The sequence below is a fragment of the Novosphingobium resinovorum genome, assembly GCF_027922145.1.
In the GTDB taxonomy this organism is placed as follows: Bacteria; Pseudomonadota; Alphaproteobacteria; order Sphingomonadales; family Sphingomonadaceae; genus Novosphingobium; species Novosphingobium resinovorum.
Window position 1 is genome coordinate 282,703 of record NZ_BSFC01000024.1, and the last position, 53,473, is coordinate 336,175.

Below are 53,473 nucleotides of genomic sequence, written 5' to 3' on the forward strand. Positions count from 1 at the left end.
GATCGCGCCCAGTGTACCCAGATTGATGACGTGGCGCGCGGGCAACAGGATCGGCGATCCGCTCATGTTGCCGTTGAGCTTGGCGAAGGCGATGACCGACCCGGAGAACGTGATCGCACCGATGGCCACGCCCAGCGCCATTTCCAGCCGGCTGACGGGCATGATGTTGCCATCGGCGCCAAGGATTCCGAACGCCTCGGGATTGAGGAACGCGGCCACTGCCACCAGCACGGCGGCGAGCCCGACGAGCGAGTGAAACGCGGCCACCAGTTGCGGCATCGCGGTCATCTGGATTCGGCGCGCCATGACGAAGCCGACACCGCCGCCGATCGCTATGGCGACGAGGATTTCGGGCAAGCTGGCGATCTCGTGCGTGACCAGCGTTGTCACGACGGCGATGCCCATGCCGAGCATCCCGTAGCGGTTGCCCCTGCGGCTCGTAGCCGGCGAAGACAGCCCCCGCAACGCGAGGATGAAACAGACCCCGGCGATCAGGTATGCGACCGCGACCCATGGACTGACGGAGTGCGCCTCCATCACTTGCGGTCCTTCTTCTTGTACATGGCCAGCATGCGTTCGGTCACCGCAAAGCCGCCGAAGATGTTGACGCTGGCCAGCACGACCGCACCCAGCCCCAGCCATTTCCCGACCGGCGATCCCGAAGCCGCGCTCGCCACCAGCGCGCCGACCACGATCACCGAAGAGATCGCGTTGGTCACCGCCATCAGCGGCGTATGCAGCGCTGGCGTCACCGACCACACGACATAGTAGCCCACGAAACAGGCGAGTACGAAGATCGAGAGGATCGAGACGAAATCCATGCTAGCCGCCCTGTTCCTGCAACCTCGGATGCACCACCTGCCCGCCGCGTGTCAGGCGAATGGCCTCGCCGATCTCCTCGTCCAGCACAGGACCACCCTGTTCCTTGTCCCAGAAGGCCGAGACGAAGTTGAACAGGTTGCGCGCATAGAGTGCCGAAGCATCGGCCGGGAGATGCGCGGGCGTGTTTGAATAGCCGATGATCCTGACTCCGTGGCGCTCGACCACCTGGTCCGGCACAGTCCCCTCGACATTGCCGCCCTGCGGCGCGGCAAGGTCGAAGATCACGCTGCCCGGCTTCATCGAGGCGATCTGCGCGTCGGTCACGAGGCGCGGTGCCGCGCGGCCCGGAATCAGTGCAGTAGTTATGACGATGTCCTGTTTGGCGATGTGCGCGGAGACCAGTTCCGCCTGCGCGCGCTGGTATTCCTCGCTCATTTCGCCTGCGTAGCCGCCCGAGCCCTCACCCTCGATCCCGGCTACGCTCTCGACGAAGATCGGCTTGGCGCCAAGTGACTGGATCTGTTCTTTGGTAGCCGATCGCACGTCCGTGGCGGAAACCTGTGCGCCCAGCCTGCGCGCGGTGGCGATGGCCTGTAGGCCCGCGACACCGACACCCATGACGAAGCACTTGGCCGCACTAACCGTGCCTGCCGCGGTCATCATCATCGGGAAGGCGCGGCCATAGGCACCCGCCGCCACCAGCACCGCCTTGTAGCCGGCAAGGTTGGACTGGCTGGAAAGCACGTCCATCGACTGCGCGCGGGTGATGCGCGGCATGAACTCCATAGCCAACGCCTCCAATCCGGCGGCGGCATAGCCATCCACGTGGGCACGCTGACCGAACGGATCGATAATCGCGACGACCCACGCCCCGGAAGCCACGCCGCCCAGCAGCGCGGGATCAGGCCCCTGCACCGCGAAGACGATCTGCGCATTCGCCAGAACTGCGTCCAGGGGACCGACTTCGGCCCCGGCAGCGCGATAATCCTCGTCGGAGATGCTGGCGGACAGTCCGGCCCCGCTCTCCACTGCCAGCACGGCACCGAGAGCGGAGAGCTTGCGAACCGTCTCGGGCGTGGCGGCAACGCGCGTTTCACCCGGCGCCCGTTCGGCGAGGACCGCGATGCGGCGCTGGAGCGTCAAGCAGCCGCCCCGCTCAGGAGGCGATCAGACCGACGACCAAGGCCGCAATGACGATAATGACCCCGGTGCTCCAGGTCGCGGCCTTGATGAAGCCGTTGTAGGTCTCGGTCGCGGCCTTGATGTCGTTACCCGAAGCCATTGTCTCTTTTCCCCAAAACTGTTTGCTTTCCAGTGGACACTAACCGGGCCGGGCTTGCCGCTCAAGGGCGAAGAAGGTCCATGACGGCGTCACTAACCGATCATGAACATCCGGTTCCGCGCGTTCCAACCGCAGCCTTAATCCGCTCTTTACCCGTTTGCCGTAAGTTCAAGTTCCAGAAAGCGAAGAGGCGACACGAAGCGACACCACCATGGCGGACCTTGACCAGCGCCTCCTCATGCTCATCGACGATGAGCCGGCCCAGAGCCGCCTGATCTCCGCACTCGCCTCGCGCGAGGGGTGGCGTACCCTGATCGTGCGCGATGCCGAGACGGCGATCGCCACGCTCGGCACCCGGCAGGGCATGCAGCTTTCGGCAATTATCCTCGACCAGTGGGTGCCCGGCGACGACGCCTGCGCGCTGATTTCCGAGCTTAAGGCCCGCCGTCCGGCCCTCCCGATCCTGATGCTGACCGCCAGCACCTCGCCGCTGCTCGCGGTGGAGGCGATGCGCGCGGGGGCGACCGATTACCTCGTCAAGCCGGTCGCCCCCGACCGGTTGATGCACGCCCTGCGCTCTGCGACGACGCGCGAGGCACCGCGCGATGAACTCGCGCCGCTGACGGAAAAGATGCCGTCGAACCCCGATTTCGAATCGATGATCGGCGCCGCGCCCAACTTCCGCAAGGCGCTGGCCGTCGCCGCCAAGGCGGCACGCGGCCATTCCCCGGTGCTGATCGAGGGCGAGAGCGGATCGGGCAAGGAAATGCTCATCCGCGCCATGCATGCCGCCAGCCCGCGTTCGCGCATGCCGCTGCGGATCATCAACATCGGCGGCGTACCAGCCAACTCCATCGAGTCGGTCCTGTTCGGCCATGAAAAGGGCGCCTTCCCCGGCGCGTTCGACCGCCAGATCGGTGCGCTCCAGCATTGCGACGGCGCCACCCTCGCCCTCGACGAGATCGACCGGCTGCCCGAATCGGTACAGGAACGCCTGCTCGAAGCGGTGAAGAAGGGCGACTGTCGCCCGATCGGTGCCCGCCACTCGTTCCGCGTCGATGTCCGCCTGATTGCCGCGAGCAACCTCCCGTTGGCGGACCTTTCCGACCAGGGCCACTTCATGCCCGAACTGCTGACGGCCCTGTCGCCCACCAAAGTGCTGCTGCCACCCCTGCGTGAGCGTACGGGCGATATTCCCGCGCTCACCCGCTTCTTCCTCGCCCGGATAGGCGAGCAGCCGGGGCTTCGCGAACTGGGCATCGCCGACGGCGCGCTCTCGTTGCTCGCCGCCTACGACTGGCCGGGCAACGTGCGTCAGTTGCAGGCGGTACTGTTCCGCGCAGCCGTGTTTTGCGACGGTGATGCGCTGACGTCGGAAGATTTTCCGCAACTTCTCAACATATTGGGCACAGGTTTGTCCACAGCCCCGCAGATGCCGGAGAGCGCCGGCGTTATGCTCTATACCGCCGACGGGAACCTGCGACCGCTGGACGAGATCGAGGCCGACGTCATCCGCCTTGCCATCGGTCTCTACCGTGGCCGCATGACCGAAGTAGCCCGTCGCCTCGGCATCGGGCGCTCCACCCTCTACCGCAAGCTGTCTGAGCTGGGCATCGACAACGCCGCCTGACCCGCCCAGACTTCTCGCACAGGAAAGTGGGAGAGATGAACGTGGATACGATGGAACGCCTCGCCGCGATCGAGGCGATCAGGCAAGTGGAGGCCCGGTATTTTCGCGGCGTGGACGATCGCAATTCTGCGCTCGTCCGCTCGATCCTGGTAGAAGACTGCATGCTCGACTATCGCGGGTGCTGCACCGACCCGGTCAGCGGCATCGACCACTTGCCCGCGATGAACAAGGTAATGGAAAGCCGCTCCAGCTGGCCCGATGCGCCGGCATCAGCCGGACCGGCCATGGTGACCGTCCATCAGGGCCACGACTCCGACATCACGATTGAAAGCGAGACCGCCGCTAGCGGCATATGGGCCTTTACCGATCGCCTGTTCCTGCCGCCGGGAGGCCCTTTTGCACAGTTGACCGGCTGGGGACGCTACCACGAAACTTACGTGCGGGACGACGAGGGCTGGAAGCTGCGCACCACCCGCATCGAACGGCTGCGGGTGGAAGTCGCCTGACGAGATCGACGGATACGAGAACCGGGGCCGCGCCGGACGCGCGGCCCCGATTGATAGTCCGGGGGAGTTGTCGGAAGAACTCAGAGGCCCTCGATCATGACCGACGGGATGCGATAGCCGCGCTTCGCCATTGCCTTGGCATAGGTGCCGCGTTCATGGCGCAGTTCGCTGCCATACTCCTCCCAGGCGTCGCGCTGGTCCTCGATGTCGCTAGCTTTACGCAAATCGGTGGCGAGTTCCTTCTGGGTCTCGTTCACGTTGGCGCGGTAGTTGAACCAGTGCTTGCCCTCGATACCGCCGATGGGAGACTGGATGATCCGGTTCTCCTCGACGCGGGCGACGCGCTCCTCGTACATTGCAGGCACAACAGCCATGGCAGAAACAGGAATGATGGCGAGCGCCACGGCAGCAGCGCGAATGATGGTGGTCTGCTTCATGGGTGAATCCCCTTTGTCGCTTTCCATGCGCGGGGCGGAATTGCCTCACGCTCGACGGGACAAACGGGCCGAAGCGCGATTGGCCTCCGCAGAAGGGACGAAGCGGGCGTTCGGCGCGACGTTTTGCAGTGCAGCAGGCCGTTGTGATAACCCGGTCACACAACTTGCGAAGGTCGTTAATCTGGCGGAAATCTCCGGTTCATCCGGCGTGCAGAAATTGCAGGCTCAGATTGGCAACTGCGAGAAGTCCGTCAGCGCCGCGTCTCGCAGGCCCCGCCAAACGCGCACCGCCTGCACCGTGTCGGACACGTCGTGGACACGCAGGAAATGCGCGCCGGCATCCATCGCCTTCACCGCCAGCGCCACCGAGCCGCCAAGCCGCTGATGCGCCGGAGCCTCGTTGGATAGCGCTCCGATCATGCGCTTGCGGCTCACCCCCACCAGCAACGGCTGGCCGAGCGCGTGGAACAGCGGCAGCGCATTGAACAACGCCAGGTTCTGCGCCAGCGAGAGCCCGAATCCGAAGCCGGGGTCGAGGATAATCCGCTCGCGCGCGATACCCGCGGCAAGGCAGGCATCGCGCCGCGCCTCAAGCCAGTCGAAAACGTCGAGCACCACGTCGTCGAAATCCGCGCCCGAATGCAGGTCGTCGGCCTTGCCCGGTGCATGCATCAGCACAACCGGCGCGCCGGATGATGCCGCCAGTTCCAGGCTGCGCGGATCGTAGCGCAGCGCCGAGACGTCGTTGATGATGTGGGCGCCCGCCGCCAGCGTCGCTTCCATCACTGCCGGGCGCCGGGTATCGACGCTGATCGCGGCGCCCATCGCGGCGAGCCGCTCGACCATCGGCACGACGCGCTTGAGTTCGTCGCCCTCCCATACGGCCGCCGCTCCGGGACGGGTGGATTCTCCGCCAAGATCGACAATCGCCGCGCCCGCCTCCAGCATGGCCGAGGCATGGGCGGCGGCGACTTCGAGATTGTCGAGAAACCTGCCGCCGTCGGAAAAGCTGTCGGGCGTCATGTTGAGGATCCCCATGACTTGCGGCTGCTCGAGCCGGATCATCCGGGCGCCGCACTGGATGGGCGCATGGACCTTGCGCAGATTGGCCCACTGCGTCTCTGCCATGGCGCCGAGGTCGGCGGGGAGCGCGGCCAACGCAGCGAGCATCTGCGAGGCGGACACCCGCTCGCGCGAGATAACTTTGCCGTCTTCCCGCACGATCAGCGCGAAGCGGCTCGCCCAGACCATCGCCCCGCCGAGACGCACGGCCTCGCCCTCCTCGCTCTGCGGGCTGTCGGCGAGGGCGATCGGGCGGATATAGAGCTTGCGGGTCATGACCGCGCCTTAGCGCGGGTCACGACGATAAGGAACCAACTCAGTTCCCGAGTTCGAGGCGCCGTTCCAAACGCTCGACACGCTCTTTCAAAGCGTCCAGCCGTGCCTATCCTCGATCTGCTCTTCATACGCATGAGCGTTATCTCGGCCGATGCGCGCAATCATCGATTCCAGCGAACCGAGACGTGTCATGATCTCCCGGTCGCGCGCACGCGCGACCGATTGTTCGGCCTGAATTTTCTTCAGCGGCTCGAGTAGCAGATTTTCGACGTTCTCGGTCATATCTGGTAGATAGCATCAACCCAGGCGCTGCACCACCTCACGGCTCTGTCGCGAGCAGGTACAGCTGGCGGATCGCGTCGATCGGCTTGATCTGGCCTTCGTGCTCCAGATGCCAATACGTCCAGCCGTTGCACGAGGGCGCGCCCTGCAAATCTTTGCCAACGCCGTGGATCGAGCCGTTGAGGTCGCCCGCCACCAGCGAGCCGTCCGCACGCACCGATGCAACGTGGCGACGCTTCTTGTCGAACAGCTCAGTGCCCGGCTGTATCCAGCCGGTTTCGATCAGCGTGCCGAACGCCACCTTTGGCGCGGTGCGCTTGGATTGCATGGTCTTGAGCGCGCTCTCGTCCAGCGGCAGCGCCATCTCGATGCGCTCCAGCGCGGCTTCGCGGTAGTCGCTCTCGCGCTCGCAGCCGATCCACTCGCGGCCGAGGCGCTTGGCGACGGCGCCGGTGGTGCCGGTGCCGAAGAACGGGTCGAGCACGACGTCGCCCTTGTTGGTCGTCGCCAGCATCACCCGGTAGAGCAGCGCCTCGGGCTTCTGCGTCGGGTGGACCTTGCGGCCGCCCTTCTTCAGACGCTCGGCGCCGTTGCAGATCGGCAGCACCCAGTCGGAGCGCATCTGCAGTTCATCATTGAGCGTCTTCATCGCGCGATAGTTGAAGGTGTACTTCGACTTCTCGCCCATGCTCGCCCAGATCAGGGTCTCGTGCGCATTGGTGAAGCGGGTGCCCTTGAAGTTGGGCATCGGGTTCGCCTTGCGCCACACGATGTCGTTGAGAATCCAGAACCCCATGTCCTGCATGATCGCGCCTAGACGGAAGATGTTGTGGTACGAACCGATCACCCACAGTGAGCCTTCGGGCTTGAGCACGCGGCGCGCTTCAGTCAGCCAGTCGCGGGTGAACTGGTCGTAGGTCGCGAAGCTGGAAAACTTGTCCCAGTCGTTCGTCACCGCGTCGACGTGGCTGCCGTCCGGGCGTGCGAGGTCGCCGCCGAGCTGCAGGTTGTACGGCGGATCGGCGAAGACCATGTCCACCGAAGCGTCGGGAATGGTGCGCATCGCCTTGATGCAGTCCCCGGTCAGGATGCGGCCGAGCGGAAGCAGCTCCTTCGGGGTGGGCGCAGGCGCCCGTGCCCGAATGCGTTCCTTGACCAAGATCTGACCCATGACTGCTCCGATGAGATAAACTGTGGATATGACCCCCTAAGTGATTCATCCGGGACTCGCCGTCAAGCCGCGACTCGTGGTGAATCCTTGTGATTCACGTGTTCAGTCAAGCGGAACAAAACGAATCCAGCACTACATCTTGAGTCGCCGCGAATCGCCATGACTCAAGATGTAGTGGGTGTGACTGACGCGACTCGTGGATAACTTTTTGTCACACCCCGGAATTGATAGTGCAGTTTTATGCAACACCCATCCGATACGTTGCATTTGCAGCAATCGGCCGTGAAGCCCAAATGACCCTCGACGCTGCAGCGCAGCAAGCACATATCCATATAAGGTCGTCAGATGTTTTCGCTTATCTCACTCTACTTCTCGTATCGCCGCGACGTGCTCCTTGCGGAGCGCTACGTCGCCGGTCTGGCCGAGAAACCCGCGCAGGACGCCGCCGTTCCGGAAGCCAGGATCGAGGCACCGAAGTCCGAAGACCTCGCGCTCGCAGCCTAAAGCAGCGTGAGTTGAGCCACTGGCGCGAAGCTGCGCCGGTGATGCGGGGTGGGCCCATGCTCTCGCAGTGCAGCAAGATGCTGCGGCGTGCCGTAACCGGCATTGCGCTCCCACCCGTAATGCGGATGCACCAGCGCAAGATCGCGCATCAGGCGGTCCCGGTGCTCCTTGGCGATGATCGATGCCGCCGAGATACAAGGCTCGATCGCATCCCCGCCGACGATCGCGCGGGCATTCCAGCGCCATTCCTCGCGGCGACCATGCGGCGTCATGTTGCCGTCCACCAGCACCTCGTGCGGCTCCGAGCCCAGCGTAGCACATAGCGCCGCCACCGCGCGCGTCATCGCCAGCATCGTCGCGCCGAAGATGTTGAGGCGATCGATATCCTCCACATCGACCACACCGACCGCCCAGCGGCACCGGCGCTTGATGGTTGCCTCCAGTTCGGAGCGACGCATCGCGGAAAGCTTCTTGGAATCGTCCAGTCCGGAGGGGCGCGGCTTGCAGAGCATGACCGCGCCTGCAACAACCGGCCCTGCAAGCGGGCCGCGACCGGCCTCGTCGACACCGATCACGTAACGTTTCGTTGCCGAAGGCACGCTCGGGGAACTCGTGAAAGGTGCAAGCATTGGGCTCGGCATGTTCGCAAGACGTCTCCTTTTCGCCCTATCGCCGCTGGCGCTGACACTCGCAAGCTGCGGCAATGCCGCCACCGGGGAAAAGGCGCCGGAGGCCGAGGCAGCGGCGCCGTTCAGGATCGAAACCATCGCTCAGTTCGACGAACCCTGGGCGATGGCTTTCGACGAAGGCAGCGGAACGCTCGTCGTCACCGAGAAGAAAGGCACGATCCGCATCCGCACGCCGGACGGCCGGATCGGCGAGGTCAGCGGCATGCCCAAGGTCGACTACGGCGGCCAAGGCGGCCTCGGCGACTTCATCTTCGCTCCGGGCCAGGCGGGAACCGCGCTCGACCGACGCGTGGTCTATCTCAGCTGGGCAGAGTCCGGATCGGGCGACACGCGCGGCGCGGCGGTTGGCAAGGCGAACCTCGTCTGCAGCACACCTACGCAGTGCGCGCTGGAAAACCTCGCGGTGATCTGGCGCCAGACGCCCAAGGTGCCCGGAACCGGGCATTATTCGCACCGATTGCGCTTCTCGCCCGACGGCAAGTACCTTTTCGTCGCCTCGGGTGAGCGGCAGAAATTCACGCCTGCGCAGGATCTCGGCACCAATCTCGGCAAGGTCGTACGACTGCTGCCGGACGGCACCCCTGCCCCCGGCAATCCCTGGGCGGACAAGCCTGCGCCGACCAACCAGATCTGGTCCTACGGTCATCGCAACATCCTGGGCCTCGCTTTCGACGCGAAAGGTCAGCTATGGGATCTCGAACATGGCCCGGCAGGCGGTGACGAACTGAACCTCGTCAAGCCGGGCGCCAATTACGGCTGGCCGCTGGTTTCGGACGGCGACCATTATGACGGCCGCCCGATCCCGCGCCATTCCACCCGTCCCGATCTCGCGAAGCCGGCCATCAGTTGGAACCCCGTCATCGCGCCGGGCGACTTCATCTTCTACAGCGGCGATCTTTTCCCCGCGTGGAAGGATCAGGCGATCATCGCTGGCCTTGCAGCGGGCGTGGTCCGCGTATCAATCAACGGCGACAACGCCACCGAGGAGGCCCGCTACCCCATGGACAACCGCATTCGCGAAGTGCGGCAGGGACCGGACGACGCGATCTGGCTCCTGGAGGACGGCGAAGGGCCGGAAAGCGGCCACCTGCTTCGCCTCACTCCCGCGTCCGGAAATGCAAATTGAATCGACAAATCGGCGCGCCACTCCTATCGCGCGCGCGCCATGACAGAGATCCAGTCCGAAGCCGCCACGATCATTCCCCTCGACAACGTCGATCCCGTACTCGTCGAGGACCTGCTTGATGCGGCCTTCGAGCCAGCGCGCCACAAGCGCACCGCCTACAAGATCCGCGAAGGTACGGACTGGCTGCCTGCTCTCAGTTTCGCCGCACTCGATGCCAATGAGATGCTGGTCGGGACGATCCAGTGTTGGCCGGTCGCGCTCAATACGCCGGAGGGTCGCCCTTTCCCTATGATCATGGTCGGTCCGGTCGCCGTAATGCCCGGTCATCAGGGCATGGGCTATGGGCAGGCGTTGATGTCGACCAGCATGGCCAGCATCGACGACCGCGCGCCGCTGCCACAGGTCATGATCGGCGATCCCGAGTATTACGGCCGCTTCTGGGGCTTTTCCAACGAGGGCACCGAGGGCTGGGATCTGCCCGGCCCGTTCGAGCGCCGCCGTCTGCTGGTACGTTGCGCCAACATCGCGGTACTTCCGGAGCGCGGTATGCTGGGGCCGTGGCTGCGCTGAAGCACCGCTTGCCGCACCGCTAACCACACTGGACCTTGGCGCGCGAGACCCTATCTGGCATCGCGAGACGATGCCTTACGAACCGCCCCCCGAACTTGCTGCGCTGAGCCTCGACCAAGTGGCCGGGCTTGTCGCCGCGCGCAAACTTCCACCGGTCGATCAGTGGTCGATTGCCGAGACTGGCGCCGAAACCGGCGACAGCGAGATGCGCATCGCCGCCGATGGGCGCTGGTTCCATCAGGATGGCGAGATCCGCCGCCCGGCCATGGTGCGCGCCTTCGCTTCGCTGCTGACTTCCGATGAAGAAGGGCGGCACTGGCTGGTCACGCCCGCCCAGAAACTCTCGATCGCGGTCGAGGATGCAGCATTCATCGCCGTCGACGTCAAGCGTGATGCCGACACTCTCGTCTTCCGGCTCAATACCGACGATCTGGTCATGGCCGGGCCCGAGCATCCGGTCACCGTCGAAGGCAATGCCGAGACGCCGGCTATCTACGTCGCCGTCCGTCACGGCACCCGCGCCCGCCTCAACCGCAGCACTTACGCGCAACTGATCGAGATCGCCCTGGAAAGCGACGATCTTTCCGTGACCAGCCAGGGCGCCCGCTTCTCGCTGGTTCCCGCATGAGCTCACTCTTCGACCAGGTTTCGCGCCGCCTGAAGGCGGGTCACGCCGCCACGCCGCCGCGTCTGTGGAGCGATCCGCGCATCCACGACATTGCCAGCTTCAAGCCTGCAGCCGTGCTCGTCGCCATCACCGAGCGCGAGCGCCCCGGCATGCTATTGCTGCACCGTCCGTCCACCATGCGCGCACACCCCGGCCAGATCGCCTTTCCCGGCGGCCGCCTCGACCCAGGCGAGGACGCGGTCGAAGCAGCCCTGCGCGAAGCGAACGAGGAACTCGGCATCCGCATGGGCGACGTGCGCGTCATCGGCACCAGCGACGTCTACCGCACCGGCAGCGGGTACGAGATCACGCCCGTCGTCGGCATCGTTCCGCCAGACCTCGAAATCCGGCCCAATCCCGCCGAAGTGGCACAGTGGTTCGAAGTGCCAGTCGACTTCGTGCTCGACCCCGCCAACCAGGCTACCCGCAACATCGAGTTTGAAGGCCGACGCCACAGCTTCATCGAGATCGTCTGGAACGACTGCCGCCAGGACCACGTCATCTGGGGCGTCACCGGCGCGATCCTCCACAACCTTGCCGGTCGCCTGAACTGGCTCGAAAGACAATCGAATGCCTGAGATTCTAAATGCGCCCTGGATGCACCGCGAAGACCTCGCCGGGCTCGTCGCCGTGCTGGGAGAAGGCAATGCCCGCTATGTCGGCGGAGTCGTGCGCGATACATTGCTGGGTCTGTCGGTCAAGGACGTCGACATGGCGACGGTGCTCTTGCCCGAAGCGGTGATCGAGCGGCTGAATGCCGCCGGCATCCGCAACGTCCCCACCGGTATCGAGCACGGCACCGTCACTGCCGTTCTTCCCCTCGGCCCGGTGGAAATCACCACCCTGCGCCACGACGTCTCCACCGACGGACGCCGCGCGACGGTCGCCTTCGCGCAGGACTGGCGCGAGGATGCGGCACGTCGCGACTTCACGATCAATGCGCTCTACGCCGATCCGCGCAGCGGCGAGGTCCACGACTGGTTCGACGGCCTCACCGACCTATCGATCCGCCGCGTCCGCTTCATCGGCGACGCGCGCGAGCGCATCCGCGAGGATCACTTACGCATCTTGCGCTATTTCCGCTTTCAGGCTCGCTTCGGCTCCACGCCCGCCGATGCCGAGGCGGAAGCCGCCTGTTCGGAACTGGCCGCGACGCTCAAGGGCCTCTCGCGCGAGCGGGTCGGCATGGAGACGATGAACCTGCTCGGCCTCCCCGACCCGGCGCCGACCGTGCAGCGGATGTACGAACTCGGCGTGCTTCAGGTCATCCTGCCCGAAGCCGATCCTGAAGCCCTTGCCGCGCTTGTCGCGGTCGAGCGGGCGCAAGGCATCGCACCCGAGGCGATCCGTCGGCTGGCGGCGCTGCTGCCCGCGCAACCGGCATTGGCCGAACATGTCGCCGCGCGCTTTCGCCTCTCCGCAGCCCAGAAGAAGCGCCTTTCGCTTGCCGCCGCGCGCGAAGCATCACCTTCTGAACCGCGTGCTCTCGCCTACCGCCTGGGCCGCGAGGCAGCGCTCGATCGATTGCTGATCGCCGGGGCGGACGTATCCCCGCTCACGGGTTGGGACGTGCCGACGATGCCGCTCAAGGGCGGCCAGATCGTCGCGCGCGGGGTAGGCGCGGGGCCTGACGTGGCGCGCATCCTGCGCCGGGTCGAGGATCGCTGGATCGCCGAGGGCTTCCCCGAGGGTGAGCGCGTCGATGCGCTGCTCGACCAAGTCCTGGCGGAACCGCGAGCGTGAACCTTCCTGATCTCGTCAGCTTCCTGATCGGGCAGCCGCTGCTTTCGTTGACGATCGCGGCGATCCTGCTGGCAGTGGCAGCCGGGATGGTCGCTGCGGGTAATCCCCGCCTCGGGCACGTGATGCGCAACTGCGCTTATCTCGGCCTGATCGCCGCCCTGCTGCTGACCGTGGCCGAACTGGCCGGACACAACGGGCGGTCGGAGGCGGCGCTCTGGCTGGACGCCACCCGCCCGGCCGAGATCGTGGGCAAAGAAACCGTCATCGCCATGCGCGCTGACGGGCATTTCTGGGTCGAGGCGCAACTGAACGGCGAGCCGGTCGAATTCCTGATCGACACCGGCGCGACTTACACCGGCATCTCGCAGCGCGTGGCCGATCGGGTCGGTATCCAGCCCGATCCCGAGGATCGTGGCATGATACTCGAAACCGCCAACGGCTCGATCGTCGCGCGGCGGGGTACGGCCGACGTCCTGCGTTTCGGCGGCATCGAAGCGAACGCCCTGACGGTTGCCATCGGCCCCGACACCGAAGTCGACACCAACGTCATCGGCATGAATCTGCTGTCGCAGCTGGCCGCGTGGCGGGTTGAGGGTCGGCGGCTCATCCTGACGCCAAAACCGAAGTGACAGTCAGCGTCGCGAAAGCCGCCGTGTGATAGAGCTGCCGTAATGGACATTGCCGAAATCCTGAAATTCCTTGCCGGACAGCCGTTGCTGGCGCTCGCCTTTGCAGGCATCGTCGCAAGCGTAGTCGGGGGAATGCTGCGACGCGCGCTTCCGTTGCTGGGCGGCTTGCTGCGCGGGGTGGGCAATCTCGGCCTGCTGGCCGCGATGCTGCTGACGATCGCTCAGGTGACACGCCTGACCACGGGTGCAGACTTCGCGCTGCCCCAACTCGGCATCGAGCGCCAGAACGTCGCGGGCGGGGAGACGCGCGTGCCGATGCAGCCGGACGGTCACTTCTGGATCAGCGCTACCGTCAACGGCGTGAAGCGCGATTTCCTGGTCGATACCGGCGCCACGCTGACCGCGATATCCCCCGCGACGGCGCAGGAGGCGGGGCTGAAGGCCAATCCGCTCAACCGCTCGGTGCTGATGCGCACGGCCAATGGCACGGTGGAAGCGCAACTGGCGGTGATCGACGAGTTGCGGATGGGCAATGTCGTTGCGCGCGAGATCGATGCAGTGGTCGCGCCGGGGCTCGGCGACGCCAATGTCATCGGCATGAACCTGCTGTCGCGGCTCGCCAGTTGGCGGGTGGAGGGCAGGACGCTGATCCTGGTGCCGCATCATCCGCAAGCGGAGAAAACCGAGGCCTGAGCTCCTCCTCGCTGCGACTAACTCCGACAGCGAGTTTATCCTCGTCATCCCCGCGGAGGCGGGGACCCATCTGATGTCGGCGCAATCGGCACTGTAAGGAGATGGGTTCCCGCTTTCGCGGGAATGACGACCTGTTTTCAAATCATGCCCAGCTCTACGACTACCCTTGGAACTTGTTGTCCCGCGGGAACCCGTTCGGCGGCAAGCGCCCGGCCGCACCGCGCGCGACCTTCCAGAGCGCCATGTCCTTCTCGGTGCGCGTACGGCCGCTTTCGCCGCCCATCGTCCAAGAGAGCCCATCCTCCAGCTTGAGCGTCGTTACATCGGCCATGCCGCCATCGCGGTAGCGCTGGAGAGTGACCCCCTGCCCCTTTGCCATGACCGGCAATTCCTCAAGGCTGAAGATCACCAACTTGCGGTTGTCGCCGACAACTGCGACGTGATCGTGCTCGGCCGGAATCTCGCGCACGGTCGTCAGCGTGACGCCGGGCTTGGTAGACATGACCGCGCGACCCTTGCGGGTTTCGGCGAGCAGTTCGTCCATCTCCGCCGCGAAGCCGCGTCCGATGTTGGAAGCCAGCAGCAGTTGCGCCTTGGGCTTGTAGACGATCGCCTCGATGATATGCGCCTCGGCATCGATATCGACCATCGTGCGGATCGGCTCGCCGAAGCCGCGCGCTCCGGGCAGCTTGTCGGCGCCGAGCGTGTAGAAACGGCCGTTGTCCAGCGCGATCAGGATCTTGTCGGTGGTCTGCGCATGGAACGCGAAGGCCGGGCCATCACCCTCCTTGAACTTGAAGTCGCCATCCAGAGCCACATGGCCCCTTGCCGCCCTGATCCAGCCACGCGCGGAAAGGATCACCGTGACCGGCTCCTTCTCGATCATCGCGTCCATGGAGAACTCGACGGTCTTGGTCGCCTGCGCGATCGTGGTGCGGCGACGGCCAAGCGCGGTGTCCTCGGCATAGTCCTTGCGCAAGTTGGTGAGGTCGCGCTTGATGCGGGTGCGCTGGCGGGCCGGGCTTTCGAGCAGCTTGTTGAGGTCGTCCTGCTCCTTCAGCAGTTCCTCGTGCTCCTTGCGCAGTTCCATCTCTTCCAGCTTGCGCAAGCTGCGCAGACGCATGTTGAGGATGGCTTCGGCCTGGCGGTCGGTCAGTTCGAACTCGGCGATCATCACCGGCTTGGGCTCGTCCTCGGTGCGGATGATCTCAATGATCCGGTCGAGATTGAGGTAGGCGATGATGTAGCCCGCGACCAGTTCGAGGCGCGAGGCGATCTTCTCCAGCCGGTGCCGGGTGCGGCGCAGCAGGATGTCGATCTGGCTATAGACCCACTCCGACAGCAGCAGCTTGAGCCCCAGAACGCCCGGTGTGCGGTGAGAATCGAGCACGTTGAGGTTGAGACTGAACCGGCTTTCAAGGTCGGTCAGCTTGTAAAGGCTTTCCTTCAGCAATTCCGGATCGACGTTGCGGCTCTTGGGCACCAGGACGAGGCGGATTTCCTCGTCACTCTCGTCGCGGATGTCCTCGAGGATAGGCAGCTTGCGGTCGCCGATCAGTGCGGCGATCTGCTCGATCAGCTTGCCCTTCGGCAGCATGTAGGGAATTTCGGTGACCACCAGTTGCCACTGGCCCGAACCCAGCTTTTCGATGCCGGTCTCTTCCCACGCTCCGTCCGCACCGCGTCCGGTCGAGAAACGCGCCCGCACGCGAAAACCGCCCTTGCCGGTCTCGTAAGCATGGCTGATCGCCTCGGGGCTGTCGACTACGAGGCCGCCGGTCGCGAAGTCGGGGCCTTTGAAGACCTCCATCAACTGTGCGTGCTCGGCATGGGGATTGTCGATCAGCAGCAGCGTGGCGTCGATGATCTCGGCGACGTTGTGGCTGGGAATCGAGGTCGCCATGCCCACCGCGATGCCGGTGGCGCCGTTCGCCAGCAGGTTCGGGAAGATGCCGGGGAAGATGTCCGGCTCGCTCTCCTCGCCGTTGTAGGTGGGGATGAAATCGACGGTGCCCTCGTCCAGCCCGGCCATGAGCTGGATCGCGGTCTTGGTCAGGCGCGCTTCGGTGTAGCGGTAGGCGGCCGCGTTATCGCCGTCGATGTTGCCGAAGTTGCCCTGCCCCTGCACCAGCGGATAGCGCAGCGAGAAGTCCTGCGCGAGGCGCACCATCGCGTCATAGACCGAGGCGTCGCCGTGCGGGTGGTACTTGCCGATGACGTCGCCGACGACGCGGGCGGACTTCTTGTAGGCGCTGGCCGGGTCCAGCTTGAGCTGGCGCATCGCCCAGAGCAGGCGGCGGTGGACGGGCTTGAGGCCGTCGCGCAAGTCCGGCAGCGAGCGCGCGGTGATGGTCGACAGCGCATAGACGAGATAGCGCTCGGACAGCGCCGCATCGAAGGGCGCATCGACGATGGCGTCGAAGGGATCGGATTCGTCGTCTGTCGTGGTCACCATGGTGGCGGGACCCTAGCAGCGCCCTGCCCGGGGCCAAAGCCGATTTCAGCCGTTTTCCAGAACTTGCGACTGCGATAGCTTCGAACGCGAATCGCGGGAGTTTCAAGAGGATGAAGATGCATCATTCGTTGCTGCTGCCGATCCTGCTCGCCACCGCGCTTTCCGGCTGCGGCAGCGAGCCTGCTTCCGAACAGCAGGCGACCACCGTGGACATCCGCGAGGAGCCGCCGAAGGCCGGACAGAGAGCGGAGGGCAAGAAGTCCGAAGCGATCTCCGTCAGCGCACCCAACGCCCCTCGCATCGCCTATATCTATGAGTACGGCTACCGCCTGCCCGCCGATCGCATCGCCGAGGTGCAGCGCAAGCAGGCTGACATGTGCGAGCGAATGGGACCGACGCAGTGCCAGATCCTCGACATGAAACAGGGCAGCGCGGAGGGGAACTACGCTTCAGGCTCGCTGTCGCTGGCAGTCGCCGCACCACGTGCACGCGCCTTCGGAGCGGAACTCGGCCGGGTCGCGGGGAGCGCCGGTGGCTCGCAGGCGTCCGGCGGCATCTCGGGCGAGGACCTGTCGAAGCAGATGGTCGATACCGAAGCGCGGCTTCGCGCCCGCACCGTGCTGCGCGACCGGCTGATGGAAGTGCTCGCCACGCGCAAGGGCACCGTCGCCGAACTGGTCGAGGCCGAGCGCGGCGTCGCGCAAGTGAACGAGGAAATCGACCAGGCGCGCAGTTGGCTGGCGGAAATGCAGAACCGCGTGAACTTCAGCCGCGTGAACCTGACTTACGAAGCGGGATCGCCCGCTAGTGGCGGCTTCCTCGCGCCGATCCGGGGAGCGCTGGGCAGCGTCGGCTCGGTACTAGGCACGATCGTCGCCATGCTGATCATGCTGGGCGCAGTTACGATTCCGCTGGGTCTCGTCGGCCTCGCCATTCGCTGGGCGGTGCTGCGCTGGCGGGGGCGCTCTTCGGCCGAGTGATGAGGGTCAGCCGATCTGCATGTCCCTGACGACGCCGGGGATGCGTACCGCGATGCCGTTCAACGCATCCGTCAGCTGGATCTGGCAGGAGAGCCGGCTGGTGCGCGTCACCCCTGCGGCGAGGTCGAGCATGTCCTCCTCGTCGTCCGAAGCCGGGATCAGCTTGTCGAACCAGTCGGGCGAAATGATGACGTGGCAGGTCGAGCAGGCCATCTGCCCCTCGCACGTTCCTTCGAGCGGCATCCCGGCGTTCTGAGCCACTTCCAGCAGGCGCGATCCCGGCTCGGCCTGCGCCGAGACCCGCGATCCGTCGATATTCACAAACAGGACATCAACCAAGTTATACTCCCTGCGCCGCCGCAGCGGCTTCTATTCTGGCGCAGGCATCCTCAATTTCCCTTAGTTCACTATATCGCCCGAATCCCAGACGGATAGAGCTTTTGGCATCTCTATCCGAAAGACCCAGTGCCTGCAGTACGTGGCTCGGTCTACCCGATCCGCTGGCGCAGGCCGATCCTGCCGAAAAGGCGAGGTCGCGCAGGTCCGACATCAGCCGCGCGACGTCCAGTCCGTCGAGGCGCACGTTGAGATTGCCGTGCCAGCGCTGCGTCGTCGATCCGTTAAGTGTCCAGCGCGAAAGGATTTCCCTCGCCCGCTCCCACAAACCGGCAACGTGAACGGCATCCTCCTCCATGCGTTCTTTCGCCAGCTTAGCGGCGGCGCCGAAGCCTGCGCAGAGCATCGGGCTCAACGTTCCCGAGCGCAATCCCTGCTCCTGCGCGCCGCCCCGGATCAGCGGTTTGAGGTCGAGCCCATCACGCAGCCACAGCGCGCCGATGCCCTTCGGACCGTGGAATTTATGGGCACTCAACGCTACCATAGCGGCACCCAGCGGCACCCTGACCTTGCCAACGCCCTGCACCGCGTCGCACAGGAACAGCGCACCGGCAGCCTGCGCCCGCTCGGCGAGACGGTCGACCGGCTGGACGGTTCCGATCTCGTTGTTGACCTGCATCACCGCGACGAGATCGGCATTTCCGATTCCCGCCTCGCCATCGACGAGGCCCTCGCCATCGACCGGCAGCACGGTCAGGTCGGCATCGACGCTGCGCGCGGTATCGAGCACCGCCGCATGCTCGATCGCCGAAACCGCGAGGCGGCTTGCACCGCTGCCGAGGATTGCAAGGTTGATCGCCTCGGTCGCCCCCGAGGTGAAGATCACCCTGCCGCCCGGCGGCATCAGCGCGGCGACTTGCGCGCGGGCCACCTCGACGGCGGCGGCAGCAGCCCGGCCCGGGCGATGAGGGCTATGCGGGTTGGCGAAACCTCCCGCGCCGCGCTCCCACTCCGGTCCGGCCAGCCAGGGCAGCATCGCCTCGCGCGCTTCGGGGGCGAGCGGCGTGGTCGCCTGATAATCGAGGTAGATCATGCGTTCACCTCGGCCCAGGCCTGTGCGAAGGCGTCCAGTTCGTCGGGCGTCGTGCTCCAGCCCAGCGAGATGCGGACCGTGCGCTTTGCCGTATCGGGATCGATACCGAAGCCCTGCAGCACCCGGCTCTGCTTGAGCGTGCCCGACGAACAGGCGCTTCCGGCCGAGATCGCGAAACCCTTGGCGTCCATGCGGATCAGCATGGCCGTCGCCGACATCTTCGGCGCGGCAACGGCGAAGATGTGCGAGCATTGCACGCCGGGCTGGATCACTTCACCATGCTCGGACAGTCGGTTCCTGAAATCGAAGCGCTGCTCCGCGCTGGTGGCCCAGCTTTCGACGCCGCACGCCTCCAGCGCCGCCGCGAAACCCAGCGCGCCCGGCAGGTTCTCGGTCCCCGCACGGTAGCCACGCTCCTGACCGCCACTGGGCTCGATCATCGCGAAGTCGCGCACCAGCAGCGCGCCGATGCCGATCGGGCCGCCCAGCTTGTGCGCCGAAAGCACCACCATGTCGGCATCGGGCAAAGCGGACTTCCCCGCCGACTGCGAACAATCGGCAAGGAACAGGCCACCACTCTCACGCACCTGCTGCACCAATGGATTGTCCGCATAGGACAGCAGCGCCGTCCCCGTCTCGGAATTGACCGATTGAACCGCGACCACCGCCCGTCCGGCCCCGGCAAGCGCAGCGGCAAGCGCCTCGCGATCCACCTCGCCCTCGCGGACGGGAATGACCTGCGCATCCGGCGCCGCGCGGAATACCGCATCATGCTCCACCGCCGAGACCAGACGCCGCTCCGCCTTGGCCCGGCCGAGACCCAGCGCCAGCGCCTCGCTGGCACCCGAAGTGAAGATCACCTCGCCCTGCCAGTCCAGCGCCGCCTTAACCCGCGCGCGGGCATCCTCCAGCGCCGCGCGGGCACCGCGACCGGCCGCGTGGGGGCTCGACGGATTGGCCCAGATCGCCGCTCCCTCCAGCCAGGCGTCGCGTGCACAGGGCATCATCGGCGTGGTCGCCGCGTGGTCGAGATAGATGTTCGGGAGGGCCATTGCCTGAGACATTGCTTGCGAAGTTGTTTTTGGGACGAATATTTCTATATAGCCAACCTTCCTCTTTTCCACTCCCGCGACGGATCGCTGCACAGCGACTCGCGGGAGTTTCAACAAGTCAGGCCGCAAACACCTATGCCCGCAGTCATCTTCCCCGGTCCCGAAGGTCGTCTCGAAGGTCGTTTCCAGCCCGCAACGCGCCCGCGCGCGCCGGTGGCGATGATCCTCCACCCGCACCCGCAGGCGGGCGGCACGATGAACGACCGCATCACCCAGCACATGTACAAGACCTTCGTGGCGCGCGGTTTCGCGACGCTGCGCTTCAACTTCCGCGGCGTCGGCCGCAGCCAGGGCAGCTTCGACAACGGCATCGGCGAACTGTCCGATGCGGCGGCGGCGCTCGACTGGGTGCAGTCGATCCATCCCGAGGCTTCGACCACCTGGATCGCGGGCTATTCGTTCGGCGCGCTGATCGGCATGCAGTTGCTGATGCGCCGTCCGGAGATTCGCGGCTTCATCTCGGTGGCGCCGCCGGCCAACATGTACGACTTCTCGTTCCTCGCGCCCTGCCCGGCTTCGGGCATCATCATCCAGGGCACCGGCGATACGGTCGTCACGCCGAACGCGGTGCAGAAGCTGGTCGACAAGCTGCGCACGCAGAAGCACATCACCATCCACCACGACGAAATTCCGCGCGCGAACCACTTCTTCGAGCACGAGACGCCCGAACTGATGCGCTCGGTCGACAACTACCTCGACATGCGCCTCGCGCCGGATTGCCCGATCAAGTAATCCGTCAGGCTAGGCAAATTACATCACAGGCGTCGGAGCATCACTCCGGCGCCTGTTCCTTTTTCGCCTCGCTCGACAGCGACCGGCCATCGCGGCCCGGCAGCGTCCAGATGGCGATGTTGACGATCATCACCCCTGCCAGCACCAGCATCAGCGCCGCCTGCTTGCGGTAGCCGCCGCGCCGCAGCAGCGCGATCGCTCCCAGCACGAGCGCGACGACGGTGAGCACGAGAAGCGAGAGAGCGATGTCCATCCCCCTGCCTAGCGCAAGATCGCGCGAAGGCGAACCGTCTCGTACTTCAGCTTCTCCATCCCCGCTCAGCCTGAGCTTGTCGAAGGCCCATAGGCTGGGCGCATGGCCCGATGCTTCGACAAGCTCAGCATGAGCGGTGTGCTCTGGAAGCAGGACACCCCACCCCATCCAGCGGTTTGACACCCGCGAACCGCCTCGCCATCGTCCGGGCATGAGCCACACCCCCCATTCAATTTCCCGCCGTAGCGCGATCCACCTGCTCGCGGCCGGAACCGCCGCCGTCGCCCTGCCGGCCCGCGTTTTCGCGACCTCTCCCGCCCGGCCCGGTGCCGCCGCGCTGCTTGACGAGATCGCCTGGAGCCTCCTCGACCACGTTCCCGAAAGCGCCACCGGGCTCGGAGTCGATACCGGCGCTCACAACGCCTTGCGTTCGCGCATGGAGGACCGCTCGCAGGCCGGGCGCGATGCCTATGCCGCCACCTTGCGCAAGGGCCTCGCCCAGATCGAGGCGTTCGATGCCAAGGGGCTCGACCACTCCACGCGCACCAGCATCGCCGTAGTGAAAAGCGCCTTCGCCACCGCGCTGGAGGGCTTCGCGCTGCCTTATGGCGACGTCGCGGTGGGCGGTTGGCGCAATACGCCTTACGTCGTCATCCAGAACGTTGGCGCCTACCTCGACGCCCCGCGCTTCCTTGATGCCGACCATCCCGTCAACACGCCTGCCGACGCCGATGCGTGGATCGCGCGCCTGTCGCAACTGGACGACCAGCTCGAAGGCGAGCGCGGCCGGATCATCGATGCCGCCGCCAAAGGTCTGGTGCCGCCCGACTTCCTGCTCGACCGCGCCATCGCGCAGATGACCAGCACGATCGCCGACGCGCGCAAGGACGGCGGCAGCCTCGCCGCCTCGATCGCCGGGCGTACGGGCAAGATGAGCGGCACTTGGGCCACCGACGCCCGCCGCATCATCGCCGCCGACGTCGTACCTGCGCTGGAGCGCCAGCTTGCCGAACTCCAGCGCCAGCGCGGGCTCGCGAAGAGAGATCCCGGCATGCGCGAAAGGCGGCAAGGCTCCGAATATTACGCCTGGGCACTGCGCGCCAGCACCACGACCCGCGTGCCACCCGAGGACGTCCACCAGCGCGGCCTGCAGGAACTCGCCGAGTTGCATGCCCGGATGGACCCGATCCTGAAGTCGCTCGGCTATACCGTCGGCACTGTCGGCGCCCGGATGACCGCGCTGGGCGAAGACAAGCGTTTCCTGTTCGCCGAGGGCGACCCCGGCCGCGCCGAGATCCTCGCGTTCATCCAGAAGCGCGTCGACTGGATACGCGCGCAGATGCCGCGCGCCTTCCGCGAACTCGTGCCCGGCAATGTCGAGGTCCGCCGCCTGCCGCTCTCCGAAGAGCTCGGCGCACCGACCGCCTATGGCGGCGCGGGCTCCAAGGACGGCACGGTGCCCGGCAAGATGTGGATCAACTTGCGCACCACCGACCTCCATCGCAAGTACGACCTGCCCACCCTCGTCCACCACGAGGCGATCCCCGGCCACGTCTGGCAGGGCGAATATGCCAACCGCCTGCCGCTGATCCGCTCGATCCTGGCGTTCAACGCCTATTCCGAAGGCTGGGCGCTCTACGGCGAGCAGTTGGCCGACGAACTCGGCGCCTATGACGACGATCCGGTCGGACGGCTGGGCTACCTGCAGTCGCTGGCGTTCCGCGCCTGTCGCATGGTGGTGGATACCGGCCTCCACGCCAAGGGCTGGACGCGCGAGGAGGCGGTGCGCTTCTTCATGGAGAAGAACGGCAACAAGCGCGAGGAAGTGGTGAACGAGGTGGACCGCTACTGCTCATGGCCGGGACAGGCCTGCGGCTACAAGATGGGCCACTCGCAGATCGTGGCACAGCGCAAGCGCGCGCAGGATGCGCTGGGCTCGGCCTATGATCTGCGCGACTACGACCAGACGATCGTGGACGGTGGCAACGTGCCGCTCGACGTGCTGGCGCAGAACGTCAGCGAATATATCGCTACGAAGAAGCGGTAGGCACGGTACCCTCCCGGACGGAATCCGGGAGGGTTCGTGAGTTCACGACTTGCCGAACAGGCCCTTCGCCATGCCGGCGAGGTCGTCCATGACGCTGCCGTCGCCGTCCTTGTCGAAGAAGCTGGCCGCCTTGCCGGGGTCGGAGGCGATGGCGCTGGCGAACTGGGTCAGCGAACCTTCGCCGCCGATCTGGCCGATCAGTTGCTGGATCGTGCCCAGGTCGAGGCCGCTGCGCTCCGCCGCCAGCTGCGCGGTGTCACCGTCCTGCTGGTGCGCGATGCCGAGTGCGGCAATCGCCTTTTCCGCCACGGCCGGATCGAGCCCCAGCTTCGTCGCGAGATTGGTCACGTCCGCGTGTTCGCTGACCTGACCGAGAATGCCGTCGAAAAGTCCCATGTGTCTCACTCCAATGATGGACCCGTTGAATATGGGACCATGGCGTGACGAACGGAAGGCATGAAATGTCCCCGTTCGCCGCCCATGTCCCGCGCGCCTGCCTGCCCTTTCGCGGGGATAAGATGCAAGGCACGCAATTGACGAATAGGGCAGCGGAGGATAGCGCTCCTAGTCACACTTGCGTATGGTTGGGGGCAGCCTGAGCCGGGGTGTATTCTGACGCTGTGGGCGCGAGAGCCCGACAAGGACTAACGCATGAGCCTGACGGCTGCCGCTGTCGCGGTGATGATAAGCTCGGTCGCCCCCGAGGCCGGTGTTCCGGCTACGCCCCCGGTAACGACCGAAGCGACGACCGTTTCCCGGCCCGCTGCAGACGCGGCCGCCGATGCACAGGCAGCGCCTGCGCAGCCGACGACTGACGCCGCCGTGCCCGCTCCGGCCGAGCAGGCGGAAGCACCTGCCGATACCGCGCAGACCGGCAATGAAATCATCGTGATGCCGCGCAAGCCGCCCCCGCCGGGCGACCCGCTGGAGCGCATCAACGAGAAGTCGTTCCAGACCGTGCAGGCGGTCGACAAGGCCGTGCTCGAACCGGTAGCGAAGGTCTACAACAAGGGCCTGCCGCGCCCGGTGCGCCAGGGCCTGCGCAACTTCTTCTCGAACCTGACCGAGCCGGTCGTCTTCGTCGCCTACCTGCTGGAACTGAAGCCCGGCAAGGCCGCCGAGACGGTGGGCCGCTTCGCGATCAACACCACGATCGGCGCGGCGGGCTTCGTCGACATGGCCAAGCGCAAGCCGTTCAACCTGCCGTACCGTCCCAATGGTCTGGCGAACGTGCTGGGCTATTACGGCGTTGGACCGGGGCCGTACTTCTACCTGCCGATCGTCGGCCCGACGACGCTGCGCGACATCATCGGCGACACCGTGGACAAGGCGCTGCTGCCCGCCGTGGTCGGCTCGCCGTTCAACAAGCCCGAGGTGGTGATCCCCTCGACGATCCTCAGCCAACTGGGCGAGCGCGCCGCCTTCGACGAGGAAATCCGCCGCATCCGCGAGGAAGAGAACCCTTACGCAGCCTATCGCGAACTCTACCTGCAACAGCGCAAGGCGGAGATCGAGGCCCTGCACGGCCGGGTTACGCCGGGCGTCGTGCCGGTCTACGGCCCCGGCATGAAGACGGCGGGCAAGGCGAAGCCTGCGGAAGAAGCCGCACCGGACGCCCCGACTGCCGAAGCGCCTACTCCGGAGGCAACAGTGCCGGAAGCCTCTCCCCCTACAACAAGCACGCCGGGGATTCCCGCACCCACTCCGTCCATCGTGCCGGAACCCGTGCAGCCGTAAGCGATAACTTCGTCATTGCGAGCGTAGCGAAGCAATCCAGGGCGGCGTTTAACTGCCCTGGATTGCTTCGCTACGCTCGCAATGACGAACGGTGGGTTGATCAGCTTATGGTAGTAGCGAGGCTGGGGTGCTTCGCCCTCAAGAAAAAAGGCCCCGGAACCGCAGTTCCGGGGCCTTTCTCATGCGTTACCGCCAGCCTCAGGCCGCGACGGGAGCCGCCTTGCGGACGCCCTCATCGACGTGCTCTTCGAACTGCTCGAAGTTGTCGATGAACTGCTTCACCAGCGTCTGCGCGGTCTTGTCGTACTCCGCGCCGTCCGCCCACGCACCGCGCGGATCGAGCAGCTTGGTGTCGACGCCCGGCACCGCCACCGGAACCTCGAAGCCGAAGTTCGGATCTTCCCGGAACTCGGCATCGTTCAGGCTGCCGTCGAGTGCGGCATTGAGCAGCGCGCGGGTCGCCTTGATCGGCATGCGCTTGATGCCTTCCATGGTCGCCTTGCCGCCCGACCAGCCGGTATTCACCAGCCAGCACTTCACGCCGCCCTTGGCGATGCGCTCCTTGAGGAGATTGCCGTAGACCGAGGGATGACGCGGCATGAACGGCGCGCCGAAGCACGTCGAGAACGTCGCTTCCGGCTCGGTCACGCCGATCTCGGTGCCCGCGACGCGCGCGGTGTAGCCCGAGAGGAAGTGATACATCGCCTGATCGGGCGTCAGCCGCGCGATCGGAGGCAGCACGCCGTAAGCGTCGGCCGTGAGGAAGATCAGGTTCTGCGGCACCGGCCCGAGGTTCTTCTCCGAGCAGTTCGGAATGAAGTCGATCGGGTAGGAACCGCGGCTGTTCTCCGCCAGCGAGTTGTCGTCGAGGTCGATCTTGCGGGTCACCGGGTCGATCACGACGTTCTCCAGCACCGTGCCGAAGCGGCGGGTGGTGGCGTAGATTTCCGGCTCGGCCTCTTCGGACAGGCGGATCATCTTGGCGTAGCAGCCACCCTCGAAGTTGAACACGGCGGTGTCCGACCAGCCATGCTCGTCATCGCCGATCAGCGTGCGCGAGGCGTCGGCCGAAAGCGTGGTCTTGCCGGTGCCCGAAAGCCCGAAGAACACCGCCGTATCGCCGTCCGGGCCGATGTTGGCCGAGCAGTGCATCGGCATCACGCCCTTCACCGGCAGCAGGTAGTTGAGGATGCCGAAGACCGACTTCTTCATCTCGCCCGCATAGGCGGTGCCGCCGATCAGGATCAGCTTCTCGGTGAAGTTCACCGCGATCACCGTTTCCGAACGCGAACCGTGGCGCGCGGGATCGGCGCGGAAGCTCGGCAGGTCGATGATGGTGTATTCCGGCGCGAAGCCCTCCAGCTCGGACGCGCTCGGACGCACCAGCAGGGTGCGGATGAACAGGTTGTGCCACGCGAACTCGTTGATCACGCGCACGTTGACGCGGTGTTCCGGCTGCGAACCGCCGAACAGGTCGGCGACGTAGAGCGTGTCCTTCTCACCCAGCGCCGCGAGGAAATCCTCCTTGAGCGCCGCGAAGTGCTCCGGCGTCATCGGCACATTGGTCTTGCCCCACCATACGGTGCTTTCCGTCTCGGCGTCCTTGACGATGAACTTGTCCTTCGCCGAGCGGCCGGTGTGCTTGCCCGTGGCGACGACGAAGGGACCATCGGCCGAAAGCACGCCCTCCCCGTTCTTCACCGCATGCTCGACCAGAGGGGCCGTACCGAGGTTCGCGAAGATCTGGGCCTTCGTCTCTATGCCCTGTTTCGAGAGCGGATGGTTAAGGGTGGTCAATGTCATCTCCTCCAAAAGATGGCGTCGCTACGGGTATTCCCGCTGACGCTAAGTCGATTCCTGCGCAAGAATCGTGCCGCCGACTAAGCGGAGCTCTCTTTTCCGTCAAATTGACTTCAATTGGAACCATCAAGGGTTATTGGACCTTACATTTAATGCCCGCAGCGCGAGAATTTGCCATGTGTATGGAGAGCCGCTAGTCAGGCTGGCCCACGCAGCAGAAAGCACCGTCGCCGCGCCAATGGCCGATCCTTTGAATGCTCCTGCCGACGATGCGCCGATGCTGCCGCCCGTGGCTCCCGCCGACACGCCGCGCCAGCAGACGATCGCGCTCGTCGATGACGACCGCAACATCCTCACCACCTTGTCGATCAGTCTTCATGCCGAAGGTTTCGCCACGCGCGTCTACGCGGACGGCGAAACGGCGCTGAAGGCTCTCCTCGATAACCCGCCCGACCTGGCGATCTTCGACGTGAAGATGCCGCGCATGGACGGCCTCGAATTGCTCAAGGTGCTACGCGCGCAGTCGTCGCTTCCGGTGATCTTCCTGACGTCCAAGGACGAGGAGCCGGACGAGGCCCTGGGCCTTGCGATGGGCGCCGACGACTACATCGCCAAGCCCTTCAGCCAGCGCCTGCTCGTCGCGCGCATCCGGGCCATCCTGCGCCGCAGCGAACTGGCCAAGGCGCCGCCCGAGGAAGCCTCCGGGGCAGACATGCCCGACCCCGTCTTGCGTGGCAGGCTTGCGCTCGATCCGGCGCGGCATCAGGTCACCTGGGACGGCAAGCCCGTCTCGCTCACCGTCACCGAATTCCTGATCCTCGAAGCCCTGGCGCTGCGCCCGGGCGTCGTAAAAAGCCGCAACCAGCTGATGGACGCCGCCTACAGCGACGACGTCTACGTGGACGACCGGACCATCGACAGCCACATCAAGCGCCTGCGCCGCAAGTTCCGCGCCGTCGATCCCGAGTTCGGCGCGATCGACACGCTCTACGGCGCCGGCTATTCCTTCGCCGATGGCTGAGCGATCCCGCTCCCGCCGGCGACGTCCGGCACGGCTGCTCCTGTCCTGGCGCGTATCGCTGACCGCGCGCATTCTCGCGGTCAACTTCATCGCCCTCGCCCTGATGGCCGGCAGCCTGTTCTATATCGACAGCTATCGCAACGAACTGCTCGCTGAGCGCTACCGGCTCGCCAAGTCCGAGGCGGAGATCACCGCTGATGCGCTTGCCGATGAAAGCCCGACCGGTCGTCTCGAACTGATTACCCGCATCGGCACGGAGCAGGATCTGCGCCTGCGCCTGTTCGACAGCCGTGGCGAACTCGTAGGCGACAGCTTCACGCTGGCGCCGCCCTCCTATCGCCTGATCGACCCGGCCTCCGAACCCTGGTTGCAGGACGCCGCGCGAATGCTCGACCGGGGGATGGACTTCATCCTCGGTGCCCCGGAAATCGCCGATTACCGCGACCCGACCGACACCAGCGCGCGCGGCTGGCCCGAAGTCCGCGCGGCTTTGGTCGGCCGGGAAACCTGGATCAACCACAAGGCCGCGCCCGACCGCACCCCCGTCATCATCGCCGCCACGCCCGTCGGCACCGACGGTTCCGCGCTGCTGGTGACCCGCAACGCCCGCGACATCACCGAGAACGTGCGCATGGCGCGCCAGACCCTCGCGATCATCGTCGGCGGCGCGCTGGGTGTATCGATCCTGCTCTCGCTGTTCCTCGCCCGCACCATCGTCGAGCCGCTGCGCAAGCTGGTGCGCGCCGCCGTGCGCGTGCGCCTCGGCCGCGACCGCAGCGTCATCGTCCCGCGCCTGCCCGATCGCCGCGACGAGATCGGTCTTCTCGCCCGCGCCATCTCCGACATGAGCGGCGCCCTGCGCCAGCGCATCGACGCGGTCGAGAGCTTCGCCGCCGATGTCGCCCACGAGCTCAAGAACCCCCTGACCTCCCTGCGCAGCGCGCTGGAAACGCTCGACCGCGTCGACCAGCCCGACTTGCGCCGCCAGCTCCTCGGCATCGCGCAGGACGACGTGCGCCGCATCGACTTTCTCGTCACCGAGATCGCGGACGCAAGCCGCATCGACGCCCAGCTCAGCCGCACCACGTTCGAGCCGCTGGACATGGGCCGCCTCGTCCAGAACCTCGTCGCCGAACGCGACCAGCGCGGCGTCAACGGCTCCAGCCCGGTCACCGTGACGATCGAGGATGCCGAACTGACCGTCCCCGGCGACCCGCCGCGCCTCGAACGCGTCCTGCAGAACCTCATCGATAATGCCGTGTCGTTCTCACCCCCGGACGGCCCGATCGAGATCACCCTGTCGCACATCGACAACCGCGTGAAGATCGCCGTCGCCGACCACGGACCCGGCATTCCCGAAGCATCGCGCGAACGCGTGTTCGAACGCTTCCACTCGCTGCGCCCCTCCCGCGAGGAATTCGGCACCCACAGCGGCCTCGGCCTCGCCATCGCGCGCACCATCGTGGAAGCCCACTTCGGCCGCCTGATCGCCACCGACCGCACCGACGGCCAGCCCGGCGCACGGCTGGTCATCTCCCTGCCGCGCTGGGAGAACGAGACGTGAGCGCCGAAGCCCGGCAATCGACCTGCGTTGCCATCGGCAACCGCGCCATCCTGATCGAAGGCGCTCCGGGCTCGGGAAAATCCAGCCTTGCGCTGGCCCTGATCGACCGGGGCGCAATGCTGGTCGGCGACGACTCCGTGATGCTCGAAGCTCGCGACGGATGGCTCTTCGCCAGCCCCCACCCCCACACACGCGGCCTGCTGGAAGTCCGCAACCTCGGGCTGGTCCCGCACGACTGCACCGAGAAAGTCGCGGTCGCGCTCGTCCTGCATCTCGACGGCTCCGCACCGCGCTACATCGAAAAGGCTGAGAGCATCGCGATCGGCGGCGTCGAGGCGCCCCTCATCCGCCTTGCACCACACGACGCAGTGCTCGCGATCAAGGCGGAACTTGCCCTGCAACGCTACGGGCTGCCCGTATAAAACCCCTCGCACGGCGGGGACGGCCTTTTGGCCCCTTCCCTTTCCCGGCGGCAAGGCGCAGATAGCGACAATGGGGACTAAAGTGGGAAATCCGCAGCGCTTGCTGCTGGTTACGGGCATGCTGGGTGCGGGCAAGACGACGGCCTTGCGCGTGCTGGAAGACCTTGGCTGGGAAATCGTCGACAATTTCCCGGTCCGCATGCTCGAAGCGCTCATCGACGGCGCCCCCGAAGGCGATCCCACGCCGCTCGCCATCGGTTTCGATTCGCGTACCCGGGGCTTCGATCCCGAGCGCGTGATCGCGCAGGTCAAAAGCCTCAGCGAACGCCGCGACCTCGAAATCACCACGATGTTCCTCGACTGCTCCAGCAAGGAACTCGAACGCCGCTACAACGAAACGCGCCGCCGCCATGCCCTCGCCGCCGATGCGCCGGTCTCCACCGGCATCCGCGCGGAACGCGAACTGCTGGCGCCGCTGCGCCGCTGGGCGGACCTGCTGATCGAGACCACCGAATTCACCTCGAACGACCTGCAGCGGTCGATTCGCGAGCGTTTCGCCGAGAGCACCGCCGACGAACTCACCGTCACCGTCTCCAGCTTCGGTTTCTCTCGCGGGATGCCGCCGGTCGCCGACCTCGTCTTCGACATGCGCTTTCTCGACAACCCGCACTGGGACATCGAACTGCGCCCTCAGACGGGGCAGGACGCGCCTGTAGGCGACTATATCCGCAAGGACCCGGCCTGGGACGAGGCCTTCGCCCGCATCCGCGATCTCATCCTCCTGCTGCTTCCCCGCTACCGGGCACAGGGCAAAGCCTATGTCCACATCGCCTTCGGCTGTACCGGAGGGAAACATCGTTCGGTATTCACCGCAGAACAGATCGCAGCGGTCTTGCGTCAATCGGGATTTTCGCCCACATTGCTGCACCGCAACCTGGGCTCACGGGCGGCGGATCTTCTCGAAGGGGGTCTGCGGCGTGGAAAATAGAGACATGAACCGGGTGCGATTGCAGGAATTTCGGAGCGCACTCCCGGCATGATCGGCATGATTCTGGTTACTCACGGCAATCTCGCCGAGGAGTTCGTACACGCGATGGAACACGTCGTCGGCGATCAGGCCGATGTCGAGACCGTCTGTATCGGCCCGAACGACGACATGGAACGCCGCCGCTCCGAAATCGCCGACGCCATTGAAAAGGTGGACAGCGGCGAAGGAGTGATCGTCCTCACCGACTTGTTCGGCGGGACGCCCTCCAACCTCGCGATCTCGCTGATGCAGGCGGGCAAGGTCGAAGTGATCGCCGGGATCAACCTGCCGATGCTGATCCGCCTCGCCAAGGCGCGCGGCTGCATGCCGGTGCGCGAAGCGGTCGCCGCCGCGCGCGATGCAGGCCGCAACTACATCACGATCGCCAGCGAATATCTGGGTCAGGACGCATGATCGACTGTCGCGATTCGGTGCTGATCGTCAACAAGCGCGGCCTCCATGCCCGCGCCAGCGCCAAGTTCGTCGGCCACGTCGCCGATCTGCCGGGCGGGGTTTCGGTGACGGTCAGCAAGGACGGAATGTCCGCTGAAGGCGGCTCGATCCTCGGCCTGATGATGCTCGGTGCGGCAAAGGGCGACACCATCGAAATCGCCTGCTCGGGCAACGGCGCCGATGCCGCGCTGGCGGTTCTGGCGGGCCTGGTACGCGACGGCTTCGGCGAAGAGTGAGCACCCCCTATTCGCCGAGCGGCATCGAACGCCGCACGATCACCGGCTTTTCCAATCCCCTCGTCAAGTTCCTGCGCTCGCTTCGCGACAAGAAGCACCGCAAGCGCGAGAAGCGCTTTCTGGCGGAAGGCCTGCGCCTGCTCACCGACGCGCGCGAATGCGGCGTGCTGCCGGAGATGCTGGTCATGGCCATCGGCCGCGATCCGCATCCGCTGCTCGATGCGCTCGAAACCGCCGTCGCGGCGGCGGGCGGAGAGATCGTCGAGATGGACGTGGAAATCCTCGCCAAAGTCACCGGCAAGGATAATCCGCAGGCCGTCGCGGGCGTCTTCGCCGAATTCGACACGCGCCTCGCGAACCTCGACCGAGCCAGTTCGCCGATCTGGCTGGTGGCGCAGGCGCTGCGCGATCCGGGCAATCTCGGCACCATGCTGCGAACCGGCGACGCCGTGGGTGCGGGCGGCCTCATCCTCATCGACGATTGCGCCGATCCGTTCTCGGTCGAGGCGGTACGCGCCAGCATGGGCGCGATCTTTACCCAGAAGATCGCCATCGCGCGCTGGGAGGAATTCCAGGACTGGCTGCGCGGCGGTGACGGCCAACTGGTTGCAGCCTCGCTGCGCGACCCGACCGACTATCGGCAGGCGCCTTATGCTGCGCCGTGCTTCCTCATGGTCGGCAACGAATCGCAGGGGCTTCCGGCCGATTACGAGCAAGCCTGCGATCTGCGCGTCACCATGCCGATGCTGGGCCGCGCCGACAGCCTGAATGCCGCCGTCGCGGGTGCGGTGCTTGCCTATGAGGCCCTCGCGCATCTGCGGAGATCCTGAGGCTCCACGTTCATCCCATCCTCACCTCTCGGGCGTAAGACTCGATGGGTGATGCGACGACTCGCCCTCCTTCTCTGTCCGCTCCTTCTGGCTGGATGCTCCGACGCGGGGCACCTCACCCAGCGCGGTCCTGCGGGAGAAAACTGGGTGGGCAGCCAATGGCACTTCGCCGCGATCGATGGCCGCGCCCCTGAGGACACTAGCGCTCAAGTCGCGTTCGAAGGCGAGCACCTTCTGGTGCAGGTCGGCTGCAACCAGCTCAAGGGACCCTGGCGGATGGAGGCGGAACGCCTGATCGCCGGGCCTTTCGACCAGACCGAAGCCGTCTGCCCAAGTGCCTCATGGGAACAGGGCAATGCCGTCAGCGCCCTGCTCGCCGCAACGCCGCGCGTGACGGTGGAGGGCAAGCGGATGATCCTGCAGTCGAGTGGCCACATCGCAGAACTGACGCGCGCGGCCGACTAAGCCGGGCGCCTCAAGAGCATTACACTTTACGTAGAATAGTCATTGCGAGCGCAGCGAAGCAATCCAAAGTAGTCTTGAGCCACCCTGGATTGCTTCGCTGCGCTCGCAATGACGAAGGGTAGATCACGTCAGACCATCAAATCGAGGCACCCGCCCTCATCGTGAAACCATCTGACGCAGGTTCGATCGGCGCCGTCAGAAGATGGGTTCCCGCCTTCGCTGGAATGACGACGACGATATACGCTTGATCCGGTGACTTACTCCGCAGCCTCCGCAGCTTCCTCGCTACTATCCTCGATCTGAACGCCGGTATCGGCATAACGCGGCGCAGCCTCGATCGAGGGGACATCGTCGGAGATTTCGCGCTTGCCAATCTTGATGTGCTTTTCGCTGAGGCGGCGGGCTCGGCTCATCACGTTGCCCTCGTAAGTGCGGGCGAAGTCGTTGAAGCTGTTGACCGCGCGGCCCATGTGCACACCGACCTTGGCCAAGTCGTCCTGAGTCTTGGCGAGGCTGTCGTAGAGGTCTGCCCCCAGCTTGCCGATCTCGCGCGCCTCGCGGGCAAGCCCTTCCTGCTGCCAGACCTGCGCGATCGTGCGGGCGATCGCGACGAGGTTAGTCGGGCTCGCCAGCAGCACCTTGCGGTCGAATGCGAAGTCCCAGAGGCCCGAATCGTGGTCGAGGGCGGCGGCGATGAAGTGTTCGCCCGGCACGAACATGATCACGTAATCCGGCGCATTCTCGAACTGGCTCTGGTAACTCTTGGCGCCGAGCGTCTGGATATGGTTGCGCATCGATGCCGCATGCTGGCCCATGAAGGCGAGGCGCCCAGCTTCGTCCTCGGCCTCGAAGGCATCCTGATAGGCGTTGAGCGAGACCTTCGCGTCGATCACCAGTTGCTTGTTGCCTGGAATGCGCACGATCGCATCGGGGCGTAGGCGGCCCTCCTCGGTATTGATCGACTGCTCGGTCTCGAAGTCGGTATGCTCGGTCAACCCGCACTGTTCCAGCACGTTCTTGAGCTGTTGTTCGCCCCAGCGTCCGCGCGCTTTGGGCGCATTGCGCAGCGAGTTACCGAGCCGCACGGCCTCCGCGCGCACCAGTTCCTGCCCGACGCGCAGCGCCTCGATCTGGCCGGTCAGTTGGCCGAAGGCATCTACACGCTTGGCTTCCAATGCCGCAACCTGATCCTCGTAGCTCTTGAGGCGCTGGCCAACCGGCGTGAGGATCGAATTGAGGCGTTCGGCGCTGGCTTTCTCACTCTGCTCGAAACGCTCGCCGGCGCGGCGCAGGAATGCCTCCTGCGCGCCCGCAAGCACTTTCGCACCGGCGTTCTCGAACTCCTTGCGCAAGGCTTCTTGCGCTTCGAGCAGCAGGCGCTTCTGCTCGTCGAAATTCGCCGATTTTTCGCGCAAGGTCGAGAGTTCATCAGACAGAATGCGCTGTTCACGCAGCAACCCGTCCACGCGTGCGGCATGTTCGGTGCGGGTCTTGTCGAGAACCTGCGTCAGCTCTGCACGGGTACGTTCGACCGCTGCGGCGCCGTCATGACGCAGGCGTTCGGTCAGGGCTTCATGGTCGGTGCGTGCGCGGTCGAGCGCCTGCTCGAGCGCATCGGCCCGCCCGGCCCGCTCGCGCGCGGCTTCAAGATCGGCGAAAGTACGTAAATATTTGGCGTCGCCTTCGCGTGCCTCACGCTCACGCGCTTCGGCTTGCGCCCGCCATTGCGCGGTCGGGCGCGAACCGAAAAACCAGCCTGCAGCGAGGCCGATGACGAGAGCGAGAATCGTGGCGACTACAAGTTCCATGGCTCCAGCCTAGCCGGAACATTTCAGGAACTCCAGTCCTCGACGGCGATTTTCCACCGGGGCGCGAAACGCCCCGGAAGAAATCAGGCGGCCTTGCGCAGCTTTTCGAGCTTCTTGAGCGCCATCTGGCGCTTCAGGCGCGAGAGGTGGTCGATGAAGAGGATACCTTCGAGGTGGTCCATCTCGTGCTGGAGACAGATCGCGAGAAGACCGTCCATGTCCTCCTCGTGCACCTTGCCGTCGAGGTCCTGCCAGCGTGCGCGGATGCGCGAGGGGCGCTCCACATCGGCGAAGATCTCGGGGACCGAGAGGCAACCTTCCTGATAGACGATGTGCTCGTCCGAGGGATCGAGGATTTCCGGATTGATGAAGATCCGGGGTTCCTTCTTGGTCGGCTGATGCGTGTGGTGGTGATCGCCATGCGACGTGCAGACTTCCGGCTCGGCGTCCTCGTCGTCAGGCTGGAGGTCGATCACCAGTACACGGAGAGGAACGCCGACCTGGATCGCGGCGAGACCGATGCCGGGAGCGTGGTACATCGTTTCGAACATGTCATCGACGAGCGTTTTAAGCTCGTCGTCGAACTTTTCGACGGGGGCCGAGACCTGCTTGAGGCGCTGGTCGGGAACTTCGAGGATTTCGCGGATAGCCATCTGCGCCAGATAATCGCGAAAGCCCGATTTCGCAAGATCAGGCACCGCAGGCCGAAATCGCGTCAGGCGACAGGACGACGAGCGCGGATCGCCTGGGCCAGTGTGCCCTCGTCGAGATAATCGAGTTCGCCGCCGACCGGCAGGCCGTGCGCCAGTTGCGTTACCCGCACCGGGAAGCCTTCAAGCCGCTCGGCGATGTAGTGCGCAGTGGTCTGGCCTTCGAGCGTGGCGTTCATCGCGAGGAGCACTTCATCGATGCCGCCCTCGCCGATCCGGCGCAGCAGGCTGTCGATTGCCAGGTCTTCGGGGCGGACGCCGTCCAGCGCCGAGAGGCGTCCACCAAGCACATGGTAACGCCCCGTGAACAGGCGCGCGCGGTCAAGCGCCCAGAGGTCGGCGACTTCCTCGACCACGCAGATCGAGCGTGCGTCGCGGCGGGGGTCGGCGCAGATACCGCAAGGGTCGGTGGTATCGACGTTGCCGCAGGTCCGGCACTCGACCAGCGCCTCGCGCACGGCGTCCAGCGCCTCCAGGAGTTGCACCAGCGCGGTTTCCCGCCGCTTGATCAGCCACAGGACGGCACGGCGCGCCGAACGCGGGCCGAGGCCGGGCAGGCGCGACAGGGCGGCGGTCAGCGTCTCGATCTCTTGCGATGCCATGGATCGGGAGATAGGGCCTGCGCCTGATCTTAGAAAGCCCGCTCAGGAGTTCCCCACATCATGCGTATCATCTTCATGGGAACGCCCGATTTTGCGGTCCCCGCTCTGGTGGCTCTTGTCGAGGCGGGGCACGAGGTCGTGGCTGCCTATACGCAGCCACCGCGACCCGGCGGACGGCGGGGCAAGGAACTGACGCCCTCGCCCGTGCAACGGGAAGCCGAAGCGCGCGGGATCGAAGTGCGCCATCCGGTTTCGCTGAAGGGGGCGGAAGAGCAAGCCGCCTTCGCCGCGCTGGAGGCAGACATTGCCGTCGTCGCGGCTTATGGGCTGATACTGCCGCAGGCGGTGCTGGATGCGCCGCGCCTCGGGTGCCTCAACATCCATGCCTCGATCCTGCCGCGATGGCGCGGTGCGGCGCCGATCCAGCGGGCGATTCTGGCGGGCGATCCGACCACGGGGATCACCATTATGCAGATGGAAGCCGGGCTCGATACCGGACCGATGCTGGCGACGCTGCGCACAACGATCGACGCGAAGACGGCCGGGGAACTGACCTCCGAACTTGCGGAACGGGGTGCGCAACTGCTGGTCGGCACCCTACGCGACCTCGCCGTTCACCGCGCGGTGAAGCAGCCGGAGGACGGGGTGACTTACGCGCGCAAGATCGACAAGGCCGAAGCGCGACTCGATTTCACCGCAAGCGCGGTCGACGTGGAGCGCCAGGTGCGCGCCTTCATGCCCGTGCCGGGCGCGTTCTTCGAACTGGACGGCGAGCGCTACAAGGTGCTGGCGGCGCGGATCGTCGAGGGCTCCGGCGAGGCGGGCAGCACGCTCGACGATGCCCTGACGGTCGCGTGCGGGGAACAGGCGCTGCAGGTCACCCGCATCCAGCGCGCGGGCAAGCCGACCATGGACGTAGCCGACCTGCTGCGCGGACGCCCCATTCCGGCAGGCACGAAGCTGGGTTGAGTTCAGGCCTTCTCGGGCATCCGGCGCTGCGGCGGCGCTTCGTCGGCCCAGCGGGCGTGGCCTTCGCGCAAGGTCGCGGCGGTCTTTTCCCATGCGCTGAGGGGCTTGTCGCGGACGCGGATGTTGAAGCGGTCGGTGCCCCGAAATTCGAGGACTTCGGCGCCTTCCGGGCCTGCGGTGTAGGCATAGGGCACTTCGGCGCCGACGAAGAAGCCGTCGCCAGCAGCCAGCGTCTCGGTGCCCATGCGGATCGAGCCGGCGACGATGTAATAGAGGCAATCGCAGTCGTGGCTGTGGAGCGGCAGCGGGAAACCGCTCTTCACCCATAGCCGCGCGAGGCTCATATCCTCGCGGCGGTAGGGGACGTCGGCATATTCGCCCCTCACCTGCATCGCCTCCATCAGCAATGGCTGGGCGGCGACGAGGTTGGGCGTGTCACCCTCGTAAGTCATGCAGTCGCACTCTTCCAGCGCGGGAGCGTCAGCGCCGCGGAAGATCTGGAAGCGGGGCTCTTTGTTCTCGGCCATGGCAGGCTCCTTTCCCGGTGAGCGGATGGTGACACCGGATGCGCAGGACGCCAAGCCCATTGCGCGGCGGCACCAGTCCTGTATCGGCGGGGCGAAATGACCCGTTTTGCGCTCACTCTCGAATTCGACGGCAGCCCGTTCATGGGGCTGCAGCGGCAAGCCCATGGTCCCTCGGTGCAGCAATCGGTCGAGGATGCGGCTTTCATGGTCACCGGCGAGCGCGCCATCATGCACGCGGCCGGGCGCACCGATGCCGGAGTCCACGCGCTCGGAATGCGCGCCCATATCGACATCGCGAAGCCGTTCGAGGCGTATAAACTGCTGGGGGCACTCAACGACAGGTTGCGGCCTCATCCGATCGCGGTCCTGTCCTGCGAGGTCGTGCCGGACGACTGGCACGCGCGGTTTTCCTGCGTCGGCCGCGCTTATATCTACCGCATCGCCAATCGACGCGCGCCGCTGACGCTGGAGAGGGGCAAGGCATGGATGGTGCCCAAGCCGCTCGATGCCGATGCTATGCATCGTGCCGCGCAGATACTTGTGGGACTGCACGATTTCACCACGTTCCGTTCGGCGCATTGCCAGTCGAGTTCGCCGCTCAAGACGCTCGACCGGCTGGAAGTGCGACGCGAAGGCGAGATGGTGCTGATCGAGGCGGAAGCGCGCAGCTTCCTGCATCATCAGGTGCGCTCGATGGTCGGCTGCCTCGCACTCGTCGGCATGGGACGGTGGAGCGAGGAGGATCTGCGCGAGGCGCTCGCGGCGCGCGATCGCCGGAAGCTCGGCCTAAATGCACCGCCGGACGGGCTCTACTTCGTCCGGGCGGTCTATCCCGAGGCGTGAACCGGCCGAGCAGAACGCCTCAATAGATCGGATCGATAGACCAGCCGGTCAGCTTCAGCATCGCCAATCCGATGTCGCGCACTTTGCCGATGCGGGGGCTCCACGCCTTATCGAAGCGGTAGCCCTTGGCGTCGACCGCCTCAAGCACCCATTCCGCGCCATCCGTACCCAGCGGATCGGCAATGCCGCATTCCTTGAGGACAGGCCGACGGTTCGCGACCGAGGATGCCTCTGTCAGCCGCGATCCCGACAATACAGCTTGCAGCATGGCGGCTTCCTCCTTGCGCAACGGACGATCGAGGACCGGGCCGGGCACACCGGGGTCATAGCCGCCCCGTCCCGTCAGCGCGGTCGCGACCAGCTGCGGTGCCGCTGTCCCCAGCCCCATCACACGCACTACTACGGGTGCATGGAAGCTTCGTAGCCAGGTAAAACGGATCACGCTGCCCGATGCGTTGCCGGTGCCCGCCATTTCCGCAAGCGACGGCTCCTTTGCCGCGTACAGGAAGCGTGAATACCATTCCCGCTCGAACGCACTGAGCTGTGCCGCGCTTCGGACCTTGCCCTGATGCCGACATTGCGGGATCTGCTCACTCAGCGAAGCCGGGAAATAAACCGGAACGCCGCTCACCGCTAAGCCCTGCGCCGCCAACAGCAAGGGAACCGTGAATATCATCCCAGCCATTTCAATCTCCACCGGTGACATGAAAAAACGGGCGCACTCCCTTGGGAGCACGCCCGTTTTTTGCATCTTCGAACACCTTCAGGCTTACGCCTTGGCGACGACGCTTTCCGGCAAATCCTGCCCGAATACGCGCTGGTAGTATTCGGCCACCAGCATGCGCTCGGTCTCGTCGCACTTGTTGAGGAACGAGAGGCGGAAGGCAAAGCCGACGTCGTTGAAGATCGCCGCGTTCTGTGCCCAGGTGATGACCGTGCGCGGGCTCATCACCGTCGAGATATCGCCGTTCATGAAGCCTTGGCGCGAGAAGTCCGCGACCTTGACCATGTTGGCGATCACCGACTTGTCGATCTGCGGCACCTTCGCGGCGACGATGCCGGTCTCGGTGGCGTGGGGCAGGTAGTTGAGCGCCACCACCAGGTTCCAGCGGTCCATCTGGCCCTGGTTGATCTGCTGCGTGCCATGATACAGGCCCGAGGTGTCGCCCAGACCCACCGTGTTGGCGGTCGCGAACAGGCGAAAGTGCTTGTCCGGACGGATCACGCGGTTCTGGTCGAGCAGGGTCAGCTTGCCCTCGGTTTCGAGGATGCGCTGGATCACGAACATCACGTCCGGACGGCCCGCGTCGTATTCGTCGAACACCAGCGCGACAGGGTGCTGCAGTGCCCATGGCAACAGGCCCTCGCGGAACTCGGTCACCTGCATGCCGCCGCGCAGGACGATGGCGTCGCGGCCGATCAGGTCGATGCGGCTGATGTGGGCGTCGAGGTTGATGCGGATGCACGGCCACTTGAGGCGCGCCGCGACCTGTTCGATGTGCGTCGACTTGCCGGTGCCGTGGTAGCCCTGCACCATCACGCGGCGGTTGTAGGCGAAGCCCGCCAGGATCGCGAGCGTGGTGTCCGGGTCGAACACGTAAGTCTCGTCGAGGTCGGGGACGCGCTCGTCGGCCACGGAGAAGGCCGGGACCTTCATGTTGATGTCGATCCCGAAGGTCTCGCGCACGTCGAGTTCGATGTCGGGAGCGGCCAGTACGGTGGCGTCGCGATTCTCGGTCTGGGTCTTGGAGTCAGTCATCGTAGGGCATCGCGTATAGGACCGGCCGCTGCATCGCAATAAGGTTTGGGTGACTTGCCTTGCTCAACTCGCGCATTTGGGAGGGAGGCTGAACAGATCGACGAAGCGCTGGACCAGCGATGGGTCGCCTTCGATCCGCAGTGCCTGAACCTCCTCGCGCGGCCACTTGCCGTAGAATACCGCGAGGAAAGGGAAACCGCCTTCGGCCGCGAAGACCAGATCGGGGTCCGGATCGCCATTGCTGGAGGGATGGATCGCCAGTTCGCCCTGCCCCAGCCGCCCGGTGAATTTGCTGACACCCACCTCGAAGCGCACCGTAAGTGCCAGATCGCCGATCCGCTCGGGATGGATCATCGTGCGCAGCGAGAGCATCAGCGAGACCGGCGTGATCGGCAGCGTGGGATCGTGGAGGGTCGAGCGCACCGCCCATCGCCCCAGTTCCTGCATGACGGGCTCCAGCGCCAGGCCCCATTCGGTGAGTCGATAGACCTGTACCGAAGCGGGCGGCGGCAGCACTTCGCGCGTGACGATACCCGTCCCTTCGAGGCTCTCCAGCCGCTCGGTCAGCGTCTTGGCGCTCAGGCCCGGCAGTTCGGCGCGGATCTCGGAGAAACGGCGCGGGCCGAGCATCATCTCGCGTATGATCGGCAGCGACCAGCGTTCGCCGATGAGTTCCATCGCGAAAGCCGCCCCGCAGGCATCCCCATACCAGCGGCCATGTGCGCGTTTCACACTATCCGTCGCGCTTTCCGAACGTATGGTTTCTTTTTGTGACTTCATGGTTGCTTTTAGTTACCACTGAGGTCAGGTTCGGGCAAGAGGCGATTCGCCCTTCTGAAGGAGAGAGCAGATGGCACGCATGATCTTCGTGAACCTCCCCGTCACCGATCTGGAGCGCTCCAAGGCGTTCTACACCGCGCTAGGCTTCACCAACGAGCCGCGCTTCACTGACGACACGGCGGCCTGCATGGTGTGGTCGGAATCCATCTTCGTGATGATCCTGACGCACGACAAATGGCGCACCTTCACCGACCGCCCGATCCCCGACACCGGCTCCAGCGAAGTGGCGCTCTGCCTTGCATGTGAAAGCAAGGAAGAGGCCGCGGAGATGAAGGCCAAGGCTGCGGCGGCAGGCGGCACGCCCGACATCAATCCGCCACAGGACTATGGCTTCATGGTCAGCCACGCCTTCACCGACCTCGACGGGCATGTCTGGGAGACGATGTGGATGGACCCTGCCGCCGCCTCGGGGGAAATGGAAATCCCGACCACGGCGTGACATAAAGAAACGGGAGAGGGAGAAGACGATGCCTATCGATCCGACCTCACAGATAGAGATCACCGCCTACGAATGGGTGCCCTCCTTCGCGCAGGGGCAGGTCCGCGACTTGCGCCCGCGCTGGGCCTGCGAGGAATACGCCCTGCCCTACAAGGTGCGCCTGATCAGCGCGATCGAGCGTCCCGAATGGTACTATGACGACCAGCCCTGGGGGCAGGTGCCCTTCGTCCGTGACGGCGAGGTCGGGATATTCGAAAGCGGCGCAACGCTCATCCATCTCGCCGAGAAGGCGGGCGCCCTGCCTCCGACCGGCTCGCAGGAACGGGCAAAAGTCCTGAGTTGGTTGTTCGGCGCGTTCAACTCGATCGAGCCTTTCGTGATGGAGTTCGTCAACTGCACGTTCTTCTCGCGCAAGGAGGACTGGGCGCCGCTGCGCCGTCCTTCCCTCACTACCGCGCTGGAAGGCCGCCTAAAGCGCCTCGAAACGGCGCTGGGCGACGACGAGTGGCTGGCCGGGGACTTCTCGATCGCCGATATCGCGATGACCACGATCCTGCGCGCCATCCCCGACCCGTCCGTGCTGGCGCCGACGCCCGCGCTCGCGGCGTACGTCGAACGCGGCACGGCTCGCCCGGCATTCCAGCGTGCGCTGGAGGCGCAACTCGCGCCTTTCGCCGAGCATGATCCGAAGACCAAAGCCAAGGCCGAAAACCCTGCCAAGGAAGGAGTCTGACATGACCTACGTAGAAGGTTTCGTGATCGCCGTCCCCAAGGCGAACAAGGACAAGTTCATCGCTCACGCCGAAATGGGCGACGCCGTCTTCATGGAGCACGGCGCCACCCGCGTCCTCGAATGCTGGCAGGACGACGTGCCCGAAGGCAAGCAGACCGACTTCTTCCGCGCGGTGGAGTGCAAGGAGGACGAGGCGGTGGTCTTCTCGTGGATCGAATGGCCCGACAAGGCGACTCGCGAAAAGGGCATGGCTGCGGTCATGGACGCGATGAACACCGACCCGCGCATGGATCCGGAGAAGAACCCCATGCCTTTCGACGGCATGCGCATGATCTACGGCGGCTTCCAGCCCGTCGTCACGCTGGGAGGCTGAGCCATGGGCAACCCTGTAGGCAGCTTCATCTGGTACGAGCTGATGACCAGCGATTCCGACGCCGCGGCCGCCTTCTACGGCAGTGTCGTCGGCTGGAAGATCGGCGCCAACGTCATGCCGGAAATGACCGGCGATTCCGGCATGGACTACCGCATGATCGAGCGCATCGATGGCGGCGGCGCGGGCTGCGGCTATACCGGCGGCGTCTTCGCACTCGACGACGAGATGATCGGACAGGGCGCTAGCCCCGCGTGGATGGGCTACATTTACGTCCCCAACGTCGATGCAAAAGTGGCCGAGATCACGGCTGAGGGCGGCGCCATCCACGTCCCCGCCACCACCATGGAAGGCGTCGGCCGCTTCGCCATGGTGACCGACCCGCAGGGCGCCGCGTTCTACGTGATGACGCCGGAACCGCCCGCCGACGATCCCGACGCCACCAGCGACGTGTTCAGCGTGGACAAGCCGCAGACGGTGCGCTGGAACGAACTCGTCACGCCGGACGACGATGCGGCGGTGGCGTTCTATACGAAGCACTTCGGCTGGGCCCAGCAAGGCGCGATGCCGATGGGGCCGCTCGGCGACTACCGCTTCCTCCAGCTGGAGGACGTGCAGATCGGCGCGGTTATGAAGCAGGCTGATTTCATGCCGGTGCCAGGCTGGACCTACTACATCGGCGTGGACGATATTGACCGCGCACTGACCGCAGTAAAGGACGGCGGCGGCAAGCCTATGGGCGATCCGCAGCAGATCCCCACCGGCGAATACACCGTCCACGCCTTCGATCCGCAAGGCGCCTACTTCGGCCTCGTCGGGCCGCGCAGATAACCGGGCGGACGGTGATTGACGCCGTCCATTCGTTCCATCAATGTTCCACCCTCATCTAAGGGAGAATCCCGATGGCCGACTACACCTTCTTCACCAACCCGATGTCGCGCGGACAGATCGCCCGCTGGGCGCTGCACGAGGCCGGGGCGGACTACGAACAGGTTCTCGTCGACTGGAAGGACAAGCCCGCCGCGTTCCTAGACGCCAACCCGATGGCCAAGGTGCCGACGCTGATCCACCATGCCGACGACGGCGACCGCGTCATCACCGAGGCCGCCGCGATCTGCCTCTACCTGGCGGAGATGAACCCGGAAGCGCACCTGCTTCCCAACGACGGCGAGATGGCGGACTACTACCGCTGGACCTTCTTCGCCTCCGGCCCGATCGAGCAGGCGATCACCTCGCGCGCGCTCAAGTTCGAGCCGACGCCGCAGCAGGAGATGATGGCCGGCTGGGGCAGTTTCGAACGCACCCTCGCCGCCATCGAGGAAAAGCTGGCCGAGGACGACTGGGTCTGCGGCACCCGCTTCACCATGGCCGACGTCTATGTCGGCAGCGCGATCGACTGGGGCATGACCTTCGGCATCATCCCGCCGCTGCCCCCGCTCGTCGCTTACGCCGAACGTTGTCAGGAACGCCCCGCCTACCGCACGGCCAAGGGCATCGACGGCAAGCTGATAGAGGAGATGAAGAAATGACGGCCAAAAACCGGATCTGCCTCTGGTACGACGGCACCGCCGAGGACGCTGCGAACTTCTACGCCACCGTCTTCCCCGACACCCGCGTCGATTCCGTCCAGCGCGCGCCCGCCGATTATCCTGACGGCAAGCAGGGCAACGTACTTGTCGTCGAATTCACGGTGATGGGGATCGAGTGCATCGGCCTCAATGGCGGGCCGCAGTTCCCGCAGTCGGAGGCGTTCTCGTTCCAGGTCGCCACCGACACGCAGGAAGAGACCGATCGCTACTGGAACGCCATCGTCGGCAACGCCGGGGCGGAAAGCATGTGCGGCTGGTGCAAGGACAAGTGGGGCCTCAACTGGCAGATAACCCCGCGCGCCCTCACCGATGCCATGGCGAACCCCGACCGCGCCGCCGCCAAGCGCGCGATGGAAGCGATGATGACGATGCGCAGGATCGACATCGCCGCGATCGAGGCGGCGGTGAAAGGCTGATGCTGGCACTCTACGGCCACCCCTTCTCGTCCTACACCTGGAAGGCGCAGATCGCGCTGCTGGGATCGGGGCTGGAACATGAGTTCCGCATCGTCGACGGCGATCACCCCGATCATGGCAAGATCGTCGCCATGGCCGGACCAGCGGGCAAGTTCCCGGTCCTGCAGGACGGCCAGAACCTGATCTTCGAGGCGACTTCGATCATCGAGCACCTGCAACTGCACCATGTCGAGCCGGATGTCCTGCTGCCCTCCGATGCCGAAGCGGCGATCGGCGTACGCATGCTCGACCGGGTTTTCGACAACTACGTCATGGGCAACATGCAGGAGGTCGTGAACGAACACATTCGCGATGCCGAAAACCCGGACATGACCCGCATCGGCGAAGCGCGGGAACGGCTGGAACGCAGTTACGCCTGGTTGGAGGGCTGGCTTCAGTACTACCCGGCGCAAGGCCAGGTTACCCTGATCGAGTGCGCCGCCGCGCCCTCGCTGTTCTACGCCGACTGGGTCCTCCCCATCGCCGACAGCTTTCCGCGCCTGAAGGCATGGCGCGCCCATCTGCTCGCCTTGCCGCCGGTCAGCACCTGCGTCGAGGCCGCCCGCCCGTACCGCGCGTTCTTCCCTCTTGGCGCGCCTGATCGAGATTGAGGAGAACAACGATGAGCAACGAACTGTCCGTCACCCGCTACATTGCCGCACCGCCTGCGAAAGTGTGGGGCGTCATGGCCAACCGCCAAAACGAATGGTGGTGCCCTACCCCATGGCGCGCCGAGGTCGATGAACAGGACAAGCGCCCCGGCGGCGTCTGCAAGATGACGATGTACGGCCCTGACGGCGAAGTCATGCCCCAGAACGGCATCTACCTTGCCTATGAGGAAGGCCGCCGCTTCGCCTCGACCGATGCGGTGGTGGACGATCTCCAACCGAGCGGGCCGTTCATGATCGGCATCTGGGAAGTCGCTCCGGAAGGCGAAGGCACGCGCTATACCGCCACCGCCCGCCACTGGAGCGCGGATACCTGCAAGCAGCATGAGGAAATGGGCTTTACGCAAGGCTGGGCCGCCTGTGCGGACCAATTGGCAGCGATCTGCGAGGGCGAGGACGAATAACGCGCCCTGCTCCTCTTTCCACTTCGTCACCCTGAAACAAGTTTAGGGTGACGGGGAATGTAGGGCCAAGATGGGTCCTACCCGAAAGCCGCCGCGTTCTTGAGGACCTGATACGCCTCGACCACCCCCTGCAGCCGCGCGGCATGGCTGTGATCGCCGCCGTTGTGGTCGGGATGATACTGCCGCAGAAGCCGCGTATAGCGAAACCGCAGGGTCTTGCGGTCGATGTCCCCGTCCAGCCCCAGCGTCTCCAAAGCCTTGCGCTCGTTCGGAGTGAAGCGCGCGTTTTCGGGCTTCAGGTCAGCCCTGCGCCGCTTCACATGCGCCCTCGCCCGTGCCTGAATCGCCTCAAGCGGGTCGGAGAAGTTCGCCCAGTTCGGCGCCTGATCCACGCCCGCATCAGGCCGGAACGCACGGGTCTGCGTTTCCCAACCGTGGAGCGGGGACTGCGCGCGCATGATCTCCTCTGCTTCCATGCCTTCGAAGTAGTCGTAGCCCGAATTGAACTGGCGCACATGCTCGAGGCAGAACCAGCGGTAGTCGCCCGGCCCATCGAACCCGGACGGCCGACCGCCCGGAGCGCGAAACTCGCCCGCCTCATCGCACCCCGGCCAGGCGCACTCGTGACCGGTGGATTCGAACCTTCCATGAAATCTATGCTGTCTCACCGGCTTCCAGATGGGACATCGATCGCCTAAATGGAACCCCATGTCTGGACCACTCGAACAGGAAATGCGGCAGCTTCTGACCGCCGCCTTCGCTCCCACGTCGCTTGACGTGGTCAACGATTCCGCCACGCACCGCGGCCATACCGGCGATGACGGCAGCGGCGAATCGCACTTCACCATCCTGATCGAGAGCCCGCAGTTCGCCGGTGTCTCACGTCTGCAGCGCCAGCGACTGGTAAATGCGGCGCTGGGCGACATTCCCGGCAATCGCGTCCATGCGGTGGCGATCAAGGCCAGCGCGCCGGGGGAATAAGAGCGAAGCCCGCAGACATACACCCGTCATCCCAGCGAAGGCTGGGACCGCTGGCAATGCTTTAGGCGATAGCTGGCCGAACAACACCCTGCCGTTGGGTGGGTTGTTCACGGCCAGCGATCCCAGCTTTCGCTGGGATGACGGCGTGTTGCCCTGTAGCTTGCTCAGGGCAAACACCCCGGTTGCCCTTTGCGCCTTGCCCGACTAAGGCGCGCACCATGCCGACACCTCTGACTTTCGCCGTGCCCAAGGGCCGAATCCTCGACGAAGCATTGCCGCTCATGGCGCGCGCCGGTGTGATTCCCGAGGCGGAATTCCATGACAAGAAGTCTCGCGCGCTCTCCTTCGCTTGCGAAAACAGCGATATGCGCCTGATCCGCGTGCGCGCCTTCGACGTCGCCACGTTCGTCGCGCATGGCGCTGCGCAAGTCGGCATCGTTGGCTCGGACGTGGTGGAGGAATTCGCCTACTCCGATCTCTACGCGCCGGTAGACCTGAACATCGGCCACTGCCGCCTCTCGGTCGCCGAAAAGGTGGGCGAGACCGGCGGCGCGCTGCCCTCGCACCTGCGCATCGCCAGCAAGTATCCCAACCTGACCCGCCGCCACTTCGAGAAGCTGGGCGTGCAGGCAGAGGTGGTGAAGCTGAACGGCGCGATGGAACTGGCGCCGTGCCTCGGCCTGTCGAGCCGGATCGTCGATCTCGTCTCCACCGGCCGCACGCTCAAGGAGAACGGCCTCGTCGAAACGAGCCGCATCCTCGACATTTCCGCGCGCCTGATCGTCAACCGCGCTGCGCTCAAGACCGACGAACGCGTGGCCGCGCTGGTCGAGGCCTTCCGCGCGCTGGTGGCCGAGAAGGAAGCCGCCTGATGCTGCGCCTGTCCAGCACTGACCCCGGCTTTGCCGACGCGTTCGCCCGCGTCGTGTCCGACCGCCGCGAAAGCGCGGCTGACGTGGCCGCTGACGTCGCCGCGATCCTCCGGGACGTGCGCGAGCGTGGTGATGCAGCGCTTGCCGATCTCACGGCGAAGTTCGACGGCCATGACCTCGACCAGACCGGCTGGAACGTCGATGCCGCTACCTGCAAGGCCGCCTTCGACGCGCTCGAACCGACCTTGCGCGCAGCGCTGGAACTCGCGGCAGAGCGTATCCGCGCCTACCACGCCGCGCAGTTGCCCGAAAACCGTGACTACACCGATGCCGCCGGCGTGCGCCTTGGCGCGACGTGGAACGCGGTGGATGCGGCGGGTCTCTACGTCCCCGGCGGGCGCGCGGCCTATCCGTCCTCGCTGCTGATGAACGCCATTCCCGCCAAGGTCGCAGGCGTGGAACGTCTCGTTGTCGTCACGCCTACGCCGAAGGGCGAAGTCAATCCGCTCGTCCTCGCTGCCGCGCATCTTGCGGGCGTGGACGAAGTGTGGCGCGTAGGCGGTGCCCATGCTGTCGGCGCGCTGGCTTATGGCACCGACCGCATCGCCCCCGTCGATGTGGTAACGGGCCCCGGCAATGCCTGGGTGGCCGAGGCCAAGCGCCAGCTCTACGGCGTCGTCGGCATCGACATGGTCGCGGGGCCGAGCGAAATCCTCGTCATCGCGGACGCCAAGAACGAGCCGCGCCGGATCGCCGCCGACCTGCTCAGCCAGGCCGAGCACGACCCGACCTCGCAGTCAATCCTCATCACCGACGACGCGGCTTATGCCGATGCGGTGGCTGAGGCAGTCGAAATCGAACTGGCCGCGCTCGCCACCGAGAAGACCGCCCGCGAAAGCTGGAGCGTCAACGGCGTCATCGTCGACGTCGCCAGCTTCGACGAAGCGCCCGCGCTCGCCAACGCGCTGGCCGCCGAACACGTCGAGATCGCCACTGACGATCCCGAAAGCCTTATGCGCCGCATCCGGCACGCTGGTTCGGTATTCCTCGGCCGCATGACCCCCGAGGCGGTCGGCGATTACGTCGCCGGGCCCAACCACGTCCTGCCCACCGGGCGCCGCGCGCGGTTCTCCTCGGGCCTCTCGGTCCTCGATTTCATGAAGCGGACCAGCTTCATCCAGCTCGATTCCGCGGCGCTGGAGGCCATCGGCCCCGCCGCCGTCGCCCTTGCCGAAGCGGAAGGGCTTCCCGCGCACGCGCGCTCCATTTCCGTAAGGCTGAACTCATGAGCAATCCCAAGCAGAAGCGCGCCGCCGCGCGCCTCGCCGCCGTCCAGGCGCTGTACCAGTTCGACATGGAGGGCACCCCGATGGCCTCCCTGCTCGACGAATTCCACCGCCACCGCCTCGGCATGGAGATCGACGACGCGCAGTTCGCGCAGGCCGAAGTCGCGTTCTTCGACGACGTCGTGAAGGGTACCATCGCCCGCCGCGACGAGATCGACGAACTGCTGGCCTCCAAGCTGACCGAGGGCTGGTCGCTCGGCCGTCTCGACAAGACGATGCTGCAGATCATGCGCGCGGGCGCCTACGAACTCATAGCCCGCGCCGACATTCCGACCGGCGCGGCGATCAGCGAATACCTCGACGTCTGCCATGCCTTCTTCGACCCGCGCGAGGCGAAGTTCCTCAACGGCGTCCTCGATTCAGTAGCGAAGTCGGTCCGCTGACGGCATAGTTCCGGGATGACCGGCGAGCACGCCTTCATCCACGCGCTGCGCGCCATCGCCACCGACCCCGCCGCACGGCGGCTGGCGGACGATGCCGCCGTGCTCCAGATCGGTGGCGAGGCGCTGGTATTGACGATGGATACCGTCGTCGAAGGCGTTCATTACTTGCCCGGCGATCCGCCTGCAGACGTCGCCTGGAAACTGGTGGCGGTGAACGTCTCCGACCTCTCCGCCAAGGGCGCGACGCCGGTAGGGTGCCTCTATTCGCACGCGCTCGGCAATGCCGACTGGGACGCCGCGTTCCTCGCCGGACTGGACGATGCCTGCCGCCGGTTCGCCATTCCGCTGCTGGGCGGGGACACCGTGCGCATGCCCGAAGGCGCGCCCCGCAGCTTTTCCCTCACCGCGCTAGGCACCGGGCGACAGCATTGCCCCGTGCCCTCGCGTAGCGCCGCGAAACCCGGGGACCGGCTCTGGGTGAGCGGGACCATCGGTGACGCCGGACCAGGCCTCGCGGCCGCACTGGGTCGGCTTGAAGGCCCGGAAACCACCATCGCGGCACTTCTCGCACGCTATCGACGCCCCTCGCCCGAGCCGCGCCTCGGCGTGGCACTTGTACCACTGGTCCATGCGATGATGGATGTCTCTGACGGGTTGCTCGTCGATGCCTTGCGCATGGCTGAGGCGAGCGGTGTCGGCATTGCACTGGACGCTGGCGCCGTGCCCCTTTCCCCCGCACTGGTCGCCATTGCCGGTGAGACGGTAGAAGCGCGAATGGCCGCAATGACAGCCGGGGACGACTACGAACTGCTGTTTACCGCACCACTGGAGCATACCGCGCGCATTCTGGAAACAGCCAGCGCGCTGGACCGGCAGGTCACGCCGATAGGCTCGGTAGAGGATGGCTCAGGCTTGTCCCTGTCGATTGACGGCAGGCAGCTGTCACTGCCAGACCGCCTCGGTTACCAGCACTAGGCCGTAAGCGACTCTCTTCGAGATTGCCGGTGGTACGGTGTCATCCCCGCTTGCCACCCATTCGGCTTGTCTATAGCCCTAGTCGTCGCGAGCGGGAAAACCCGCCGCTACAACATATTGGGAAGGGGACGTCTTCGTGGATCTAGTCACGATTTCAATAGTCCTGGCACTTCTTGCCATCATTTATGGCATCATCACCAGTCGCCAGGTGCTCAGTTCTCCCGCAGGCTCCGAAAAGATGCAGGAGATTGCCGCCGCCATTCAGGAGGGGGCGCAAGCCTACCTGAAGAGGCAGTATTCCACCATCGCCGTGGTCGGCGTGATCGTCGCGGTCATCCTCGCCTTCACGCTCGGGGCCGTTTCGGCCACCGGTTTCGTGATCGGCGCGATCCTGTCAGGCCTGGCCGGGTTTATCGGGATGAACATCTCGGTACGCGCGAACGTCCGTACCGCCGCAGCGGCGCAGAAAGGACTGCAGGACGGTCTGACGCTGGCTTTCCGAGCGGGTGCCATCACCGGCATGCTGGTGGCCGGCCTCGCGCTGCTCGCGATCGCGGTATTCTACTGGTATCTCACCGGTCCGGCCGCACATACCGTGGGCGGAGAGGACCGCACCGTGGTCGAGGCGCTGACCGCCCTCGCCTTCGGCGCCTCGCTGATCTCGATCTTTGCGCGCCTGGGCGGAGGCATCTTCACCAAGGCGGCAGACGTCGGCGCAGATCTCGTCGGCAAGGTGGAAGCCGGCATTCCCGAGGACGATCCCCGCAACCCCGCCGTGATCGCCGACAACGTCGGCGACAATGTCGGCGACTGCGCCGGCATGGCTGCCGACCTGTTCGAAACTTATGTCGTCACGGTCGGCGCGACGATGGTGCTGACCGCACTGCTGCTCAAAGGCACAGACAGCCTCGCCACGATGATGGCGCTGCCGCTGCTCATTGGCGGCGTCTGCATCGTCACCTCGATCATAGGCACATACTTCGTGCGTCTCGGCGGTTCGAAGAACATCATGGGAGCCATGTACAAGGGTTTCCTGGTGACAGCAGTGCTTTCGATCCCGGCGATCTGGTGGGCCGTGTCCCATGCCCTCGGCGACATGGAGACCGTCATTCCGGGCGGCGACTTCAACGGGCGCACACTGTTCTACTGCGCGCTCGTCGGTCTTGCCATCACGGGGCTCATCATCTGGATCACCGAATACTATACCGGGACCAATTACCGTCCGGTCCGCTCGATCGCCAAGGCCTCCGTCACCGGCCACGGGACGAACGTGATCCAGGGCCTCGCGATCAGCCTCGAGGCGACGGCGCTCCCGACCCTCGTGATCGTCGCAGGTATCATCATCGCCCACCAGTTGGCCGGATTGCTGGGGATCGCCTATGCGGCCACTGCGATGCTGGCGCTGGCCGGCATGGTCGTGGCGCTGGACGCCTATGGTCCGGTGACGGACAACGCCGGAGGCATCGCCGAGATGGCCGGCCTCGACGACGCCGTGCGTGAAAAGACCGACGCGCTCGACGCCGTCGGCAATACCACCAAGGCCGTCACCAAGGGCTATGCCATCGGCTCGGCTGGCCTTGCCGCGTTGGTATTGTTCGCCGCGTATACTACCGATTTGCGCGAGTTCTTCCCGCTGCTTGAAGTTAACTTCAGCCTGGAGAACCCCTACGTCATCGTCGGGCTGCTGCTCGGCGCGCTGCTGCCCTACCTTTTCGCGGCGATGGGCATGACGGCGGTGGGCCGCGCGGCGGGCGACGTGGTGGTCGATGTGCGCGAGCAGTTCCGCGAGAAACCGGGGATCATGACTTACGCCGAAAAACCCGACTATGCGCGGACTGTCGATCTTGTCACCAAAGCGGCGATCAAGGAGATGATAATCCCCTCGCTGCTGCCGGTATTGGCGCCGATTGTGGTCTATTATGCGATCAGCTGGGTCGCGGGGCCGGAGAATGGCTTCGCGGCGCTTGGGGCTCTGTTGCTGGGCGTGATCGTCGGCGGGCTTTTCGTGGCGCTCTCGATGACTTCGGGCGGCGGCGCTTGGGACAACGCCAAGAAGTTCATCGAAGACGGCAACCACGGTGGCAAGGGGTCGGAGGCCCACAAGGCCGCGGTCACCGGCGACACCGTGGGCGATCCCTATAAAGACACCGCCGGCCCTGCGGTGAACCCGATGATCAAGATCACCAACATCGTCGCGCTGCTGCTGCTCGCGGCGATGGCGAAGGGCTGATCACGGCGGCACCGCGCCCGCGATACAGGCGCGGTGCCGTTAGCGTTTCCTTGATTTCTCGCCACTAGTTCAGGCCTTGAACACGCAACGTTCCGGCAACAGGATTCGCTCTGCAAGTGGCTGGCGAGGCATACCGCAAAGAGGCTCCACCGGTGCTCGAAGCCGAGCCTGCACCCGTGCGCCCGTCTTCTAGCAACCTTTCTGCTCTGCCCTGGCGCGCGCTGGAAAGCGAGGTCGAAGCCTGGGATGGCCTTGCCCTCGACGCGAGCGAGCCCAATCCCTTTTTCGAAAGCTGGTATCTTCTGCCTTCCTTGCGCCACTTACCGAATACCGATGACGTGACGATTCTGCGCTTCGAACAGGACGGCCGCCTCGCCGGCCTGCTGCCGATCGCTCATCCCCGGCGCTACTACCGCTGGCCGATGCCGCATTTGTCGAGTTGGCTCCACGCAAATTGCTTCTGCGGCGTGCCGTTGGTTGCGAAGGGTGCCGAAGTACCTTTCTGGCAGGCCGTACTGCGATGGGCCGACGCACGGCCGGGCGCAGCGCTGTTCTTGCATTTGCGCGGCATGGTACCGGGCGGGCCGCTTTACGCCGCGCTGGAGGCCGTGGCGGCACAGGGTTCGCGACAGTTGGAGATCGTCCACCGCGAGGCACGTGCCATGCTTGCGTCGGACCTATCGTCGGACGCTTATCTGGAAAGTGCACTTTCCGGCAAGAAGCGCAAGGAATTGCGCCGTCAGGCCAACCGTCTCGGAGAGGAGGGCGCCCTCGCCTTCGAGCACCGCACCGATGCGCGCGACGTGGCACAGTGGAGTACGGACTTCCTTACTCTGGAGGCTGCGGGCTGGAAGGGACAGGGCGGTTCCGCGCTGGCAAGCTCCGAACGGACTGAGCGGATGTTCCGCGAAAGCCTCGAAGGCGCCGCCCTGCGCGGAAGGCTGGAGAGGCTATCGCTGACGCTCGACGGTCGCCCCGTCGCAATGCTGGCGACGTTCCTGACCGCGCCAGGCGCCTATTCGTACAAGACCGCATTCGACGAGACGTATGCGCGCTTCTCTCCGGGCGTGCTGCTCCAACGCGAGAACCTAGCCATGCTGGACCGCCCGGAGATCGTCTGGACCGACAGTTGCGCCAGCGCCGACCATCCGATGATCGACCACCTCTGGCGCGAGCGCCGAGGTATCGGGCGGCTCTCCATCGCCATCGGTGGAAAGCTGCGCCGTGCCGTCTTCCGACAGTTCGTGCGCGCAGAAACCGCGCGCCATCCCGCCGGACAGGAAGCATGAACGCCCCAACTATCCTCCAAACAGGTCCG

The 53,473-nt window shown here is 65.4% G+C and carries 64 protein-coding genes (2 of these 64 running past the window's edge); 40 read left to right on the forward strand and 24 right to left on the reverse strand.

What is annotated here, in order from left to right; translation table 11 throughout:
* The 4 genes in view from PKE80_RS16280 to PKE80_RS16295 are tightly spaced (at most 13 nt apart) and all read right to left on the reverse strand, a layout consistent with a single transcriptional unit that may run on beyond the window.
* A protein-coding gene (locus tag PKE80_RS16280; RefSeq protein ID WP_271183396.1) for an NAD(P)(+) transhydrogenase (Re/Si-specific) subunit beta crosses the window boundary here: on the reverse strand, positions 1–537 show its 5' end (the start). 891 nt of this gene lie to the left of the window's left edge; only the first 537 of its 1,428 coding nucleotides appear in the window; the start codon lies at positions 535–537; its stop codon lies beyond the left edge, outside the window.
* The gene (locus PKE80_RS16285) at positions 537–821 is read right to left on the reverse strand and encodes an NAD(P) transhydrogenase subunit alpha part 2 (RefSeq protein ID WP_271183397.1); all 285 of its coding nucleotides are present in this window, start codon (positions 819–821) and stop codon (positions 537–539) included. Before PKE80_RS16285 ends, PKE80_RS16280 begins: the two co-directional genes overlap by 1 nt.
* Before the next feature lies 1 nt (position 822).
* Positions 823–1,965 carry an NAD(P) transhydrogenase subunit alpha gene (locus PKE80_RS16290; RefSeq protein WP_271183398.1) on the reverse strand — a complete coding sequence of 381 codons (1,143 nt, stop codon included), beginning with the start codon at positions 1,963–1,965 and terminating at the stop codon, positions 823–825.
* Between the two features lie 13 nt (positions 1,966–1,978).
* Entirely contained in the window at positions 1,979–2,104 is a 126-nt protein-coding gene (locus tag PKE80_RS16295) for an aa3-type cytochrome c oxidase subunit IV (protein WP_081798950.1), read from the reverse strand.
* A gap of 211 nt (positions 2,105–2,315) precedes the next feature.
* Between PKE80_RS16295 and PKE80_RS16300 the strand changes: the two genes are divergently transcribed.
* Entirely contained in the window at positions 2,316–3,734 is a 1,419-nt protein-coding gene (locus PKE80_RS16300) for a sigma-54-dependent transcriptional regulator (protein WP_271183399.1), read from the forward strand.
* 35 nt (positions 3,735–3,769) lie between these two features.
* Positions 3,770–4,240, forward strand: a complete 471-nt coding sequence (locus tag PKE80_RS16305; RefSeq protein ID WP_271183400.1) for a nuclear transport factor 2 family protein — start codon at positions 3,770–3,772, stop codon at positions 4,238–4,240.
* An 80-nt stretch (positions 4,241–4,320) separates the two neighbouring features.
* Here the strand turns inward: PKE80_RS16305 and PKE80_RS16310 are convergent, their stop codons facing one another.
* From PKE80_RS16310 to PKE80_RS16325, 4 genes are all read right to left on the reverse strand, one after another.
* Positions 4,321–4,677, reverse strand: a complete 357-nt coding sequence (locus tag PKE80_RS16310; protein ID WP_271183401.1) for a hypothetical protein — start codon at positions 4,675–4,677, stop codon at positions 4,321–4,323.
* 225 nt (positions 4,678–4,902) lie between these two features.
* Entirely contained in the window at positions 4,903–6,015 is a 1,113-nt protein-coding gene (gene folP / locus PKE80_RS16315) for a dihydropteroate synthase (RefSeq protein WP_271183402.1), read from the reverse strand.
* Positions 6,016–6,102: 87 nt separating this feature from the next.
* The gene (locus tag PKE80_RS16320; protein WP_271183403.1) at positions 6,103–6,297 is read right to left on the reverse strand and encodes a hypothetical protein; all 195 of its coding nucleotides are present in this window, start codon (positions 6,295–6,297) and stop codon (positions 6,103–6,105) included.
* A 37-nt stretch (positions 6,298–6,334) separates the two neighbouring features.
* Positions 6,335–7,468: a site-specific DNA-methyltransferase gene (locus PKE80_RS16325; protein ID WP_271183404.1), complete on the reverse strand. Its 1,134-nt coding sequence runs from the start codon at positions 7,466–7,468 to the stop codon at positions 6,335–6,337.
* A 345-nt stretch (positions 7,469–7,813) separates the two neighbouring features.
* Between PKE80_RS16325 and PKE80_RS16330 the strand changes: the two genes are divergently transcribed.
* Entirely contained in the window at positions 7,814–7,972 is a 159-nt protein-coding gene (locus PKE80_RS16330; protein ID WP_155986203.1) for a hypothetical protein, read from the forward strand.
* Here the strand turns inward: PKE80_RS16330 and rnhB are convergent.
* Positions 7,969–8,601 (reverse strand): ribonuclease HII, encoded by a 633-nt coding sequence (gene rnhB / locus PKE80_RS16335; RefSeq protein WP_370424095.1) that lies wholly within the window; start codon positions 8,599–8,601, stop codon positions 7,969–7,971. The two genes, PKE80_RS16330 and rnhB, sit on opposite strands and share 4 nt — an antisense overlap.
* Before the next feature lie 10 nt (positions 8,602–8,611).
* Between rnhB and PKE80_RS16340 the strand changes: the two genes are divergently transcribed.
* The 7 genes from PKE80_RS16340 (at position 8,612) to PKE80_RS16370 (ending at position 14,089) form a co-directional block, all read left to right on the forward strand.
* Complete coding sequence (locus PKE80_RS16340) at positions 8,612–9,787, forward strand: PQQ-dependent sugar dehydrogenase (protein ID WP_271183406.1); 1,176 nt, start codon at positions 8,612–8,614, stop codon at positions 9,785–9,787.
* Between the two features lie 39 nt (positions 9,788–9,826).
* Positions 9,827–10,357 carry a GNAT family N-acetyltransferase gene (locus PKE80_RS16345; RefSeq protein WP_271183407.1) on the forward strand — a complete coding sequence of 177 codons (531 nt, stop codon included), beginning with the start codon at positions 9,827–9,829 and terminating at the stop codon, positions 10,355–10,357.
* Positions 10,358–10,427: 70 nt separating this feature from the next.
* Positions 10,428–10,985, forward strand: a complete 558-nt coding sequence (locus PKE80_RS16350) for a DUF1285 domain-containing protein (RefSeq protein ID WP_271183408.1) — start codon at positions 10,428–10,430, stop codon at positions 10,983–10,985.
* Positions 10,982–11,602, forward strand: a complete 621-nt coding sequence (locus tag PKE80_RS16355) for a CoA pyrophosphatase (protein ID WP_271183409.1) — start codon at positions 10,982–10,984, stop codon at positions 11,600–11,602. The genes PKE80_RS16350 and PKE80_RS16355 overlap by 4 nt, the downstream gene beginning before the upstream one ends.
* Positions 11,595–12,767 (forward strand): CCA tRNA nucleotidyltransferase, encoded by a 1,173-nt coding sequence (locus PKE80_RS16360; protein ID WP_271183410.1) that lies wholly within the window; start codon positions 11,595–11,597, stop codon positions 12,765–12,767. Before PKE80_RS16355 ends, PKE80_RS16360 begins: the two co-directional genes overlap by 8 nt.
* Positions 12,764–13,396, forward strand: coding sequence for a retropepsin-like aspartic protease family protein (locus PKE80_RS16365; RefSeq protein ID WP_271183411.1), 633 nt, complete (start codon positions 12,764–12,766; stop codon positions 13,394–13,396). The genes PKE80_RS16360 and PKE80_RS16365 overlap by 4 nt, the downstream gene beginning before the upstream one ends.
* 42 nt (positions 13,397–13,438) lie before the next feature.
* Positions 13,439–14,089, forward strand: a complete 651-nt coding sequence (locus tag PKE80_RS16370; RefSeq protein ID WP_271183412.1) for a retropepsin-like aspartic protease family protein — start codon at positions 13,439–13,441, stop codon at positions 14,087–14,089.
* Between the two features lie 160 nt (positions 14,090–14,249).
* Here the strand turns inward: PKE80_RS16370 and parC are convergent, their stop codons facing one another.
* Positions 14,250–16,544, reverse strand: coding sequence for a DNA topoisomerase IV subunit A (gene parC / locus PKE80_RS16375; RefSeq protein WP_271183413.1), 2,295 nt, complete (start codon positions 16,542–16,544; stop codon positions 14,250–14,252).
* Between the two features lie 110 nt (positions 16,545–16,654).
* On the opposite strand from parC, the gene PKE80_RS16380 reads away from it, so the two are divergent.
* Complete coding sequence (locus PKE80_RS16380; RefSeq protein WP_271183414.1) at positions 16,655–17,524, forward strand: DUF4349 domain-containing protein; 870 nt, start codon at positions 16,655–16,657, stop codon at positions 17,522–17,524.
* A gap of 6 nt (positions 17,525–17,530) precedes the next feature.
* Here the strand turns inward: PKE80_RS16380 and PKE80_RS16385 are convergent, their stop codons facing one another.
* Genes PKE80_RS16385 through PKE80_RS16395 form a run of 3 tightly spaced genes read right to left on the reverse strand, consistent with a single transcriptional unit; the run spans position 17,531 to position 20,005 of the window.
* Positions 17,531–17,863 carry a 2Fe-2S iron-sulfur cluster-binding protein gene (locus tag PKE80_RS16385; RefSeq protein WP_271183415.1) on the reverse strand — a complete coding sequence of 111 codons (333 nt, stop codon included), beginning with the start codon at positions 17,861–17,863 and terminating at the stop codon, positions 17,531–17,533.
* Between the two features lies 1 nt (position 17,864).
* Complete coding sequence (locus tag PKE80_RS16390) at positions 17,865–18,953, reverse strand: cysteine desulfurase family protein (RefSeq protein WP_271183416.1); 1,089 nt, start codon at positions 18,951–18,953, stop codon at positions 17,865–17,867.
* Positions 18,950–20,005 (reverse strand): cysteine desulfurase family protein, encoded by a 1,056-nt coding sequence (locus PKE80_RS16395; protein WP_271183527.1) that lies wholly within the window; start codon positions 20,003–20,005, stop codon positions 18,950–18,952. Before PKE80_RS16395 ends, PKE80_RS16390 begins: the two co-directional genes overlap by 4 nt.
* A 135-nt stretch (positions 20,006–20,140) precedes the next feature.
* On the opposite strand from PKE80_RS16395, the gene PKE80_RS16400 reads away from it, so the two are divergent.
* Positions 20,141–20,797 carry an alpha/beta hydrolase gene (locus PKE80_RS16400; protein WP_008829460.1) on the forward strand — a complete coding sequence of 219 codons (657 nt, stop codon included), beginning with the start codon at positions 20,141–20,143 and terminating at the stop codon, positions 20,795–20,797.
* Between the two features lie 40 nt (positions 20,798–20,837).
* Here the strand turns inward: PKE80_RS16400 and PKE80_RS16405 are convergent, their stop codons facing one another.
* Positions 20,838–21,050 carry a hypothetical protein gene (locus PKE80_RS16405; RefSeq protein WP_271183417.1) on the reverse strand — a complete coding sequence of 71 codons (213 nt, stop codon included), beginning with the start codon at positions 21,048–21,050 and terminating at the stop codon, positions 20,838–20,840.
* 211 nt (positions 21,051–21,261) lie between these two features.
* On the opposite strand from PKE80_RS16405, the gene PKE80_RS16410 reads away from it, so the two are divergent.
* Positions 21,262–23,097, forward strand: coding sequence for a DUF885 domain-containing protein (locus tag PKE80_RS16410; protein ID WP_271183418.1), 1,836 nt, complete (start codon positions 21,262–21,264; stop codon positions 23,095–23,097).
* A 42-nt stretch (positions 23,098–23,139) separates the two neighbouring features.
* On the opposite strand, the gene PKE80_RS16415 is transcribed toward PKE80_RS16410, so the two are convergent.
* On the reverse strand, positions 23,140–23,493 hold the full coding sequence (locus PKE80_RS16415; protein ID WP_271183419.1) for a hypothetical protein: 354 nt from the start codon (positions 23,491–23,493) through the stop codon (positions 23,140–23,142).
* 255 nt (positions 23,494–23,748) lie between these two features.
* Between PKE80_RS16415 and PKE80_RS16420 the strand changes: the two genes are divergently transcribed.
* Positions 23,749–24,834: an MlaA family lipoprotein gene (locus tag PKE80_RS16420; protein WP_271183420.1), complete on the forward strand. Its 1,086-nt coding sequence runs from the start codon at positions 23,749–23,751 to the stop codon at positions 24,832–24,834.
* Positions 24,835–25,032: 198 nt separating this feature from the next.
* On the opposite strand, the gene PKE80_RS16425 is transcribed toward PKE80_RS16420, so the two are convergent.
* Positions 25,033–26,637, reverse strand: coding sequence for a phosphoenolpyruvate carboxykinase (locus PKE80_RS16425; RefSeq protein WP_271183421.1), 1,605 nt, complete (start codon positions 26,635–26,637; stop codon positions 25,033–25,035).
* A gap of 274 nt (positions 26,638–26,911) precedes the next feature.
* Between PKE80_RS16425 and PKE80_RS16430 the strand changes: the two genes are divergently transcribed.
* From PKE80_RS16430 to PKE80_RS16465, 8 genes are all read left to right on the forward strand, one after another.
* Complete coding sequence (locus PKE80_RS16430; protein ID WP_271183528.1) at positions 26,912–27,655, forward strand: response regulator transcription factor; 744 nt, start codon at positions 26,912–26,914, stop codon at positions 27,653–27,655.
* Positions 27,648–29,219 carry a sensor histidine kinase gene (locus PKE80_RS16435; RefSeq protein ID WP_271183422.1) on the forward strand — a complete coding sequence of 524 codons (1,572 nt, stop codon included), beginning with the start codon at positions 27,648–27,650 and terminating at the stop codon, positions 29,217–29,219. Before PKE80_RS16430 ends, PKE80_RS16435 begins: the two co-directional genes overlap by 8 nt.
* A complete protein-coding gene (locus PKE80_RS16440) occupies positions 29,216–29,641 on the forward strand; it encodes an HPr kinase/phosphorylase (protein ID WP_271183423.1) in 426 nt (141 codons plus the stop codon). The genes PKE80_RS16435 and PKE80_RS16440 overlap by 4 nt, the downstream gene beginning before the upstream one ends.
* Before the next feature lie 70 nt (positions 29,642–29,711).
* Positions 29,712–30,629: an RNase adapter RapZ gene (gene rapZ / locus PKE80_RS16445; protein ID WP_271183424.1), complete on the forward strand. Its 918-nt coding sequence runs from the start codon at positions 29,712–29,714 to the stop codon at positions 30,627–30,629.
* A 48-nt stretch (positions 30,630–30,677) separates the two neighbouring features.
* Complete coding sequence (locus PKE80_RS16450) at positions 30,678–31,082, forward strand: PTS sugar transporter subunit IIA (protein WP_008829470.1); 405 nt, start codon at positions 30,678–30,680, stop codon at positions 31,080–31,082.
* Positions 31,079–31,357, forward strand: a complete 279-nt coding sequence (locus PKE80_RS16455; RefSeq protein WP_008829471.1) for an HPr family phosphocarrier protein — start codon at positions 31,079–31,081, stop codon at positions 31,355–31,357. The genes PKE80_RS16450 and PKE80_RS16455 overlap by 4 nt, the downstream gene beginning before the upstream one ends.
* Positions 31,354–32,187: a TrmH family RNA methyltransferase gene (locus PKE80_RS16460; protein WP_271183425.1), complete on the forward strand. Its 834-nt coding sequence runs from the start codon at positions 31,354–31,356 to the stop codon at positions 32,185–32,187. The genes PKE80_RS16455 and PKE80_RS16460 overlap by 4 nt, the downstream gene beginning before the upstream one ends.
* 147 nt (positions 32,188–32,334) lie before the next feature.
* Positions 32,335–32,652 (forward strand): META domain-containing protein, encoded by a 318-nt coding sequence (locus PKE80_RS16465; protein ID WP_271183426.1) that lies wholly within the window; start codon positions 32,335–32,337, stop codon positions 32,650–32,652.
* Between the two features lie 257 nt (positions 32,653–32,909).
* On the opposite strand, the gene PKE80_RS16470 is transcribed toward PKE80_RS16465, so the two are convergent.
* The 3 genes from PKE80_RS16470 to recR form a co-directional block, all read right to left on the reverse strand.
* Entirely contained in the window at positions 32,910–34,460 is a 1,551-nt protein-coding gene (locus PKE80_RS16470) for a DNA recombination protein RmuC (RefSeq protein WP_271183427.1), read from the reverse strand.
* Positions 34,461–34,543: 83 nt separating this feature from the next.
* Positions 34,544–35,113 (reverse strand): peptide deformylase, encoded by a 570-nt coding sequence (def, locus tag PKE80_RS16475; RefSeq protein ID WP_008829475.1) that lies wholly within the window; start codon positions 35,111–35,113, stop codon positions 34,544–34,546.
* 62 nt (positions 35,114–35,175) lie between these two features.
* Complete coding sequence (gene recR, locus PKE80_RS16480) at positions 35,176–35,772, reverse strand: recombination mediator RecR (RefSeq protein ID WP_008829476.1); 597 nt, start codon at positions 35,770–35,772, stop codon at positions 35,176–35,178.
* A gap of 60 nt (positions 35,773–35,832) precedes the next feature.
* Between recR and fmt the strand changes: the two genes are divergently transcribed.
* Positions 35,833–36,741, forward strand: a complete 909-nt coding sequence (fmt, locus tag PKE80_RS16485) for a methionyl-tRNA formyltransferase (RefSeq protein WP_271183428.1) — start codon at positions 35,833–35,835, stop codon at positions 36,739–36,741.
* Positions 36,742–36,743: 2 nt separating this feature from the next.
* Here the strand turns inward: fmt and PKE80_RS16490 are convergent, their stop codons facing one another.
* Positions 36,744–37,268, reverse strand: coding sequence for a cupin domain-containing protein (locus PKE80_RS16490; RefSeq protein ID WP_211150017.1), 525 nt, complete (start codon positions 37,266–37,268; stop codon positions 36,744–36,746).
* Positions 37,269–37,364: 96 nt separating this feature from the next.
* Between PKE80_RS16490 and truA the strand changes: the two genes are divergently transcribed.
* Complete coding sequence (truA, locus tag PKE80_RS16495; protein ID WP_271183429.1) at positions 37,365–38,111, forward strand: tRNA pseudouridine(38-40) synthase TruA; 747 nt, start codon at positions 37,365–37,367, stop codon at positions 38,109–38,111.
* Between the two features lie 19 nt (positions 38,112–38,130).
* On the opposite strand, the gene PKE80_RS16500 is transcribed toward truA, so the two are convergent.
* From PKE80_RS16500 to PKE80_RS16510, 3 genes are all read right to left on the reverse strand, one after another.
* Complete coding sequence (locus tag PKE80_RS16500) at positions 38,131–38,862, reverse strand: hypothetical protein (RefSeq protein WP_271183430.1); 732 nt, start codon at positions 38,860–38,862, stop codon at positions 38,131–38,133.
* 18 nt (positions 38,863–38,880) lie between these two features.
* Positions 38,881–39,870: a cobaltochelatase subunit CobS gene (gene cobS, locus PKE80_RS16505; RefSeq protein WP_271183431.1), complete on the reverse strand. Its 990-nt coding sequence runs from the start codon at positions 39,868–39,870 to the stop codon at positions 38,881–38,883.
* A 63-nt stretch (positions 39,871–39,933) separates the two neighbouring features.
* Positions 39,934–40,650 carry a winged helix-turn-helix transcriptional regulator gene (locus PKE80_RS16510; protein WP_271183432.1) on the reverse strand — a complete coding sequence of 239 codons (717 nt, stop codon included), beginning with the start codon at positions 40,648–40,650 and terminating at the stop codon, positions 39,934–39,936.
* Between the two features lie 70 nt (positions 40,651–40,720).
* On the opposite strand from PKE80_RS16510, the gene PKE80_RS16515 reads away from it, so the two are divergent.
* The 8 genes from PKE80_RS16515 to PKE80_RS16550 all read left to right on the forward strand — a co-directional run bounded on the left by PKE80_RS16515 (position 40,721) and on the right by PKE80_RS16550 (position 45,368).
* Entirely contained in the window at positions 40,721–41,149 is a 429-nt protein-coding gene (locus PKE80_RS16515; protein WP_036524588.1) for a VOC family protein, read from the forward strand.
* Between the two features lie 28 nt (positions 41,150–41,177).
* Entirely contained in the window at positions 41,178–41,882 is a 705-nt protein-coding gene (locus tag PKE80_RS16520; RefSeq protein WP_271183433.1) for a glutathione S-transferase family protein, read from the forward strand.
* A gap of 1 nt (position 41,883) precedes the next feature.
* Positions 41,884–42,255 carry a DUF1428 domain-containing protein gene (locus PKE80_RS16525; RefSeq protein WP_008829484.1) on the forward strand — a complete coding sequence of 124 codons (372 nt, stop codon included), beginning with the start codon at positions 41,884–41,886 and terminating at the stop codon, positions 42,253–42,255.
* Between the two features lie 3 nt (positions 42,256–42,258).
* Complete coding sequence (locus PKE80_RS16530; protein ID WP_271183434.1) at positions 42,259–43,083, forward strand: VOC family protein; 825 nt, start codon at positions 42,259–42,261, stop codon at positions 43,081–43,083.
* A 71-nt stretch (positions 43,084–43,154) separates the two neighbouring features.
* Positions 43,155–43,781 carry a glutathione S-transferase family protein gene (locus PKE80_RS16535; RefSeq protein ID WP_271183435.1) on the forward strand — a complete coding sequence of 209 codons (627 nt, stop codon included), beginning with the start codon at positions 43,155–43,157 and terminating at the stop codon, positions 43,779–43,781.
* The gene (locus tag PKE80_RS16540) at positions 43,778–44,257 is read left to right on the forward strand and encodes a VOC family protein (RefSeq protein ID WP_271183436.1); all 480 of its coding nucleotides are present in this window, start codon (positions 43,778–43,780) and stop codon (positions 44,255–44,257) included. The genes PKE80_RS16535 and PKE80_RS16540 overlap by 4 nt, the downstream gene beginning before the upstream one ends.
* Positions 44,257–44,907 (forward strand): glutathione S-transferase family protein, encoded by a 651-nt coding sequence (locus PKE80_RS16545; protein WP_202902827.1) that lies wholly within the window; start codon positions 44,257–44,259, stop codon positions 44,905–44,907. The genes PKE80_RS16540 and PKE80_RS16545 overlap by 1 nt, the downstream gene beginning before the upstream one ends.
* Positions 44,908–44,918: 11 nt before the next feature.
* A complete protein-coding gene (locus PKE80_RS16550; protein WP_271183437.1) occupies positions 44,919–45,368 on the forward strand; it encodes an SRPBCC domain-containing protein in 450 nt (149 codons plus the stop codon).
* Between the two features lie 77 nt (positions 45,369–45,445).
* Here PKE80_RS16550 and PKE80_RS16555 read toward each other — a convergent pair whose 3' ends face one another.
* Positions 45,446–46,036, reverse strand: coding sequence for a J domain-containing protein (locus tag PKE80_RS16555; RefSeq protein WP_271183438.1), 591 nt, complete (start codon positions 46,034–46,036; stop codon positions 45,446–45,448).
* Positions 46,037–46,076: 40 nt separating this feature from the next.
* Between PKE80_RS16555 and PKE80_RS16560 the strand changes: the two genes are divergently transcribed.
* The 8 genes from PKE80_RS16560 to PKE80_RS16595 form a co-directional block, all read left to right on the forward strand.
* The gene (locus tag PKE80_RS16560) at positions 46,077–46,349 is read left to right on the forward strand and encodes a BolA family protein (RefSeq protein WP_008829491.1); all 273 of its coding nucleotides are present in this window, start codon (positions 46,077–46,079) and stop codon (positions 46,347–46,349) included.
* Positions 46,350–46,567: 218 nt separating this feature from the next.
* Positions 46,568–47,221, forward strand: coding sequence for an ATP phosphoribosyltransferase (hisG, locus tag PKE80_RS16565; RefSeq protein ID WP_271183439.1), 654 nt, complete (start codon positions 46,568–46,570; stop codon positions 47,219–47,221).
* Positions 47,221–48,510, forward strand: a complete 1,290-nt coding sequence (gene hisD, locus PKE80_RS16570) for a histidinol dehydrogenase (RefSeq protein ID WP_271183440.1) — start codon at positions 47,221–47,223, stop codon at positions 48,508–48,510. Before hisG ends, hisD begins: the two co-directional genes overlap by 1 nt.
* Positions 48,507–48,950: a transcription antitermination factor NusB gene (nusB, locus tag PKE80_RS16575; protein WP_271183441.1), complete on the forward strand. Its 444-nt coding sequence runs from the start codon at positions 48,507–48,509 to the stop codon at positions 48,948–48,950. The genes hisD and nusB overlap by 4 nt, the downstream gene beginning before the upstream one ends.
* A 15-nt stretch (positions 48,951–48,965) precedes the next feature.
* Positions 48,966–49,925 (forward strand): thiamine-phosphate kinase, encoded by a 960-nt coding sequence (gene thiL, locus PKE80_RS16580; RefSeq protein ID WP_271183442.1) that lies wholly within the window; start codon positions 48,966–48,968, stop codon positions 49,923–49,925.
* Between the two features lie 136 nt (positions 49,926–50,061).
* Complete coding sequence (locus PKE80_RS16585) at positions 50,062–52,155, forward strand: sodium-translocating pyrophosphatase (RefSeq protein ID WP_271183443.1); 2,094 nt, start codon at positions 50,062–50,064, stop codon at positions 52,153–52,155.
* A 152-nt stretch (positions 52,156–52,307) separates the two neighbouring features.
* Positions 52,308–53,444, forward strand: a complete 1,137-nt coding sequence (locus PKE80_RS16590) for a GNAT family N-acetyltransferase (RefSeq protein ID WP_370424144.1) — start codon at positions 52,308–52,310, stop codon at positions 53,442–53,444.
* On the forward strand, positions 53,441–53,473 hold the 5' portion of the coding sequence (locus PKE80_RS16595) for a cupin domain-containing protein (protein ID WP_271183445.1). 828 nt of this gene lie beyond the right edge of the window; 33 of the gene's 861 nt are visible here — the first part of the coding sequence; the start codon lies at positions 53,441–53,443; its stop codon lies beyond the right edge, outside the window. Before PKE80_RS16590 ends, PKE80_RS16595 begins: the two co-directional genes overlap by 4 nt.

Bases quoted from the DNA above. Each gene is read 5' to 3' on its own strand.
- PKE80_RS16300 (WP_271183399.1), top strand. From the start codon at position 2,316: ATGGCGGACCTTGACCAGCGCCTCCTCATGCTCATCGACGATGAGCCG.
- PKE80_RS16405 (WP_271183417.1), bottom strand. From the start codon at position 21,050: ATGGACATCGCTCTCTCGCTTCTCGTGCTCACCGTCGTCGCGCTCGTG.
- PKE80_RS16535 (WP_271183435.1), top strand. From the start codon at position 43,155: ATGGCCGACTACACCTTCTTCACCAACCCGATGTCGCGCGGACAGATC.
- folP (WP_271183402.1), bottom strand. From the start codon at position 6,015: ATGACCCGCAAGCTCTATATCCGCCCGATCGCCCTCGCCGACAGCCCG.
- thiL (WP_271183442.1), top strand. From the start codon at position 48,966: ATGACCGGCGAGCACGCCTTCATCCACGCGCTGCGCGCCATCGCCACC.
- PKE80_RS16430 (WP_271183528.1), top strand. From the start codon at position 26,912: ATGCTGCCGCCCGTGGCTCCCGCCGACACGCCGCGCCAGCAGACGATC.
- PKE80_RS16525 (WP_008829484.1), top strand. From the start codon at position 41,884: ATGACCTACGTAGAAGGTTTCGTGATCGCCGTCCCCAAGGCGAACAAG.
- PKE80_RS16395 (WP_271183527.1), bottom strand. From the start codon at position 20,005: ATGGCCCTCCCGAACATCTATCTCGACCACGCGGCGACCACGCCGATG.
- PKE80_RS16415 (WP_271183419.1), bottom strand. From the start codon at position 23,493: ATGGGACTTTTCGACGGCATTCTCGGTCAGGTCAGCGAACACGCGGAC.
- PKE80_RS16360 (WP_271183410.1), top strand. From the start codon at position 11,595: ATGCCTGAGATTCTAAATGCGCCCTGGATGCACCGCGAAGACCTCGCC.
- cobS (WP_271183431.1), bottom strand. From the start codon at position 39,870: ATGACTGACTCCAAGACCCAGACCGAGAATCGCGACGCCACCGTACTG.
- rapZ (WP_271183424.1), top strand. From the start codon at position 29,712: ATGGGGACTAAAGTGGGAAATCCGCAGCGCTTGCTGCTGGTTACGGGC.
- def (WP_008829475.1), bottom strand. From the start codon at position 35,113: ATGGCTATCCGCGAAATCCTCGAAGTTCCCGACCAGCGCCTCAAGCAG.
- fmt (WP_271183428.1), top strand. From the start codon at position 35,833: ATGCGTATCATCTTCATGGGAACGCCCGATTTTGCGGTCCCCGCTCTG.
- PKE80_RS16410 (WP_271183418.1), top strand. From the start codon at position 21,262: ATGAGCCACACCCCCCATTCAATTTCCCGCCGTAGCGCGATCCACCTG.
- PKE80_RS16530 (WP_271183434.1), top strand. From the start codon at position 42,259: ATGGGCAACCCTGTAGGCAGCTTCATCTGGTACGAGCTGATGACCAGC.
- PKE80_RS16545 (WP_202902827.1), top strand. From the start codon at position 44,257: ATGCTGGCACTCTACGGCCACCCCTTCTCGTCCTACACCTGGAAGGCG.
- PKE80_RS16515 (WP_036524588.1), top strand. From the start codon at position 40,721: ATGGCACGCATGATCTTCGTGAACCTCCCCGTCACCGATCTGGAGCGC.
- truA (WP_271183429.1), top strand. From the start codon at position 37,365: ATGACCCGTTTTGCGCTCACTCTCGAATTCGACGGCAGCCCGTTCATG.
- PKE80_RS16560 (WP_008829491.1), top strand. From the start codon at position 46,077: ATGTCTGGACCACTCGAACAGGAAATGCGGCAGCTTCTGACCGCCGCC.
- PKE80_RS16285 (WP_271183397.1), bottom strand. From the start codon at position 821: ATGGATTTCGTCTCGATCCTCTCGATCTTCGTACTCGCCTGTTTCGTG.
- PKE80_RS16490 (WP_211150017.1), bottom strand. From the start codon at position 37,268: ATGGCCGAGAACAAAGAGCCCCGCTTCCAGATCTTCCGCGGCGCTGAC.
- PKE80_RS16380 (WP_271183414.1), top strand. From the start codon at position 16,655: ATGAAGATGCATCATTCGTTGCTGCTGCCGATCCTGCTCGCCACCGCG.
- PKE80_RS16470 (WP_271183427.1), bottom strand. From the start codon at position 34,460: ATGGAACTTGTAGTCGCCACGATTCTCGCTCTCGTCATCGGCCTCGCT.
- PKE80_RS16540 (WP_271183436.1), top strand. From the start codon at position 43,778: ATGACGGCCAAAAACCGGATCTGCCTCTGGTACGACGGCACCGCCGAG.
- PKE80_RS16330 (WP_155986203.1), top strand. From the start codon at position 7,814: ATGTTTTCGCTTATCTCACTCTACTTCTCGTATCGCCGCGACGTGCTC.
- PKE80_RS16320 (WP_271183403.1), bottom strand. From the start codon at position 6,297: ATGACCGAGAACGTCGAAAATCTGCTACTCGAGCCGCTGAAGAAAATT.
- PKE80_RS16295 (WP_081798950.1), bottom strand. From the start codon at position 2,104: ATGGCTTCGGGTAACGACATCAAGGCCGCGACCGAGACCTACAACGGC.
- hisG (WP_271183439.1), top strand. From the start codon at position 46,568: ATGCCGACACCTCTGACTTTCGCCGTGCCCAAGGGCCGAATCCTCGAC.
- nusB (WP_271183441.1), top strand. From the start codon at position 48,507: ATGAGCAATCCCAAGCAGAAGCGCGCCGCCGCGCGCCTCGCCGCCGTC.
- PKE80_RS16500 (WP_271183430.1), bottom strand. From the start codon at position 38,862: ATGCAAAAAACGGGCGTGCTCCCAAGGGAGTGCGCCCGTTTTTTCATG.
- PKE80_RS16400 (WP_008829460.1), top strand. From the start codon at position 20,141: ATGCCCGCAGTCATCTTCCCCGGTCCCGAAGGTCGTCTCGAAGGTCGT.
- PKE80_RS16325 (WP_271183404.1), bottom strand. From the start codon at position 7,468: ATGGGTCAGATCTTGGTCAAGGAACGCATTCGGGCACGGGCGCCTGCG.
- PKE80_RS16340 (WP_271183406.1), top strand. From the start codon at position 8,612: ATGTTCGCAAGACGTCTCCTTTTCGCCCTATCGCCGCTGGCGCTGACA.
- PKE80_RS16305 (WP_271183400.1), top strand. From the start codon at position 3,770: ATGAACGTGGATACGATGGAACGCCTCGCCGCGATCGAGGCGATCAGG.
- PKE80_RS16450 (WP_008829470.1), top strand. From the start codon at position 30,678: ATGATCGGCATGATTCTGGTTACTCACGGCAATCTCGCCGAGGAGTTC.
- recR (WP_008829476.1), bottom strand. From the start codon at position 35,772: ATGGCATCGCAAGAGATCGAGACGCTGACCGCCGCCCTGTCGCGCCTG.
- PKE80_RS16370 (WP_271183412.1), top strand. From the start codon at position 13,439: ATGGACATTGCCGAAATCCTGAAATTCCTTGCCGGACAGCCGTTGCTG.
- PKE80_RS16350 (WP_271183408.1), top strand. From the start codon at position 10,428: ATGCCTTACGAACCGCCCCCCGAACTTGCTGCGCTGAGCCTCGACCAA.
- PKE80_RS16420 (WP_271183420.1), top strand. From the start codon at position 23,749: ATGAGCCTGACGGCTGCCGCTGTCGCGGTGATGATAAGCTCGGTCGCC.
- PKE80_RS16550 (WP_271183437.1), top strand. From the start codon at position 44,919: ATGAGCAACGAACTGTCCGTCACCCGCTACATTGCCGCACCGCCTGCG.
- hisD (WP_271183440.1), top strand. From the start codon at position 47,221: ATGCTGCGCCTGTCCAGCACTGACCCCGGCTTTGCCGACGCGTTCGCC.
- PKE80_RS16355 (WP_271183409.1), top strand. From the start codon at position 10,982: ATGAGCTCACTCTTCGACCAGGTTTCGCGCCGCCTGAAGGCGGGTCAC.
- parC (WP_271183413.1), bottom strand. From the start codon at position 16,544: ATGGTGACCACGACAGACGACGAATCCGATCCCTTCGACGCCATCGTC.
- PKE80_RS16345 (WP_271183407.1), top strand. From the start codon at position 9,827: ATGACAGAGATCCAGTCCGAAGCCGCCACGATCATTCCCCTCGACAAC.
- PKE80_RS16390 (WP_271183416.1), bottom strand. From the start codon at position 18,953: ATGATCTACCTCGATTATCAGGCGACCACGCCGCTCGCCCCCGAAGCG.
- PKE80_RS16455 (WP_008829471.1), top strand. From the start codon at position 31,079: ATGATCGACTGTCGCGATTCGGTGCTGATCGTCAACAAGCGCGGCCTC.
- PKE80_RS16510 (WP_271183432.1), bottom strand. From the start codon at position 40,650: ATGAAGTCACAAAAAGAAACCATACGTTCGGAAAGCGCGACGGATAGT.
- PKE80_RS16520 (WP_271183433.1), top strand. From the start codon at position 41,178: ATGCCTATCGATCCGACCTCACAGATAGAGATCACCGCCTACGAATGG.
- PKE80_RS16425 (WP_271183421.1), bottom strand. From the start codon at position 26,637: ATGACATTGACCACCCTTAACCATCCGCTCTCGAAACAGGGCATAGAG.
- rnhB (WP_370424095.1), bottom strand. From the start codon at position 8,601: ATGCTTGCACCTTTCACGAGTTCCCCGAGCGTGCCTTCGGCAACGAAA.
- PKE80_RS16310 (WP_271183401.1), bottom strand. From the start codon at position 4,677: ATGAAGCAGACCACCATCATTCGCGCTGCTGCCGTGGCGCTCGCCATC.
- PKE80_RS16435 (WP_271183422.1), top strand. From the start codon at position 27,648: ATGGCTGAGCGATCCCGCTCCCGCCGGCGACGTCCGGCACGGCTGCTC.